We start from the raw sequence: 57,671 nt of genomic DNA on the forward strand, positions 1-57,671 counted from the left end.
TACCACAGATGAACAAATCATCTATCGTTCATATAAAGTTAACAATTATATCGTTTTGTTAATGTTTAGTTAAGAAAAAATTAAATTAAACTAAACCATTAAGACCGATTAACTTTTATTTCTTTGCAGCGAAAGAATATAGTAAAATAAAATGAATTTTAAGAAAGTTAGTACAGCGGTTATATTTTTAACCGCCTCATCGACTGCATTTTATGCTCAAGATACCAGGCAAGATACCATCAAGAAAGAGAAAAAGATCGAAGGTGTTGTCATCCAGGGTAGTAGCAATAAAAAAACTGAAACTGCTGTATTAGGAGAACAGAAAAAGGCAATTATCCAGAAGCAAGCGGTAAGCGCCGAGGAAATTTCCAGAAAAGGAATCTCTAACGTAGAACAAGGTCTTACGAAAGTAACCGGAATCACTACAGTTGAAGGAAGAGGACTTTTCGTAAGAGGTCTTGAAGAAAGATACAACTATCTATTAATAAACGGACTGGGATCTCCTTCTAACAACCCTTTCCAAAAAATCATTGCATTAAAGCAATTCCCAACCGATGTTGTAGGTAAATTAAATATCTATAAAACATTCAACTCTAACCTTTATGGTGATTTCGCCGGAGCCACTTTTGATATTGAAACCTTAACGATTGATAAGTCATTTTCAAAAATTGAATTTAGTGTTGGTGTAAATACATTAAGTACATTCAAGGATGGTTTCAAAATTTCAGAAGGAGCAGATGGTTTCGACGGTTATTTAGGACTTAACTCGAACGACAAAAAATTACCTTCAGCAATTAGAAATGCTCGTCCAAACAACTACAGATTTTCAGCAGCTGAATCATTATCCCAGTTTAAAGATAATTGGAATGTGGATAATGTAAAATCTCTACCAAATACGAGTATTGGTTTTACAACAGTACAAAAAATGAAGGCTGGTGAAACGGGGAGCTTAGGTATATTATTCTCATTAAATCAAAGTTCCGAATATTCTTATAAAGAAGGTGCAAAAAATCAGTTTAAAGATTTTGGAGGAATAATCAATCTTAATAATGACCTTCAAAGAAAGCAGTACAATTATGAATTAGAATCTTCTGCTCTCTTAGGTTTTGGATATAAAAATAAAGGAACAGCGATCAATTTAAACGCTATGTATCTTCAAAACGTAAATAATATTATTGAAGATTACTATGGATACAAAAACAATCAAGTTCAAAATAGAGATGTTGGATTTTTCCGTACTAACCAACAGGATTTATCAAGATTTCTAAATATTCAATTAACAGCCTCTCAAAAATTAGGGGACAGACATCAATTTAAAGCTGGAGGAAGTTATGTAATCAACAACTACCAACAGCCAGACAGAAAAATATTAGAAGGAAGCCGTCAAGACGCAAACGGAAATAATTTATCAGATGACCAATTACTTTTGGCTTATGGTGGAAATAATATTATTCGTCAGTATCTTGATGTAAATTCAAGGTTCTATGGTTCAGCATATGGAGAGTATTCAGTTTTCTTAGGAGAGAAAGGAGATAAAAAAGATTATCCGATGCAATTATCCATTGGATATAATGGTTTCGCTGATTTAAGAAAAACGTCATATCGCTTCCTTTTCGGAAAACCTAATGGAACTGCTGGACAAACTTTTTTAATTGATAAAAACAAACCTCAAGACAAATTCAATCAAGACTTAGCTAATAATTTATTTTATTTCCAAGAAGAATCTGATGGATCTAAGTTCTTTACGAGCATGTATCAATTTGTAAATGCAGGATATATTAATTTTAATTATAAACCATCCGAAACGTGGGATTTCTTACTAGGGGCTCGTTATGAAAATGATATGACCTTAATACGTTTTTCACAACAAGGTGCACCTAATAAAGAAAATAAGGAAAAAATAAGAGACTTATTCCTTCCTTCAATTTCCATCAAAAAAGCACTTAATAATAAAAATAACTTAAGATTCGCTTTCAGTAAAACAGTCACGAGACCTGTTCTTATTGAAACAATGGATATTGATTATATCAACCCAGATAATGAAACCATTAGAGGTAATCCAAATATCGAAAACAGCAATAATTACAATTTTGATTTGAAATGGGAATATTTCCCAACTACGAAGGAAATGTTTGCCGTTAATTTATTTGCAAAAAGAATTAACAATGCTATTGAAAGATCATTTGTTTCTTCAGGAGATGCAAATGGTGTAACCGTTACTTTTTATAATGCTAAAAAAGCAGACCTTGCAGGAGTTGAGCTAGAGGGAATCATTAGCCTGGGAAGAATCTCTGAATCATTAGATAAATTTACTTTGGGCGCCAATGCAACATTTATGTACACTGATGTTGAAAGAAGCGAAGATCAATTAAAACTTGAGCAACCCAATCCAGAATTTTATAAAGGAGGTCTAAGAAAAAGAGGTCTTCAAGGTGCTTCACCTTACACGATTAATGCAGATTTGAAATATGAAATGAAAACTAAGAACAATCTTAGCAGAACATTCTCACTGGTATACAATGTTTCAGGTTCTAAAATATATGCAGTTGGAACTTCCGGCTCAGACAACTTTTACGAAAAGCCATTTCATCAGTTAGATTTTATTTATCAGGAGCAAATCACAAAGAACTGGAATGTGAAAGCTGGAGTTCAAAATATATTCAATAACAGATACAGAATACTCTTAGGAGATAAAAGTTATTATAATGTAGATACAAATGGTATTAATACTTATACAGACTACTTCCGAGGAGTAAACTTTAACCTTACTGTAGGTTATACTTTCTAACAAATTTTTAATAAATAATAAATCATATATAAAATGAAAAGAAGATTTTTATCATTATTATCGCTAACATTTATATTAGCAGCGGCCCTAAACTCATGTACTATCGATGTAAATGACGGATTAGGAGACGAAATAGTTACTCCTAACCCTGATACAACAGTACTTACAGGTACAATCAATAAAGATACTGTATTTAAAAAAGGAAATTATACTTTAAAAGGTATTGTAAAAGTGACAGGTGGAGCAACTTTGACTATTGAAGCAGGAGCTAACTTCACGGTTGACACATCTACGAACAGCAGTTTAGTTGTTCTTCAAGATGGTAAAATTAACGCTGTAGGAACTGCTGCTGAACCAATTGTATTTACTACTACTACAAAAACACCAGGAGACTGGGGAGGAATTACCTTGTATGGAACAGCACCTATTAAAGCTATAAATGGTACATCAAGTGCACTTTCAGAAGATGGGAATGCAGTGTATTATGGTGGAAATGATGCTAATTCAAACTCTGGAACTTTGAAGTTTGTAAGAGTAGAGTATGCTGGTAAAAAAATTGGTGATGGAACATCTGAAACGAATTCCATGACATTCTATGCAGTTGGAGCAGGTACTACACTAGAAAATCTAGTTACTTACAAAGGGACTGATGATGGATATGAATTTTTCGGAGGAACCGTGAGCGCTAAAAATATTGTATCATATGGTAACTATGATGACTCATTTGACTGGCAGGATGCTTGGAGTGGACAAAACAATACAAATTGGTATGCCTTCCAGACAGGTGTTGGTAATTTTGGGATGGAAATCGAATCATCTGGAAATGTAGACAATACAGCACCAAAGATTTCGAATATCACACTTATTAGAGCTAATAACACAAATCCGGAAACAGCTAATTCACCAGAAATTTCAGCTATTCAATTTAAAAAACAAGGAACAGGTATTTTCTCTAATGTTTATATCAGTGGTTATAAAAACATCGGAAATCAAAAAGGATATTCAGTTCTTATCCAAGATGCTGCTACTGAAACTAGTCAGGTAAATACAGGTAAAATAGTAGTTAATCCTCTTACTTACTTAAACTCTGATAATGCTGGAGTTTGGGGATATGCATATACTCCAAACGGTGGTAAGACTTTCACTAATGCAACAACGGTTACAAAAGTATCTTTAGTTGCAGGAGCTTGGGCTACTGTGGATGGTGTTAACCTTCTAGCTGGATTACAATAATTAAGTAATTAGTTTCTCATATCAAATTGAAAGAAGCCATCAGAAAATAATTTTCTGATGGCTTTTTCTTTTATTAATATTCATACTTATTAAGAAGTATGATTCTCCTTATTTTATGTATAAGTGCTTGAGTAAAGTTTCTGTTATTCTTAGTTTCAGTTAAAATTTTCGCAATATTTTCATTTAAATAATTCATTTCAAGAATAAAATCAACACATAGATTTAACCAATAACTTTGCTTATTCTCCACCATATCTTTTAATATTAATTCTATAGGAAAAATATCTGAAAGTAAAACATCATATTTCTTAGTTAGTATTCTCAATTGCTCACTTACCGCTTCTATATTTTCAAATACTATATAGAATGGATAGCCATAAAATGAATTAACACTAATATTCTGTACCTTTTCTTTATAAACAACCTTCCAGCTATCACCAAGAAAACAACAGTTGTATTGTAGTTTGGGTAAGTAAATTATTTTTTCTTCCACCAGAATAATCTCGTATATTTTTATCACACAAAAGGTATTGAATAATATTCAATACCTTTCTATTTTGGATGATCTTTGCTTTTTTATTAATATAGTTTCGTCATATTTTATCGTATAAATTAAGTCGTAAGAAAATCCTTAGGAATCACATTTTTTAATTCCTTTGCTTTTAGCAATCTGTTTTGTCCGTAATGTTCTATGGTAATTACTTTCTTTAAGTCGCTTTTAGCAATTTTTGGTTCTAATAGTAATGAGTAGAATCTTGCTATATCCACTCTTAGACCCTCTGTTTCTATGGTATACTGTTCTTGACCAGATTTAAGGCATTCATCAAATAATGACAGCAGCTGATAAAGGTTAACCATCTCTTCCTCAGAAAGAAGCGCTTTTTTGGAAAATAATTTAAACTTACTTTTACTGTTCTCAGCCTGTGCAGTTGAATGATTAAAATTCCCATCAGGAACATTAAGCTTTATCTTTAGATAGCTAATCATCTGTTCAGGGGATATTCTATCCTGATAGTAATCCTGAAGTTCTTTTAAAGAGGTCCATCTGCTTCTATCCAGTGACAAATCCACCTGTCTCAAAAAAGCATAAAAGAAAAGAATTTGTTTGTAATCTACTTCTAAATAGTTCATGATATATAATTATTTATTAGCCTCTCCAAAATTTTGGAAGGTGAAACAATAGTTTTTCATAAAAAATTTTTGTGCGATAGTGTTTAATATTTTCCACAGCATCACTGCTCTGAAATAACTGTACGAATTTATTTTATTCTTAAATAATAAACGCATTTTATTACGTAAAATTAATATTAAAATTATATTAACCAAATTTCATTCAACATAAAATAGAAAACACCTTCAGAAATTAATTCCCAAAGGTGCTTGATTACAAAAACAAGTATTAAAAAATATATTAATCCTCTTTCCAGAGTAAATTTCCCTGAGCCATAAATCCTTTTACTTCAGATATTCTCGCAACAGCTTCTGCAGAGCAGCTTGCATCTACGAAGACAACGTTAGCTTCATCATCTCCTTTAGGCCACTGTTGAGTTCCTTTTTCATCTAATGGGAGAATATTTTGGGTAGCAAACTCTAAAGTACGTGAAAGCTCTAATTCTGTTTCATAACCATAGAGCTCAGCAATTAAATTGGCTTTCTGCAGCATATTCCCTGATCCAAAAGTACTCCAGTAATCCTGTACGTTGTCATTACCTATTAAAACATTGACTCCATATTTTTTCAATGTTGGAATTGGCATAATTGTTCCCCTGAATGGAACGGAAGAAGCTATTCCAACTTCAGCCATTGCCAATCTTTCTGCAATGTGTTCTGTTTCCTTTAATGAAAGATGCCCTAGAGCAAAAGCATGGCTGACAAAAGTCTTTCTTTTAAGTTGTGGATTCTCAATCACCTTATCAATGAGATAATTGATTGTTTTCATTCCTGGCTCGCCAACTTCGTGTAAATGAATATCAATTCCTTTTTGATTATCCAAAGCCAATTGAACGGTAAAATCAATCACCTTTTCAATACTTCCATCGATACTATATGGGTCTAAGCCTCCAATAAAATCAACAGTTTTTAATGCTGCGGCTTCTTTCATCAGAGGAGCCGAATCCGTATAATACAATCCATGTTGTGGAAAAGCAACCAATTCAGCTTTGAAGAAATCTTTTTTATGCTCTAAAGCTTTTTCTAAATTTTCTAAAGACTTTAATCCAGAAGTAGGATCAATATTGAAATGGGTTCTTGCAAAACTTGTCCCATAACCTTGTAGCAAAGAAATCAATTGTTCTGCACGTTCAACAGAGGTCTTTAAAAGTTCAGGGATAATCTCCTGCTCATAAGTAATCATGTCTTTTACCGTTTTTCTTTTCGGTGAAAGCGCTTGCCAGGGCAGTCCATATAAAGTCTTATCTAAATGCACGTGCATGTCTTTGAATGCAGGAAGCATCAAAAACTCTTTTGCATCAATCCCCTTTGAATGTACATCATTAGGTCTGACAGCCTTTATTCTTCCGGCTTCAATTTCAATACAAAAGAGAGCTGTTTTTGTTCTGACAACCTCTTTATCATCATATTCAAAGCCTGTTTCCAGACGTACATTTTTTAATGTATAACTTCCTGTACCGATAGAGTGATATTCTGACTTCATACTCATGATTTTACACCACAAAGTTACATCCGTCATATCTAAACCAGGTGTACCAATTATATCAATATTTGTATCAATTATTATTCTTTAAATTGAGAGGGAGTCATTCCTGTCTGGGCTTTAAAAAATTTGGAAAAACTGGCGTGATCATAGAAACCAAGATCATAGACAATATCTTTTACCGACATTTCTGAAACCTTCAGTAGCCTTTTTGCTTCAAGTAAGATCCGATCCTGGATAAGAGAAGAAGCTGAAGCATTCAAGTTTTTCTTGCAGACAATATTTAAATAATTTGCCGAAATACTCAACTTTTCAGCATAAAAAGAAACAGAACGCTCTTCTTTAAAATGTTTATCGATTAAATGTAAAAATTTGGAGATAATGGGATTTGAATTAAAGATTTCAAAATCATTAAAAGTCCCTTCAACGGATTTACTTATGAGCAATCCGATCACTTCACTTCTTTTTTGTATCAATTCCCAGAATGCCACTTTTTCATTTAAAATACTCTGAATGCCTTTAAACTCATACAAAAGCAATTGATATATTTCCTTTGAAATAGTAATAACAGGATGATTGTGGTAGTAAGAAGCAGAAAACCTTAAGGCAGGTAAGAAACTTTCAAACCATTCACGACTTATCATTAACTGATATCCTATTGTTTCTTTCTCTATGATCCAATGATGAACCTGGCCTGGAAAAACCAGGTGAACCTGATTGTTTTCAACTTTATATTCTTTAAAATCAATCGTATGAAAGCCTCTGCCCTGTTCAAAAAGATTAATGATAAAAAAATCATGCTTATGAGGTTTATCAATTGATCTTTCCCCATGAAGCTCATTAAACACCAGATTACAACCCTTCGACTGATCTTCACTAAATTCATGAATACCTAAAACAGGAAAATAATCTGATCCGTGACTCATTCTACTCTTAATTTACTTTCTAAAATAAGTAAATTTTATGAGAGTGAATAACAGACTTTACTAAAAGACTACATTTCCCTGATGAATTAGAGATTCTACATGTGAAATCCTTGAAACAGCCTCTGCGGAACAGCTGGCGTTAAGAAATACCAAATTAGCATCATCCCCTTTTTTAGGCCATTGCTGATTTCCTTTATCATCTAAAGGAAGAATATTTCCCGTCGCCAGTTTCAAACTTCTTGATAATAAAAACTCTGTTGAATATCCATACAATTGCGCCATCAGATTCGCTTTCTGCAAAACACTTCCAGTTCCGAAAGTATTCCAATGATCAACAATACTGTCATTACCTGTTAAAACCGTTACATTATGCTTATACAGAGTGGGAATTGGCATAATAAGACTTCCGAAAGGAATAGTAGAAACAATTCCTATTTGAGCATTCGCCAATTTTTCAGCAACTTCCTCTTGTTTTGGTTTATCCAATTTTCCCAATACAAAACAATGACTTAAGTAGGTTTTCCCCTTAAGACTGGAATTTTCATTGACTTTATCAATTAAATACTCTACGGTTTTTAATCCTGATTCTCCTGATTCATGCAAATGAATGTCAATTCCTTTTTTATGGTCCAATGCCAACTGGACTGTAAAATCAATTGTTTTTTCAATCGCCCCATCAATCGTATATGGATCTAGGCCACCGATGTAGTCGATATCCATAGAAGCCGCCTCTTTAAGATAAGGTACTGAATCGGTATAAAAAACTCCATGTTGAGGAAAGGCAACTAATTCTGCTCCAAAAGTTCTCTTTTTATTTACTAAAGCCTTTTCAAGATTTTTTAATGAATCCAGTTTTGAAGTCGGCTCAACGTTAACATGGCTTCGTGCAAAGGAAGCACCCTTAGATTGCAGCAATTCTATCATTTTTTCAGCTTTAAAAGTTGAATTTTTCAACATTTCCGGAAGTATTTTCTGCTCCAACGCGATCATCCCCTTTACACCACCTGTTCTTTTTCTTACCGCCTGCCATTGGTCACCATAAAAAGTCTTATCCAAGTGAATATGCATATCCTTAAATGCAGGAAGCATCAAAAAGCCTTTGGCATCAATTGCTTTACTATTAGGTTGATTCGGAGCTATTGCTATTATCTTTCCGTTTTCTATTTCAACGCAGAACAAATCAGTTTTCGTTGAGATCACCTCCCCTTCTTCATATTCAAAACCGGTTTCCAAACGTACATTTTTAAGGCTAAGCTTCCCTTTTGCTAAAGGAGAGATGTTTTCTGAAAATAAATTTGTAGCACTCATAGTACCTGAAATTAAAGTTAATCCTGCCATTGCCAGAGCAGAACTTTTAATAAAGTCTTTGCGGGATATATTATTTGAAATGTTCATTCCGAGTCGATTTATTACAAAGTTAAGAACACCGCATCTAAAGAACGAGTATAGTTTATAACAGTTTCTGTATGATTTATGCTTTAGAATATTAATTGGTTTAATCGTGTACTAAACTGTTTCTTCAAATTTTCGATTTGCTAACTTCTAAGGAAAAAAACAATAGTCATTAATTAAGCAACATTAAAAATTTTCTTTAAAGTTCAAATATCAAAATCTATATTTAAAACAAACGGTTTTGATATTCCTATCTATTTTTCTCTTATTACCATTAGTAACAATTAAAGAAATTTCAGATTCCAGATTCTATTAATCAGAATTAATAAGTTTAAGTTTTTACCCATTACGATTTGCAACCTTCACTATCCTTTTACCAACGTTTTCTCCATTCAATACACCGACCAAAGCTTCCGGAAGCTTTTCAAACCATCAATAATATCTTCTTGAACGATTATACTCCCAGATTTCACCCACTTCTCCAAATCTTGGATTGCCCTGTCTTGCTCATGCAAAAAATCAAACAATAAAAATCCCTTCATAATAAGGCTTTTCAATATAATCTGACCAGGAATATTTTTTTTGAATTAACGTGAATTTAGGTTAAGCAAAGTTTAAAAAGAAAATACACAGTGTTTAAATCAAAAAATAAGACCGGGTTTACAATCCGGTCTTATTTTTTGATTTATTTATTGGAATATTCAAATTTTCTTACTGCTTCCAATGTCATATCAATTTCTTTATCTTTAATGGCATCACTGATAAAGTATGTCTCATAACCACTTGGTGGAAGATATATTCCATTGGTTAGCATTTGATGGAAAAAATTATTGAACAAGGAATGATTCGCTTCCTGCGCTTCATCAAAATTCGATACCCTATTGATATGAAAGAAAACCGACATCATAGAACCTTTTCTATTAATCTTATGCGCGATCCCTTTTTCATTTAAAATTTTTCCAATTTCAAAATCTAAGGTTTCCGTTGTTTTATTAAGTCCTTCGAAGAAATTCTGATCATTTTTAATCAACTGAAGTGTTTTTAAACCCGCTCTCATAGCCAAAGGATTTCCACTTAATGTTCCAGCCTGATATACTCCCCCTTTCGGAGCCAGATGATCCATGATTTCGCTTCTTCCAGCAAAAGCTCCTACCGGAAGACCTCCACCGATCACTTTTCCGTACGTTACTAAATCTGCTTTCACATTGAAAAGTTCCTGAGCACCTCCAAAAGCTAATCTGAATCCTGTCATGACCTCATCAAAAATTAATAAAGCTCCATTCTCATCACAGATCTTTCTTAAGTTTTGTAAGAAATTATTTTCCGGGAGAACACATCCCATATTTCCGGCAACCGGCTCAATAATTACAGCGGCAATTTCTCCCTGATTATGACGGAATAAGTCTTCTACCTGTTCAAAATCATTATATCTTGCTAATAAAGTATCTTTTGCAGTTCCAGCTGTTACACCCGGAGAATTTGGATTTCCAAAAGTAGCGGCGCCACTTCCTGCTTTGATCAAAAATGAATCTGAATGACCATGATAACATCCTTCAAACTTCACAATCTTATCTCTTCCTGTAAAACCTCTCGCCAATCTTACAGCACTCATACAAGCTTCAGTACCCGAAGAAACCATTCTGATCTGATCAATATTTGGAACGTTCTCTACAATAAATTTTGCAATTTCAGTTTCCAGCTCTGTAGGAGCACCAAAAGAGAACCCTTTTTCCGCCTGAATTTTTAATTCTTCCAAAACTTCAGGGTGAGTATGTCCCAAAATTGCAGGACCCCAAGAATTAATATAATCAATGTAGGTATGATCATCCGCATCCGTAAGGTAAGCTCCTTTTGCCGATTTCATGAACACAGGAACTCCCCCCACTGATTTGAATGCCCGAACAGGGGAATTCACCCCTCCCGGAATGTATTTATAGGCTTCTTCAAATAAAGCCGAACTTCTTTGATACTTCATTTTTTTATTTTTTATTATTTAACCCTCGAAATAAAGGGTTCCATCTTCTCCTGCATAATTTTTTTGTCCATCAACCATTTTAAAGTATAGCTGAAATGGGTAGCCATTTTTTAGAATCTTACTATCTGGATAAAATTCTCCATCTAAAATTCGATTATCTGGAAGAATTGTTTTAAAAATTCGATTATTCTGATTGTTTGGATCAGGCTCAGAAAGAATAATAATGCCACTACCATCTATTAAAGCAATTGACAAGTACTTGATTGGATAAAGTTCATTAGAGTTCTCATCCATCAAACCAAATAACCAGCCATTCGAATCTGTTGTTACAACATAAAATTTTCCATTATAAATTTGTACTCCAACATGTGTAATATTAGGAGTATCTAAAAATATTTTCTTGAGTTTAGGAATATAAATCCCTATAGATCTATTATTTGAAACTATTTCAAGATAATTTATTCTAAAATTAAAACTGTATTGATCATTATCGAAAGGCTTGAGCATCTTCCAATCTTCCTCATCTAAACTCTCTCTTATCATTTTCCCCTCGTAGGTCTTAGAAGAAGACCATCCCGAGTCATTCAATACAGTATTTGAAACAGTAACAAATCTATCCAGTCTCATTTTAGATTTAATAGAATACCTGTATAAGTCAAATCCATCAAAAACAATATATGTATCACCACTTATACTTATAGGCATGCCTTCTGAAATAAAACGCATTATCTGGATAGAGTTTTTATCAATAATACCAAATTTACCATTTTGTTCAGCGTGAAATCCACCAACAGAATGATCATAAAAACTAATACTGTAATATTGTGGCTGAACCATTACGCGTCTATTTGCATCACATAATCCCCAGACTTTTCCTCTTCGGTATGGAATATAGTCCAGTTCCTGCGAAAACATAGTACAGGATATGAATAATAAAAATATCCATAGATATTTAATATCCATATTGAGCATTTTCATGGTTTGACTGGGTATTAATTTCTAGGCTTCTTATCTATCAGGTAAATTAACTGGCCTGCAGAAGGTTGCTGACCTTCATCCATTCTGTTTTTTGCGTATAGTTTATGTAGCTTAATTCCGAATTTCTGTGCAATATCATGCATATCTTCACCTGATTCAGCTTTGTAAATTGCTGTATTTCCAGCTGAATTTTTTGATTCAAGAAATACAATTTCGTTTTTCTTAAGAGTGGTACCTTCCAATTCATTCCATTTGATCAACCTGCCTTCGCTTACTTTGAATTTATTGGCAATGTATTTCACGTCGGTATCTTCAGGAATAACAATGTATTTTAAACCATCATTCGGATGACTTTTTATTAAAATAGAATTGAGAATTTCAGCTTTTGTTTTAATTCTTTCTACCCTTTTCTGTTGCTGTGCATAAGAAGTCTGCTTATATGGTACACTCACTGTAACAGGGTCTTTTTTTGTAACTTTTGAAGGCTCCAGCTTTGCCATAAAAGCTCTGTCATCTTTTAGATCCGGATACATGCTTAATACGGCATAAAGAACCTCTCTAGAATTGGTATTATCAAACTCATAAAGTTTATATCTTTCAATTTTACCAATCAGAATAGAAGCATAACGAGGGTTAGTGGCATATCCAGCCTTTTTTAAACCATACGCCCAAGCTTTGTAATCTTTCATATCCAGATTGAACAAATTGGTGTAATACTTTCTTGTTGATAAAAATATCGAATGATCTTCGTAGGACTGTCTGGGATCATCATATACACGGAAGCACTCATTAGGTGCATCGTCAGTATGTTTCATCGTTTTACCGGTCCAGTCTTCTTTACATTTTATCCCAAAGTGATTTTTCCCTTCCTGAGCCAACCTGCTTTGCCCCCCTCCTGTCTCCAAAAGTCCCTGAGCAAGAGTAATAGAAGCGGGAATTTTATATTTCTCCATTTCTTCTACTGCATATTGAGCAAATTTTTGAATATATTGGTCTTCAGTAGCCCAAGTCTGAGCTGAGAATTTTGACAAAACTAAAAGGCTTATTAGCAAGAAAAGTCTTTTCATGTTTTTCAATTTTTACTTTATATAATTAATTTTCTATTCTGTTTTTCTAAAAGCAAATTAGCACCTTCAATCCCTTGTAAACCTCCGGTATGAAAGCATAAAATCTTGCTATCTTCAGGAAAATAACCTTCATCAATCAGTTCAAAAACTTTTTGCATCATTTTTCCTGTATAAATCGGTTCAAGAGGAATATCATATTTCTCTTTAAAATCATTCATAAAACGAATGTTTTCATCCTTTATTTTACCATAACCTCCAAAACTAGAATCTATTAGATTAAAATTTTTCTTTAAGGTTAATTGATAGATCGTTTCCTGTAATGAAGAATCATCAACTACTTTAAAACCTATAACTTTCTGATTCCCTTCACAAAATTTCGAAATACCAGCAATTGTTCCTCCCGTCCCAACTGCCGTGCAAAGATAATCAAATTCTTTTGTTTCATTATTAAGCATCATTTTTACACCTTGAACAGCATCCTCATTGGTTCCCCCTTCCGGAACAATTAAAGCTCCGGGAAATTCCTGTTGTAAAAATTCTGATAATTTTTCTTTATTGCGATATTCTTCACGGGAAACAAATTTTAGGTTCATCCCGTTTCTAAAAGCAAAAACCAATGTAGGGTTATCCCGCCATTTATCTTTAAGTTCCTCACCTCTTATAATTCCAATTGTACGAACTCCCAATAATTTTCCTACTGCAGAAACAGCAGAAATATGATTAGAAAAAGCGCCACCAAAAGTGATGATCAATGGATCTTCAATATGGATTCCTAAATAATTATTAACATTATGAAAAAGTTTCCAGTACTTATTTCCCGAGATCAAAGGATGAACAAGATCTTCTCTTTTAATGAAAAGTTTAACCTTTTTATCGATGAAAATTTCCTGAATGGGAATTTTTTCGGTTGGGACTTTTAATAGCATTTTAATTTAAATGATACTGTTTTAACAAAATTAGTGTTTTTAGCATTAACAAGTGTTCTGATGGTTTTGACTTAAACCAAACTCAGACCCCTTATTATAAGTATTTCCAAAAGCTCCATAATTTTCTTTTTTTCAGATAGTTGAGATCACTTTCCATCGCATAGGCTTCTCTTTCAAACGAAATATTCTTATAAGCCAGATAAGGATCTTTAAGCTTGAAAAGGTGATAATAATATTCTATAACATAGAAAATATAGAAGAAAAATATCAGTAGTTCTAATTGTTGTCTTAAATGAATTTTCTCGTGATTGATCAATACATTATTTTCCTTATCTTCGGGTTTCTTTACGAAGATAAAGGGAAAGAGAGCAATGCCATTAATTTTTAATTTTTTTAATGGTTTTTGGCACACAATTATCATAGTAACAAATATAAAAGTTTTTGATCAAGATTTAACTTATGGCTCATTTTGACATCAAAGAACATGAAGACTTTTACTACAATGAACAAGGGTACAAAGTTTTTACAGAAAAGTTTCATCTGAAACGAGGATATTGTTGTAAGAGTGGCTGTAGACACTGTCCTTACGGATACGATAAAAAGACCGATACATTCATTAAAAACGATAAAAAAAATAAATAAAATGAAAAAATATATTTTTATTTTGTTAGCCGCGGCTACTTTAGGATTAACTTCTTGTAGCCCATTTCAGGTACGTTCTGACTACGCCGAAACAGCAAATTTCACATCTTACAAAACTTATAAAATAAGAATTGATGACTTGAAATTGAATGATATTGATAAAGATAGAGTTCTGAATGAACTATCGAGACAATTACAAACTAAAGGTCTTTCATCAGGAGAAAATCCAGATTTAATTGTCAATGTAAAAGCCAATCACAAAAAAATAACAGATATTAACAGTACTTCTCCTTACGGAATGTGGGGATGGGGTGGTTCTTTCGGTTGGGGAATTGGAATGAGCAGAACATGGACGAGCAACTACAACGAGGGGGCTCTAATTGTTGATCTTATTGACACAAAAACCAATAAACTTGTTTGGCAGGGAATCGGTAGCGGAATTTCTGTAGATTCTCCAAAATCAAAACAAAGACAAATTCCAGAAATCATGGCGGAAATAATGAAAAATTATCCTCCACAGAGAAAATAAAATTTATTTAGATCAAAATTATATATAAAGCCAATACAGCCCTGTATTGGCTTTTTTGTGCTCAAAAACGTGGAAAAGATTCAGGAAATCTCACGAATACAGCTAAATATAGCATCTAATGCATAGCATTCAAAATTAACAATAATGTAATTTATCTTTTCGTAAAATTGTAGTAATCTTACACCCTAAATTTTATTAATATGAAAAAAATTATCTTATTTCTTGCTTTTGCAGGTGTTGCTAATGCCCAGGCTCCGTCGGGTTATTATTCTTCTGCAAATGGACTTACCGGTGCTTCTTTAAAAACGGCACTAAGCACCATCATAACAAATGGACATCAGGACAAAGGATATGGCGGATTATGGACGGCTTATAAAACAACTGATATTGATAAAACCTACGAAAATGATGGTTCTATTATGGATATCTATTCTGAAAAGCCTACTGCTGCGGATCCTTATAACTATACGGTAGTTACTAACCAATGTGGTACTTATTCAGTAGAAGGAAATTGCTACAACCGTGAGCATATTGTTCCACAAAGTTTATTTAATGAAGCTTCACCAATGGTTTCCGATGTGAATTTTATCAGAGCAACTGATGGAAAGGTAAATGGAATGAGATCTAATTATCCTTTCGGAAAAGTTGGAACAGCTACATTCACCTCTAAAAACGGTTCAAAACTAGGAAATTCTGTTTCTTCAGGATATGGTGGAACAGTTTTCGAGCCTATCGATGAATTCAAAGGTGATGTTGCCCGTATGATCTTTTATTTTGTAACACGTTATCAAAGCAAACTTTCTACTTTCTCTTCAGGTAACATGCTTGGAAATACAACTTTCCCTGGATTACAAACCTGGGAGCTTAATGTTTTATTAGCCTGGCATAATCAGGATCCTGTTTCTCAGACAGAAATCGTCAGAAACAATGCTACTTATACTTACCAGGGAAATAGAAATCCTTTTATTGATAATCCGGCTTATGTAGATCAAATTTGGGGATCTCAGCAGCCTTCAAATGATACACAGGCACCCACTACAGTTACAGGTCTTACCGTTTCAGGAAAAACATCCAGTAGTGTTTCTCTTTCATGGAGTGCATCAACAGATAATGTAGGAGTTTCTTCTTATGACGTTTATATGAATGGAAGCTTAAAAACCAATGTTAGCTCCACTTCTGCTAATATTTCAGGATTAAGTTCTTCTACCACCTATAATTTCTATGTAGTGGCTAAAGATGCAGCTGGAAATACTTCTTCAAACAGTTCAACCGTTTCTGCAACAACAGAATCCGGAACCACTAATCCGCCAACTGATTGTGTAAATGAAACTTTTGAAACAATTCCTACAGGCAGCTCATCAAGTTATTCAACAAGAACGTGGACTAACAGTGGAATTACTTGGACAGCAACAGATTCCAGAACTGACCAGACAATTTCTAACAAAGCAATTACTGTGAGAGATGGTTCTTTAAAATCAAGCAGCTCAACTAACGGTATTGGATCATTAACAGTGACAACTCAATTAAAATTCAGTGGAAGTAACGGAACATTCAATGTTCTTGTCAATGGAACGCAGGTAGGAACAATTCCTTATAGCGCAACAACTGCAACTACCACTATTAACAATATCAATGTTTCCGGTAATGTGATTGTGACATTAGAAAATAACTCAACAAGTAACAGGGTGGCTCTTGACAACCTAAACTGGACTTGTTACTCTGGAGCAGGAAAGCAAAGCAAGAGCACTGCTTCCGACTTACAGATAGAATCCAGAGATTTACAAATCTACCCTAACCCAATTTCAAATCAGGAAATCTTCGTTAAAGGTGAGACTCAAAATATTAAAGTAGCGGAGATCTATAATTTACAAGGGAAAGTAATGCAGACTATTAACAGCCCTTTTAAAAACAGCAGAAACTCAATTAAAATTAAAAGTCTTGAACAGGGAATTTACATTCTAAAATTAGATAACTCTAGTTTGAAGTTTATCGTTAAATAAAAATTTAACTTAATTATAAATTTAATGGCTTCTCTTTAATTAAAGAGAAGCCATTTTACTATTAAATATTATTTTAATTCTCTTTAGCTGTGCTTATTACCTTTTATTATACAATCATTCAAGAGATTATTTTTTAAATAAAAAAGACTACAATTTTCATTGCAGTCTTTTTAGTTATCATTAACTGGATATTTATTTACCCATGTTTTTTAATTGATTAATTTGATCCATATAACCGCTCCAACCCACTGTTGAAAGAACAAAGATCATGTATATTAAACTTAAAATTCCTATAATAAGACCGATAATACATAATATTCTTCCTACTTTCAAATTATCAAAATCTGAATATAAACTTGGATTTTGTTGATATAAAGCATTATCCTTATTATAAAGGTTCATTCCGATTAATCCGCAGATTACTCCAACAATTCCGTTACAGCAGCAACTTCCTAAGATCGCAACGATTCCTAATACTAATACTGTTGTTGCGTTTGGTAATTTTTGATTCATAGTTTTTTATTTTAATAATTTTAATTTATTGGTAAAGGATGTCTGTAAAAATAGGAAACTACCATGATAATTGAATTAATAATTGCTAAAAAAACTAATGCATTACCGTAATTTCTTTTTTTGTCAATAAAATTCAACCCCACAGTACATAAAAAAAGCAGTAAGGTATATACTGCAGGAAACATATGAAAGGCTTCCGAAAATTTTCCCTCAAAAACCAAAACTATTGCTCTTTGTGTACCACAACCAAAGCATTCTATTCCTAAGAATTTCTTACTTGGACAAGGCAGCATAAAATCTTCGATTTTCATTTTTGGTATTTTTACTATTATTATCTAAAATTAAGAAGAAATTTTAGCTCTGAGATATTGATGCGGAAAAAAACATTCTTCCTGCATTTCAAATGAGCCCTGAATGGCAATATATGGATTCCTCAAAATCTCTCTGGCAATAAAGATCAGATCTGCGTCTCCTTTTTGTAAAATATTTTCGGCTTGTTCCACTTTAGTTATCAAACCTACTGCTCCTGTCTTTACTACAGCTTCATTTCTTACCCGTGAAGAGAAAGGTACCTGATAACCATCAAAAACAGATATTTTTGCTCCATGGATATTTCCACCACTGGAAACATCTACTAAATCTACATTATGATCCTTTAAAACTCTTGCCAATTCTACACTGTTATCAACACTCCATCCATTTTCAGCATATTCAGTTCCTGAGATTCTAACAAATAGTGCTACATTTTCGTTCAACTCATCATTAACTGCGTCTACAATTTCTAATAGAAATCTTATTCTGTTCTCAAAACTTCCCCCATATTCATCTGTTCTGATATTAGAAAGTGGAGATAAAAATTGATGGATCAAATAACCATGTGCCCCATGAATTTCTATGATGTCAAAACCAGCTTTAACAGCTCTTCTTGCAGCAGTCTTAAAATTTTGAACCTGTTCTTTAATTTCTTCAACAGTTAAAACATGTGGAATTCTTTCAGTCGGATGATAAGGAATTGGACTTGGAGCAAGAGTTTCCCATCCCTCCTCCATGGGAATCTGAATATTATTCCAGGTAGATCCTTTTCTTCCAGCATGCGCCAGCTGGATTCCAATCTTACTTTCAGAATTTGAATGAATGAATTCTACAATTTTCTGAAGCTTTGCCGCCTGTTCGTCATTCCAGATACCCATACATTTATTGGTAATTCTTCCACGAGGTTCAACACCCGATGCTTCAACCATTACTAATCCTGTTCCTCCTTGGGATCTACTTCCATAGTGGACAAAATGAAAGTCATTTGCTAATCCGTTTTCACACGAATACATACACATGGGAGACATTACCCAACGGTTTTTCAGTTCAACATTTCTAAACTGTATTGGAGTATATAACATCTTTATCTATTTTGGATTTTAATATTAAATGACGGAATAAAATTGGTTTGCCTACGTGCTGAAAAAGAACTAATTTTATCCCCCCTTTTTAGGCTCCAATATATGAAAAAAGACATACAGATCGGCTATGAATACTTTAAAAATAGTAGCGAACTGAACGATATAGAAAAAAAACTTTTCGAAAGAGCGAAACTAGCTCGTGAAAATGCTTATGCCCCTTATTCTGAGTTTTTTGTTGGCTGTTCCATTTTGCTGGAAAACGGTGAAATTTTCTCAGGAAACAATCAGGAAAATGCAGCCTTTCCTTCAGGACTTTGTGCTGAGAGAACAACTTTATTCTGGGTTGGTGCTAACTTTCCGGATCAAAAAATCAAAAAGATCTTTATCGTGGGCGGACCTAAAGAATTTTCTGAAAAGAATCCTCCTATCCCTCCATGTGGAGCGTGCAGACAAAGTTTAATGGAGTACGAAACAAAGCAAAATGAAAATATTGATCTTTATTTCTCAAGCATGAATGATGAGATTGTAAAAGTTCATTCCATTAAAGATCTACTACCTTTCTATTTTGATGCTACGTTTTTATAATCACTAAGAGTAAAATCATGAAAGTTTAAATTTGCTTATCAATATCATTTAATAACAGAATATTTCGTGATTTCTGATTTAAAAAAACACATTTTAATAGATAAAATTGGCGTTTCTTTTTAAAAACTTATCTTTGCAAAAATTTTGGTTTTCAAGCTATTGAAAATAATAGGGAATTGGGTGGAAAACCCAAACTGTCCCCGCAACTGTAAATCGCAACTATCATATTCTATAACAAACCACTGTGTAAACGGGAAGGTATAGAAAAGCGAAAGTCAGGAGACCTGCCAAAATGATAATATCAAAAATATATTGCTTTCGGAGGAAAAGTAAAATAGTATGAAAAAAACTTTAGTACTACTTTTATCGTCATCTGCCTATTTTTTTTGTCTGGGACAGGAGAAAGCAATTGACACCGTGTATATTTTTGACAACCAAATGAATAAAGTAAAGCTTTTTCATAAGGTAAATACGATTACTCCACAAGATGTGGAAAAAAACTCCACCAATCTTTCAGAGCTTCTACGTTTCCAGTCCAGCGTTTACATTAAAGAAAATGGCCTTGGTGCTGTATCTTCGCCTTCATTTAGGGGAACAACTGCACAACAGACTGCTTTTGTATGGAATGGGATTAATATTAACTCCATATTTCTTGGACAAGGAGACATTAATAATATCCCTTTATTCGGATATGATCAGATCGGAATAAAAGCAGGTGGTGGAAGTGTCATTTATGGAAGTGGTGCTATTGGAGGAAGCATTCACCTCAATAACAATTTACGCTTTAATGATGGCTTCAAAGCATCTTTATATTCTGAGGCAGGTTCTTTTAACACCTTTAATAATTTTGCTCAAGCTGCCTATAGCAATGATAAGTTCAGTTTTAAAGTTTCGGGAAATCACTCGATCAGTCAGAATGATTATGAAGTTGAAGAGAAAAATTACATAAACAGAAACGGGAAATATTACAATACAACATTTAATGTTGGTATATCATACAAAATTGCCAATCATCAAACCCTTTCGTGGCAAAGTCAGTTTTTTGATTCCGCTCAAAACTATCCCATTTTTGTCGAAAATGGGAACAGAACAAGATATGAGACACAAAGTACCAGAAGCTTACTTTCTTGGGACATCAATAAAAGTAAATTTTCGAATAGCCTAAAAGCAGCTTATACAGAAGAAAACTTTCAATATTTCGGCAATTATAACGCTCCAAAAACAAGTGGATCTACAGGAAAGAATTACATTTTTAAAAATGATTTTAACTATTTCATTGTTCCAAAACTGAATTTTAATGTAATTACTGAATTTCAGGTGAATAAAGGAGAAGGATATCAGCCCGTCATCCCAGGTATAAAAACAGAGGGAATTGGAAGTGTAAGTAGAAATGTGGGATCTGTGGCTGGATTATTACGCTATTTCCCAACGAAAGATCTGCGTTTTGAGGCTGGAGTAAAAAAAGATTTTGTTGAAAATATAAATGCACCTCTGCTTTATTCATTTTCCGGAAAATGGGATCCTCTACAATGGTACAGCGTAGGTTTGAATATATCCAAAAACTTCAGATTTCCTACTTTCAATGAGCTGTATTGGAATCCCGGGGGAAACCTTGATTTAAAACCAGAAACATCATTCCAGATAGATATGGATCATGATTTCAAATTTGGTGCGTTTAAACTTACATTAAGCCCATATTATCTTAATATTTCAGACAATATTGTTTGGCTTCCTACAGAATACGGTTATTGGTCTCCTGTAAATATCAACAAGGTGGAATCTTATGGTTTAGAATCTCAGATTACATTTGATAAAAAATTCAATGAACACCATTTCAGATTCAATGTTGGATATACCTTTGCCAAATCAATTAACAAAGAAACTAAGAACCAGATGGTATATGTCCCACTTCATAAAGTTTTTGGAAATTTTGATTATCAGTACGATTTCTTAAAATTTTATGTTCAAGGTTTATTTAACGGTCTTACATATACCACAACCGATGAAAAAAGAGAAGACGCCCTGGATCCTTATTTTGTTTTAAACACTGGAATTTCGGCAACCATCCTAAAAAAATACATCATAGGGTTTAAAGTAAATAATTTAACCAATACTGTTTATGAAACGGTATCCTATTATCCTATGCCAAAACGAAACTACAGTATTTCAGCAACAATAAATTTTTAATTAAAAATAACATGAAAATAACTAAACTCTTACAACTTTTATTTGCTACCATATTGCTATTCAATATTTCGTGTAGTAACAATGATGATGATACATTACCAGTAATTACTTATGAAAATGGTTTCTTAATCGCTAATGAAGGGAATTTTGGAAAGCCTAATGCAGAAGTAACTTTTGTTTCAAGAGATCTGACTTTTAGCCAGAACAGTATTTTTTCTAAAAACAATGGAACTCAACTGGGAGATGTTTTACAATCTGTAGCATTCAATGGTGACAAAGCATATCTTCTGTTGAACAATTCCAATAAAATTCAAGTGGTTAACCGTTATACTTTTAAAAGTACAGGTACAATTACTGATCAAATTGATCAGCCTCGTTACGTTGCCGTTACTACTAATAACGTATATGTAACTAACGATAAGTATAACGGTGCAAAATATGTAAGCATTTATAAAAGCTCAGATTTATCTTTCGTTAAAAAAATTACGTTCAATGATGCTGTAGAAAGAATTGTCGAAGCTGGAGGAAACATTTTTGTTCAAAATGCAAGTTTTGGTTTTGGAAACAAAATTACCTACATCAATACTTCAAATAATGAAATACAATCTGTAATCACATTACCAAACGGAAATATCAACAGAACTATTTCTTATAATGGAAATGTTTATGTTATTGCTTCAGAAGCTACAGATTCCTATATTTATCAGATCTCTAATACTGGAAACATTACCAAAACAACTACTTTAACAGGTATTGCTAATGCCACCAATCTTCAGATAGATGGCGGGAAGTATTTCTTCTCTTCTGCCAACAAAGTATATTCAATGAATATGACATCTAATATCACTCCTACAACTCCTATTATTACAGCTGTAGACGGTGGACAATATTATACTTTATATGGATTTAGCGTTGTAGATGGAAAAATCTTCACATCAGACGTTAAAAACTTTACTGAAGACAGTGAAATTACAGTATATACAACTTCAGGATCAAAAATTAAGTCCTTTACAACGGGTAAAGGTTCTAATGGTGTATATCTGAATTAAGAAATTTATACTTCGATATACAAATAAATTTTATTTTTTTTCATCATTTGTGTTTTTTCCGGGCTGCCTTAGGGCAGCCCGGATTTCTTTTATAAAAGATTTAAATAAAAAAGATCTGAAATAGTTTTTCAGATCTTTTTTATTATTTGAAGTTTTATTTTAAATTTTAGCTTCTAGTCCTAATTTTTCAGCTTCAATAATTACAAATCTTTTCGCCTCATCGTGGTCATTTAAAATTTCACCTTCTAAAATAGCTTCTTTTACTTTTTCTTTTAAAATCCCAATCTCGCGTCCCGGTTTAAGATCAAACATCACCATAATTTCTTCTCCTGAAATTGGGGGCTGAAAGTTTCTTACCTGGTCTTTTTCTTCAACCTCTTTTATTTTGACAGCAACATATTCAAAATTACGTTTGAACTTATCCTGTTTTTTAGAATTTTTCGTCGTTATATCTGCCTTACAAAGTGTAAACAGATCTTCCATATCTTCACCGGCATCAAACAATAGCCTTCTTAATGCAGAATCGGATGCATCATCTGTAATCAAAGCAATTGGACGGGATGAAAGTTTTACCATTTTCTGGACATACTTTAAATCTGGACCTAAAGGTAATTTAAGTCTTTGAAAAAGCGTTTTTGCCATTTTTGAACCTAAAAACTCGTGTCCATGAAATGTCCAGCCCGTTCCCTCAACAAATTTCTTTGTGGGAGCTTTTCCAATATCATGAAGCAATGCTGCCCAACGTAGCCAGAGTTTATCTGTATTTAACGAGATATTATCTACCACTTCCAAAGTATGATAAAAATTGTCTTTATGGGTTTGTCCTTCTACCTCTTCTACTCCTTTCAGCTCTATTAACTCTGGGATAATGTATTTTAAAAGCCCTGTCTGTCCTAATAAACTTAATCCGATAGATGGCTTTTCAGACATCATAATTTTATTAAATTCCACCATGATCCTTTCCATAGAAACTATTTTAATTCTTTCTACTTCCTGACTGATCGCCAATAATGAATTTTCTTCTATTGTAAACTGTAAGGTAGAAGCAAAACGAATTGCCCTCATCATTCTCAGTGGATCGTCAGAATAAGTCTGGACAGGCTCTAAAGGTGTTCTTAAAATTTTCTTTTCAAGATCTTCTATCCCATTAAAAGGATCAATAAGTTCTCCAAAATTATCTTTGTTCAAAGAGATAGCCATTGCATTAATGGTAAAATCCCTTCTTTTCTGATCGTCTTCCAGTGTGCCTCCTTCTACTTCAGGTTTACGACTATTTTCAGTATAGCTTTCCTTTCTTGCTCCTACAAATTCTAATTCAAGATCTCTATATTTGATCATCGCTGTTCCATAGGTCTTAAAAACAGAAACTTTTAACTTAGGATCAATTTCTTCAGCTACACTTTGGGCAAGTTCAATTCCACTCTGCTCAGTAACAAAATCAATATCTGTAGATGCTTTTCTTTTCATCAATAAATCCCGAACATACCCACCAACAATATATACTGACTGATTATTTCTGGCCGCTACTTCCGAGATTATTTTAAAAAGCTTTAGATTTTTATTTTGAGTAAGATTGATGAACATATTTATTATTTAATGTAAAACCACTAAGAAATCCAGTTGTAGATCAATGTTTAAAAACTGATGTATTTTAAACAAACTCCATCTTTCTTAATTTCCTAATGGTTAAATGATCTGCAAAGATAATTAAAATCTTGTTTTCTATTCCCGAAGAACTTTTATTCTATTATCACTCCATATTTTTATAACCGAAGATCCTGAAAACTTAGAAACCTTTTCTCGATCTTCTTCCACGGCATAATCAACCAAATTGATTATTTCTGAGGAAATGTCAGAAAACTTTAATGGGCTTTTATCGCCACTAAAATTGGCTGATGTTGACACTAAAGGTTTGTTCAGTTTTGTAATCAGTTTTTTACAGAAATCATTTTTCACTAAACGGATTCCTATACTTCCATCTTCTGCTAGTAATTCCTTGGGTAAGCCTTTTGGATTCTCATAGACGATTGTTACCGGTTTTTCACTTAAGTCAATGATCTCCCAAGCCATCTCTGGAACATCTACCAGGTCCTGCAGTCTTTTTTCAGACTCCACTAAAATAATCATGGATTTATTTTTCTCACGCTTTTTGATATCAAAGATTTTATTGATCGCTTCGACATTGGTCGCGTCACAACCAATCCCCCAGATAGTATCTGTGGGGTAAAGAATCGTTCCACCGGATTTTAATATATTGATAATGTTTTCCATTTTAATTTTTTAGAAGAAAGAGTAAAGATAAAAGAGTAGAAATCTTTTTTGTTTTGTCAAAAATAAGAATTTTCATTATGTTTTGGCTAAAGCCCCCTGGGGGGAATTAAAGAAAAATCAATTATTTTTAACCGTAATTTTTAAATAAATAGAAGAAATCGTCGTAAACAAAATGGAAAACAGCCATAAAAAATAACCTATTTCTAAACTGTATATCTCTCCCATTCTGCCATTCTCAGAAACTAAAATTTCTTTCCAAGAAATAAATGATAAAGATATAGCTGAAGCTAATAATCCAAATAAAATAGCTATAAAATATTCTTTTTTATACAGAAACAAAATAGCCAATAAAAACCATAAATTAGCAGTCCAAATAAAAAACTCTAATATTCCGCCACCCAGAAAGCTAATTGCCCCAAAAAGAAGAATCAATCCAGATTTGTAATCTGTCATCTTACCCAAATCAACAACTTTAAAAGCATTGAAAAAAAGGGAGATAAAAAAAATAAATAGAGGTATTAGTAAAAAAATTTTCCGGAATATCATTGAAATTTAATTATAACCAATCTTTCTTTTAGTTTTACAGCAAATTCGGCAAATACCTTTCCTCAATAATATGCAAATGATGATAATTGTGTCCAACAATAAGCCTTCCGATTGTTTCAACCGTTATCTCATTTCCGCTGGCAATCCCTTTATTGGCTAAAGCACTTGGATTAAGTGTTTCTAGTAATATTTGAGAAGATTTTCTTACCAATTTGTATTCTTCTAAAAGGGAACTTAAACTTCTTTCATTGGCGAAAGAACGGGCGGCATAATCATTTTCATCAAATCCTGGCAATGCGGCCTCCTCACCTCTCGCAAAAGCAAGAATTCTATACTGAAACACTCTTTCTGTATCTGATAAATGTAGAAGCAACTCCTTCAATGTCCACTTCCCTTCTCCATAAGCAAAGTGAGATTGCTCTTCAGTAAGAGTAGAATAAATTTCGGTAGTCTTCTCCCCTGATTTGTTTAATTCTCCCATCCAGTCTTCGGATGGAATCTGATCTAAATATCTTTGAATGTATTTTTGAAAATCGGTCATATGACTTCTATTAGTTATAAGTAATTAGTAATTCTTTATTGATCCGGGTTACTCCATTCATAAAAATTAACAGAGTCATATAATTCAAATCCACAAGATGGATATAGCTGATTCCCGATATCATTGCTTTTTCCTGTTTCCAACAATACTCCGCTGGCACCTGAAGATTTACATAGTTCTTTAGCTTCTTCGATTAATTCCTTAGAATAACCTTTTCCTCTGTAAGAATCATTCACATATAAATCATTCAATATCCAATAGCGTTTCATTCTTGTAGAGGAAAATAAAGGATATAGCTGAACAAATCCTACCAACTTACCTTCTGTTTCAGCAACAAAGAGTTCAGATTCTTTATATTCAATTCTTTCTTTTAAAAATTTTTCCGCACTTGGAATATCAGATTCTTTGTGATAAAAAACCCTGTATTGATCAAACAATTCTGATAACTGAGGTAAATCCTCAGTGGTTGCTTTTCTTGTGTTTTTCATATTAAGATTTGGTTTATAAAAAAACATCCGTTTTTGATCATACTATTTTAAGCAAAATATAAAAAGCATTGATCAAAACCGGATATTTATTGTTTTTAATTTAAGAAAAAGCTCTTTCTAAATCTGCAATAAGATCTTCTTTATCTTCGATACCAACACTTAAACGAACCAAATCGTCTGTGATACCTAATTCAGCTCTTTTTTCTGCAGGAATAGATGCATGCGTCATTAATGCCGGGTGATTGGCTAAAGACTCTACTCCACCTAAAGATTCAGCTAATGTGAAAACTTTTACTCTTTCTAAGAATTTGATTGCGTCTTCTTTTTTTCCAGATTTGAAAGTGAAAGACACCATTCCGCCAGCTTCTTTCATCTGAGATTTTGCCAATTCATATTGTGGGTGAGACTCTAATCCCGGATAAATTACTCTATCTACAGCAGGATGAGTTTCAAGATATTTTGCTACTTCAAGCCCATTATCAGAATGTCTTTGCATTCTTAATGCCAATGTTTTAATTCCTCTTAATACCAAATAAGAATCATGAGGTCCTAATATACCACCACTTGCAAACTGGATGAAATGTAACTTTTCTCCCAATTCAGCATCTTTAGCGATAAGAGCCCCAGCAATAACATCAGAATGTCCGCCTAAGTATTTTGTAGCTGAATGCATTACGATATCAGCACCCAAGTCGATTGGCCTTTGGATATAAGGAGTTGCAAAAGTATTATCAACCGCTACTAGAATATCTTTTCCTTTAGCAATTTCAACAACAGCTTTGATATCCACCAATTTCATCAAAGGATTCGTAGGTGTTTCCACCCAGATCAGCTTTGTATTATCTGTGATAACGTCAGCAATTTTAGAAACATCATCAAAATTTACGAAAGTAAACTTCAATTGGTATTTTTCAAAAAGTCTTGTGAACATTCTATAAGTTCCACCATATAAATCATCTACAGCAATTACCTCATCACCGGGATTTAATAATTTTAAAACACAGTCGATGGCTGCAAGACCAGAGCCGAAAGCAAGACCTCTTGCTCCGTTTTCGATACTTGCTAAAGAATCCTCTAAAGCCTGTCTTGTTGGATTAGCTGCTCTTGAATATTCATAACCAGAGTGCACTCCAGGACTTTTTTGTGCAAAAGTAGAAGTTAAAAATACCGGAACATTTACAGAACCTGTTGCAGACTCATGGTGTTGTCCGCCGTGTATAACTTTTGTATTGAAATTCATAATATTTTTCTTTTATAATGTAACAATCTACCAGTGTAACAATTTAACAATTTAAAATACATTGGTACATTGATATATTGGTAAATTTTATTTACATTTTTATTGCGGACTTTATGGCAAACTCTTCTGCAATCTGTTCAATCCATTGTGCTACATCTTCTTCTCCGGTTGCTCTCTGGTAGGTATTTCCTAAAGAAACTAAAATCTGGTGGATGAACATCTTCATCTGATCAACAGGCATTTCCTTGGTCCAAAGGTCAATTCTTAAAGCTTCCATTGTTTTTTCATCCCAAACAGAAATCATTGTTGCTTTAGTCTCTTCCTTTTCAATTCCTCCATCCTGCGCATTCCAGGTTATTAATTCAGGAATATGGTTTTCATCCAATTCAACGTCTATCGTTATCTGAGTCTTTCTCATATCAATTTTAAATTTTTCACAAAGTTAATACTTCTTGAGCTTATCTAAAATTTCTACGAAATTATCTTCATCAGGAAATGGACTATTTAGGTTGAAAACTTTTCCATCAGGATCTATGATAATAAATCTTGGAATTGTCTGGATTTTATACTTGTTCATAAACTCTCGTGCGTCTGATAACCAATATTGTGGCACTTTCGACGGTTTTGTTTTCAAATAATTCACCCACTTGGTTTTATCCTGATCCAAACTGATCGAAATAAACTGAATATTGCTGTAATAGCGATACTGATTACTTCGGGTATCAAATATCGGACGAATCTGTTTACATGGTCCACACCATGTCGCCCACAGATCTATGACCACATACTTTCCTCTGTATTGAGATAGTTGATGAGCTTTTCCTTTATTATCAAGGAGTTTTAAATCTAAAAATGGAGCACCTTTTTGAGAGATATTAAGCTGCTCGAACTTGGATTCAACCAATTTCTGATAATCAATATCTTTTAATTCTTTAATCTCTTTTGCAAAGAGCTGATTTCTTGAAAGACTATCAGATTCTAATTCCATACTTTTAACAAGATGTTTTGTTAAAAGACGATCTTTATTAATTCCATTTGGCAGAGTATTTAATTTTATAAAAAGAATACTGTCAGCATTTGATAATCTATCCTTATCAGTAAGCATTTGATCAAGTTTATATTGAATATAATCATCATTTTTGCTTAATAATAGAGTTGGGTTTTTAATTCCTGTATTTAATTCTGTAAGAAAGGAAGCTGGAGGAGCAAATTTAGGATCATCATAGGAAGTCATTTTTCTATAATTATTAATCTCATTCAAATATTGAATAGCAAGCAACTGCTTTCGGTATGCTTTATATTCATCAGAAAGTGCATGATTCTCGGAATCTGTATAATACTCAAGCCTTTTCATATTCTTTTTCCAGTCAGATTGAGCCAGCTTATAAAATTGGATGGGATCATCATTATATTTCTGCCCATCCACAGCATAAGAAAATTCAGATCCAAAGCCATCTTCCTCGTTTTTGTACTCTTGTTCTGCAGATCGGTTAGAATTAAGATAATAAAGAATATGCATGGTGTTACATCGAATATTAAAGTCAAATCGATCCCCACTTCCCATCATAAAATCAATTCTTTTAGTTCCAAATTCAAGACTATATTCATCAAATGGTATATCTTGTTTTGTTTCCCATAAAAAGATCCCATCCCTTACAGCAGCACTTCCGATCTTTTTATGAAAATCTTTAGAGAAAATCTTTATGGAGTCTATTTTCAGATCTGTACTCAATTTTCCTTTGATCACAATTCCCGAACCTTCACTATAGTAAGCTTTTGGTTTTTCTAAAATAAAGAATGCCCCAGATACCACAATTACAAAAATGGATGAAAGGATAATTTGTTTTTTACTTTTTAGAAAAGCAGTTTTGAAACTTTTTCCTCGATACCAGAAATATCCTATTATAAAAAATACAATCGCCCAAAACAAGCTTAAATATTCGCTGTATGTAACAAAATGATTAAGACTTCTTATGTTAGGAGATTTACTTAAAATATACATGGAATTGTATGGAATATATGGAAGACTTACTCTTTCAACCAGAGAATACATATTAACAATAAGTCCAAGAATCCCCACTAAAAAAGCCCAAATAAAGCCGGGAAAAGCTACAGAAACACATAGCTGAACCGCTGCAACACCTAATATCGCGAAACATAACCTAGTAAATGTTTTCACAACCCAGAGCAAATCGAAAGTAAGCAGTTTTGTTTCACTGGGATGAATATAGAAATCCAATAAAGAAAAAAGAATACTAAATATAAAGTAAGAAGCTATACACAAAAAGCCTAAGATCAAGAGAACAATATATTTAGAAAGATACAGCTGAAATTTACTGATCGGCTGTGTTTCCATAAGTTGCCAACCATTATTCTTATGATCCACCTGAGCAATTCTATTTGCTGTAATAATAATGTAAAGCAGCAGAAAGAAAAGAGAAAAAGCTTTGAAAGTATCGGTTATAGTGCTTTCAAAAACGGAGGCTGGAAGATCTTCTGCAGTAATAAATCCTGGATTAAAAGTTTGATTCAAAAAACCGATAAGAGGAATTAAAGCACCTAGGATCAATCCTAAATAAACCAATCCAAGTCCTTTTATCTTTAGCCATTCAGTATTGACCAATATGAATAATTTTTTCATTTTGTGTTGATTTTTAATTTTTTGTTATTTCCATGAACCAATCTTCCAATCCTGCACTATTTTTGATCTCAAAAATCTCAGCCTCGTTCATCACCAGCATTTTATTAAGCCTGATAATATCTTCTCTGGACTGAACGGTTATTTCTATTGTGTTTGCATCAATTATTTTTGCTGAATAATACTCAGGAATACTTTGGACAAAATTGGCAGCATTATTCAACCCTATCCGTAAATGATTATGGCGGTAATGGCTATTTAATTCTTCTACACTTCCTGAAAACTTAATGGTACCATTCGAGATAATAGCCAAATGAGTAACCATTTTTTCAACTTCCTGTAATAAATGACTTGAAATAAATATCGTAATTCCCTGCTCTTTATTAAGCTTTAGAAGCAGCTCCCTAATTTCCAGCATTCCGTTGGGGTCAAGACCATTAACAGGTTCATCCAGAATTAAGAGCTCTGGTTTTCCAAGAAGCGCCATGGCAATTGCCAACCTTTGCTTCATTCCGAGTGAATATTTTTTCATCTTCATTTTTCTGCTATCCCAAAGATCTACCAAATTCAAAACCCTTTCGCATTCTGAATCAGGAAGACCTCTCAGCTTAGAGAGAATAACAAGATTATCCCATCCGGATAAGTGGTCGTAAAAAGCAGGACTGTCAATTAAGCTTCCAATTTTTTGAAACCCTTCAGGATAAAGCTGAGATAACTTTTGGTTAAAAATATCAATCGTATTGCTTTCATCAGGAAGACTTCCCAACATTAACTTCATGGTAGTTGATTTTCCGGCGCCATTGGCTCCAAGAAAGCCAAAAATACTTCCTCTAGGGACTGATAAACTTACATTTTTAAGAATGAGTTTATTTTGAGAGAATCCATAACTTAAGTTTTGGATTTTAATTAAATTTTCCATGCATATTGTATTGATAGGTGTTAAAAAATAAAAAAGACCCCCTGCGTTTCGCAAAAGGTCTTATATAGGTGTTAGAAGTGATCTATTTTGTTACACTTGGTTTATAACCAGACTGGTTAAATATTTCAGTGCCATCCATTTTAAGAAAATCTGTAAGCTTTGTTTCAGGCTTTTCTTGTAGGTATTTTTTAGATATCTGCCATCCTGTAAAAATTCCGATCTGAGGAGAAGATTCATTATCGATATCTGTATAAAACTTGGAAAAAGGCCCCGGTGAAATAAACCGTTCTTCTAATCTGTGATCATCTCCAAACAATAAATTACTTTCCACAAAATAATTCCAGATATTGCCTTCATTACCCACTGCCCAGTCATATTGCTGTTTGGTATAATTCATTTTCAAATAATCCGGAGTATCAGGTAAAAACGCATCCTGAAGGATCATTATCTTTCCATTAAACATTAACTGATCGATAAATTTCTGATGATCCGTAGAAAAAGGAACAATATTTTCCGCAAACATTCTGGATACTTTAGGAACCATATTATTGGGATTCATGGATTTTTGGAAATACATTTCTAATCCTTTGTAATTAGGATTTTTATCGCCCATAAATCCGGAAATATCTATAAATAAAAGGTTTCCTTTTTCGTCATAAAAAATAGGATCCTGAATCATCTGTAATGCAGATGAAAAAAGATATACTTTCGGGCTTTTGAATCTTGGAAAATAATATTTTATATGTGAAAACAATTCCTGAAGTTCCTTCTGAAGTTTCACCTGATCTATTTTAGAAGCAGCCTCTTTATAGATCTTTATCTCTTCAACATCTGTTCTTCTCTTTCTAAAATCTTCATCAGAAACCGTTCCCTGAAACCAGGGAAACTCAGCCTTAAATTTTTCCAATGGAATATTCTGGTCATAGAATTGTTTGGAAATATCGGTCAGTTCTACTTTTTCAACAGGATCTTTCAATTCGACTTTCCATTGGTTCTGAGATTCTTTTTTACAAGAATAAAGTGCCAAAACTAAAATCGAAGAAAGCGTAATAGTTCTAAAAATCTTCATTATTTTTACATGAAATTTAAGTGTACGAAAATACGGATTTAAACACAATGTCATCATGAAAAATAAAATAAACACCTTGTTTCATTATAAATTTTCATTTTTCTATTGCTTAAAGTCTTTTCTTATATTGAATTTTAAAAAAAAACAAACTAATGCAACTAGAAACTGAAAGACTCATTTTAAGAAGGCTCGAAGATCATGATGCTGAGCGCCTTTTTCTTCTCGACTCCAACCCGGAAGTGGTGAAGTATGTAGGTACACCTCCTGTAACGGATATTAAAGAATCTGAAAATATAATTAAAATGATCCAGCAGCAATATAAAGATACTGGTGTTGGAAGACTTGCTGTGATCGAAAAAGAAAGTAACTTACTTATTGGATGGAGCGGGTTAAAATTTATTACCAAAGAGATAAATGGTTACAATAATATTTATGAATTAGGTTATCGTTTTATTCCAGAATTTTGGGGCAAAGGTTATGCCGTAGAATCTGCAAAGGCGTCTTTAGATTTTGGTTTTAATGATCTTGATAAAGAGATAATTTATGCATGCGCTCATTGTGAAAATGACGGTTCTATTCATGTTTTAAAAAAATTAGGATTTGAAAAAACCGAAGAATTTGAAGAACCCGATGGACTTTGTTTTTGGTATGAATTAAAGCGTGAAAAATACAGTTCAAACTAATGATCTTAAGGCAGGAACAGGAAAAAGATTATTCTCAGGTTTTCAATCTTGTAGAAGAGGCATTTAAAGATGCTGACTACAGTGATCATCAGGAACATTTTTTAGTAGAAAAGCTTAGAAAGTCTGATGCTTTCATTCCTGAATTATCTATTGTTGCAGAAATAAACAACGAAATTGTTGGCCATATCCTTTTCACAAAGCTTTTTATTCGAAGTGATTCGGAAATCTTTAGCTCCTTATCATTAGCACCCGTTTCAGTAAAACCTGAATATCAAAGTAAAGGAATAGGAAGCAAGCTGATAGAATATGGACATAAGATCGCAAAAGAATTAGGTTATGAATCTGTAATTTTAATAGGTCACGAAAATTATTATCCAAAGTTTGGATATAAAAAAACAACTAATTTTGGAATCACTTTTCCTTTTGAGATTCCGGAAGAAAATGGAATGGCTATAGAACTAATACAAGATGGTTTAAAAAATGTAAAAGGGGTAGTAAAATACCGCAAAGAATTTGGAATAGATTAAAAATATAAATAATGCAGACACAAAAAATAATTGATCATATTGTAAGCTGGCTAAAAGAGTATGCTGAAAAGTCAAAAGTAAATGGATATGTAATTGGAGTTTCAGGAGGGGTAGATTCTGGGGTAGTTTCTACACTGGCGGCAATGACAGGGCTGAAAACCTTATTAATTGAAATGCCGATCCGTCAGAAAGAAGATCAGGTAAACCGTGCTTGGGAACATATGAATGACTTGAAATCGAGATTTCCCAATGTAGAAGTAATGTCTGTTAATTTAACTCCCGCTTTTGAAGAACTGTATAAAACCTTTGATGTAAAAGATGATCTTTATCCCAATGAAAAATTGGCTTTCGCTAATACAAGGGCTCGTTTAAGAATGCTTACTTTATATTATTATGGGCAGATCAATGGATTACTGGTTTGTGGAACAGGAAATAAAGTAGAAGATTTTGGAATCGGATTTTATACGAAATATGGTGACGGTGGTGTCGATGTATCTCCTATTGCTGATCTCTATAAAACCGAGGTTTACAAATTGGCAACCGCTTTAAATCTGGTTAAAAATATTCAGGAGGCTATTCCTACGGATGGGCTTTGGGATGCCGAAAGAACGGACGAACAACAAATTGGCGCCACATATCCTGAGCTTGAAAAAATTCAAAAAGAATATGGAACCAAGACTGTAGAAGATTATGAAGGACGTGATAAGGAAGTATTTTTAATTTTCGACAGAATGCATAAAGCAGCACAACATAAGATAAATCCTATTCCTGTTTGTGATGTTCCTGAAGAATGGCGATCTTAATTTGTAAATTATGAATAGTAAAATGAGACCTTTATTTTTTGCCTGTCTTGGACTTTTATTCGGAATGTCCGTGATGTATGTATTTAATAAATTTTCGGATCCCAAAAAAGATGTTCAGGGTCCAAAAGTAGAATATAGCAGTACTTCAGCCAATTCAGCGGATCAACAGACTATCGATCAGTTGACGGCTGAGAAAACCGTGATTACTTATGTAAAACAAAACCATAAACTTCCAGATTATTACATGACAAAAAATGAAGCCCGAAACCAAGGCTGGAATCCTTCTAAGGGAAATCTTTGTGAAGTTTTACCAGGAAGAGCAATTGGTGGTGACCACTTTGGTAACAGAGAAGGTGGTCTTCCGAAGGGTGATCAGTATTTTGAAGCAGATGTTAACTACAGCTGTGGAAACAGAAATGCAGATCGAATTATCTTTACAAAAAACGGCGATGTTTACCTGACTAAAAACCATTACAAAAGTTTTGAAAAGCAATAAATAACTGGTCATTGCGAGAAGCGTAGCGACAAAGCAATCTTTAGTAAATGAAAGCAGGTTTTATATACATAATGACAAATAAAAATGATACAACTCTTTATACGGGAGTAACATCGGATTTGTATAGCCGAATTCTAAAACATAAAGAAAAGCTTTATCAACTTAGTTTTACAGCTAAATATAATCTTCATAAATTAGTGTATTGGGAATCTTTCCAGGAAATCGGAGATGCCATTTATAGAGAAAAACAAATAAAAGCAGGTTCGAGACAAAAGAAAATTGATTTAATTCTTTCCATGAATCCAGAATGGAAAGATTTAACAGATGAAATAAAAGATATCTTTACCGACTATTGAGATTGCTTCGTCACTTTGTTTCTCGCAATGACAAAAAAGAAAAAATATGAAAACAGTATATATAGATTTTACGGATATAGGAGATTATGAGGATTTTTATACTCAGCTAAAAGAAAAGATCAGTTTACCGGAATATTTTGGAGATAACCTTGATGCACTCTATGATGTTATTACTGGTGAACTGGAAATGCCTCTCCATCTGGAATTTGTGAATTTAACCGTGGATCAGTTGGAAATTTTTGAAGATTTACTGACGACTCTTGAAGATGCAGAGGAACAAATGGAAGACTTCACTTTCAGTTACTATCTTGAGCAATATGAGGATGAGGACGCATCCGAAGACCAAGAATAATTAAAGAACATAATAAAATAAAACTCGCAGATTGTTCTGCGAGTTTTTTGGCCTAAGTCATGTAAAAGTGTCCAATTTTTATCTTTACTGTTTAATGAATTTTAGATTCTGTGAGATTTCCCCCCTCACAAAAATTTGCAGTATATAATTCCCCGTTGATAACGATGATACATCAATTTGATGTCCCTCAGCATCAGAGGTCATTATTTTCTGACCGACCATATTATAAATTTCAGCTTTTTCAATTTTTTCAACTCCTTTAAAATAGATGATGTCTTTAACCGGATTAGGATAAATAGATAGTCCTGAAACTTGTTTTGTCACTTCATGAGTTGATAGGAATTCCGAAAGATCCAGATAAAATGCAACAATCTGATTAGAAGAATTTGTCCCTATTCCTGCTATTTTTTTACCATCCTTGGAAATAGCCAAAGGCAGTGACATGATTACACCTTGGGTAGCAATACCCAAACTTGTGGCATAATCATTTAAATTAATTCTCCCTCCTCCAGCTGTCCATATAAAGCCTTCTCCAGACATTGGTGGTGCTGCAAATGGCCTGAAAAAGCCTATTACCGTTCCGCCATCAGCGGAAATTCCGGTTGCTCCACCTCTGAAGAAGGCTGAGGAATTAGGATGTGTTATATAGGTGAGACCCGTAGTATTGTTCCATACATACGGATTGGGCATACTCGCTCCTATTATTGTATTTCCATCAGCAGAAACGTCTCCAGCCTCCCCTACATTATTTCCACTACCGTCGGTAATATAACTTTCAACTCCATTTACCCATTTTGCACCACTTCTTGTGCCATCGTCTTCATCTTGCCAACCGACGATTACTGTTCCATTTTCATTGACTGCGTTTGCTCTTGAACTTCTTCCGGAAACCATACTACCAAGATCAACCATTCCATTTTGAGAATTCCATTTTATGGCATGTGCGTTAGCTGCACTTATCCAGCCTAGTCCTACAATAGTATTTCCATCAGTACTCATTCCCCAGGTTGAACTTACGGAGCCATCCCAACCGGTAGGCACAAGCCCACCAAGATTAGTCCATGTAGAGTTTGTTGTATTGTAGATGGATACTTCATTAAATCCAGTGATTGTGTTGGTTACAGAGGATGCTATTCTTGAGCCATCACTATTAACCATCGTTCTTCCTGCAGCTGGATAACCATTAGAAATCGTTCCTATTTGCGATAATCCGTTTGCGGCATCCCATTTAAAAATTCCGCCGCCACTGGTATGCATACTTACTACTCCATTACCGGAGATCGCTCCTACCGTATAATTTCCGGTTGCCATTACCGTTAATTGCGCATTTGCCACAAAGGACAGGTTACACAAAAAACAAGCGTATAAAGCTTTCATTGAAATTTTGTAAAATTTTCTCATATTTCTTTGGTGTTAATATTTTGAATTGGTGGAAACAATATTAATATTATATTTACCTTTTTAAAAGAATTTGACTTACATAATTCGTGAAATTTAAAAGAATTAAAAATTTAAACAATTAAAAATCAATAAATTACAAAAATTCAACTTTGAAGACAGATTTTAAGACGATTGACGAAAACCATAAGAAAAACGAATTATTTTCAACTAAAAACGCTAAAAGCAGAATACTCATACTGGCTATATTTGCGTGTTGCATTTTTATCAATGGACAGTCTGGTCCTGACTTTACCATTTTAGCGGATAAAGCTTTTCAGAAACTCTATCAAAACCCTGATGACTGCATCAGCTATTCTCAAAGCTTATTGATAAGTGACCAAAATACTGAACACAAAATCATTTTACAGAATATTATTTCACAGGCTTATGCCATGAAAGGAGATTATGTACAATCTGTTAATGCTTCTGCACAGAAAGATGATACTGAAAAAGATCGGGATATTTCTTATTTTATGCAGCTATTTGGAGAGTATAACCTGGCCGATCAGTATCAGAATCTTGATCTTTATAATCAATCTCAAAAAATCATTTCAAGCCTTTTATCTGATACTAAATTACTGAAAAATGAAAGTCCAAAATCAAAAATAACGATTGCTAAACTTTACCAGCTACAAGCCATTAATTCAGCTATTATAAGAAATTATAGTACAGCTTTTGATAACTTAAATAAAAGTGATCAATATATCGATTTTCATAATGAGGAAAACCGAATGATAGGTTTTGAAAATAAAATTTTTCGCGCTTCTTATTTAATGCGACAAAATAAATATAATGATGCTAAAATTCTCCTTGATCAGGTGATCATTAATTTAGAAAAAGAATCTCATCAGCCATTTTTATCTGCATTGGCTTATGAAAATCTATCCCGTTATTATTTTCTCACTGAAAATTATAAAACGGCCATTGATAAACTGGAAAAGGGACTTTTGGAAATTGAAAATCTACCTTACAATAATTTAAAATCGAAAATTTATGAGTCTTTAGCAAAAACTTATTTTGCATTACATAATGATACTAAATACCACGAATATAATAAGCTTTATCTCGAGATAAAATCCAAATTAGACTCTAATCAAAAAGAAGGCATACGTTACATTGTAAAATTGGTGGAAACCTATCAGAACAATAATCTTGAATTTCAGAGACAAAATCAATCTAAAAAATTATGGCTATTAATTGTTGTTCTCATATCATCAATAACAAGCTTGATCATTTACTTTCTGATAGAAAAAAGAAGAAATAAAGACTTAAAGAAACAGGTATATTTCTTTGAAAAACAGAAAAAAAGAGAACGTCCAATTCCAATAGCAACTTATCACAAAGAGAAACAGGAAAAAATTATCATTGATAGAACTGCAGAAAAAGATTCCAATAAGATTTCAAAAGAGAAAGAAATTGAAATTTTACAAAAGCTGAATGATTGGGAACAATCTGATCGTTACCTTAATAAAAGCATGTCACTTTCTACCCTATCAGCGCAAATGGGTGTGAATACAAAATACCTTTCTGAAGTGATTAACAATAGCAAAGGGAAAAATTTCAATGGATATATTAACGAATTAAGAATCAATCATATTGCTCATCTATTAAAAACAGATCCTGCCTTTCTTCATTATAAAGTAAGTTATCTGGCTGAATTTTCGGGATTTTCGTCACACAGTGCTTTTACCACAGTATTTAAGTCGGTTACGGGAATGTCTCCCAATTCTTACATTCAGGAAATCACTAAAAACAAAATGTCATGAAGCTCACTATAATCATCCTTTTATTACTGATCCCGCCATTTTTTTTATATGGACAGAAAATTTCTGATGATTCCCTGATCAAAAAAGCACGTCTTGAGATTTATGACAATCCTGACAATGCAATTGTGATAGGAAAAAATCTACTAAAAGAAGAAAAGGATATTAATCAGTCCATTACCATTTATCTATTATTATCAACGGCTAATATTGCCAAAAGAAACTTCGACGAATCTTTACAATACATTCTTAAAGCAAAGGATCTGGCTCAAAAAACAAATGATTTAAAAACACAAATCAGTGTACTCGTGTCTGTAGGAATACAGTATCAACAAATGGAACTTTTCAGTAAAAGTCTTGAAACACTTGATGAAGCTGATCATTATTTAGCGCAGCTTCAAGAAGACACTCCTGAAAAATATATTGAAACGGCTAGAAGTTATGCAATCCGGGGAATGATCTATAAAAGTCAGTCCAATTCCGAAATTGCTCTGGAAAAATTACTGATATCTATTCAAAATTTTGAAAAAGTAAGAAGCAAAAAATCAACCTATGCGAATATGAGTGTTGTTTATTATAATATTGGATACTGCTATCTTAATTTGAATCAAAGAGAAGAAGCTCATGCAGCATTTGTACAATCTGTAAACTATGCTGAAAAGCTAAATGCAAAAAGTCTTAAAGCCTTTGCTCTAAAAGGTATGGCAGAGATGTTTAAGCAAAATCGCGAAAATGAAAAAGCTTTGGACCTTTTGGTTCAGGCTGAAAATCTTTGTAAAAATACGGGAGACCTTATTCTTAATGAGGGAATCTACAAAGAAATGTCGGAAAACTATCTGGCTATGGGAAAACCCGATCTCTATCAGACCTATAACAGAAAGTATTTTGAGATGCGTTTTAAAAGAGAACAAAGTGAGTTAAGTTCTATTAATCATTCAATTGACAATCACAATAAAGAAACTTTAAAGAAAACCCAGGAACTAAAAGACAGATATAAGTATCTTACAATTGGAATTATCCTGTTAGGAACTGCTGTTATAGGCATCATTATTTATTTAATCATAAAGATCAGGAAACAGAACAGCAAATACCATAAAGAGATCCAGTCCTTGATCAGATCTTGATTTTATAAAAAAAGCACTCCATTTAGAGTGCTTTTACAATTTATATTTTCTGAAGGATTATTTACCTATCACTTCTGTAATAGGATTTCCAACATTTCCACTTGGGAATTGGATTTTCAATAAAGAAGAAACAGTAGGTGCAATATCTGTCATGTTGTACGGCTTATTGCTTTCTCCGTGCTGAATACCCCATCCCATAAATAATAAAGGAATATGAGAATCATAAGAGTTCCATACACTGTGTGATGTTCCAGTTTTTGCATAAGAAGGAAGCATAGAATCATGAGATATCAGTTGAATATCACCACTTCTCTGTCTGTTGATCCCGTTGATAATTCTCTGCTTGATAGGTTCCGGAATTGTTGCTTCCTGAACTTCAACTACAGAAACAGCATATAAAACCGTTGGATCATTTTCCAATTCCTTGATGGTAAAATCTCTTACATCATCCAATTCGATCTTGTTTTCTTTTAACAGCTTTCTATCGAAATAAATCTGGTAATTGTCTACAGCATTGATCAGTTTATCTACACCGAATTTTTCTTTCAGTTTCTGATTGATATCTTTCTGACTGTTTTCACCAAAGAAACCTGTTGGAATTTTATGCTCTTCTAAAAAACCTACAGAATGAGCTCCACCATGGTCTGCAGATAAGAAAACGGTATATTCTCCTTTTCCTACTTTAGAATCAAGGTAGCTAAAGAATTCTGCAAGATCCTGATCCAATCTTAAATAGACATCTTCCACTTCAATAGAGTTAGGTCCGAATTTATGTCCCGCATAGTCCGTAGAAGCAAGATTGATCGCCAGGAAATCTGTGACATTATCACTTCCCAGTTTTTCACCATCTACAGAAGCTTCTGCCAACTTTAATGTCAAGGTATTTCCAAAAGGTGTATATCGGATATTATCTTTTTTCTCTTTATAATCTTTTGCTAAATTACTGTAAGGGAAAGTAGGTGTTTTTGAACTTCCTAAAAGACCTTCCCAAGCAGAATTATCAGGTGAACTTTCTGTATATTGATTGATAGGTAATAAAGTATTCCATCCATTAGAAACTAACTTTTCAGGTAAATTCTGAGAATTGAAAGATTTTAACCATTGTGGCAGATCATTCATATACCAGCTGCTGGTAATAAAATTCCCGGTAGAATCATCAAACCAAAAAGCTCCGTTTGGGGTGTGTCCTGCGGGAAGAATAGAAGCACGGTCTTTTAAAGACACTCCGATTACTTTTGCCTGGAAATTTGTTGCCAGTTTTAATTCGTCAGTAACTGTAGTTGACCACAGATTTTTTGGGGAATGACTTCCTATTCTGGTACTGGTCGTTCCAACCGGTTGTACACTTTCATCTGTTGTACAGTAAACATTTTTTCCTGTTTCTTTATCGGTCCAGTCATTTCCTGCAATCCCATGAATCGCGGGAACTGATCCTGTATAAATACAAGTATGTCCTAAAGCTGTTATTGTTGGAACATAAGGAATATGAACATTGTTTAATGCATATCCGGTATTTAATAATCTTTTGAAACCGTCATTTCCATATTTACTGTAAAAACGGTACAGATAATCCCATCGCATCTGGTCTACTACTAAACCTACAACTAATTTGGGTCTTTCTAATTGAGAATTTTTGTTCTTCTGAGCATCAATTGTAACTACGGACAACATGGTAAGTGCCGCAATTGAAATTTTCCTAAGCATCTAGTAAATTTTTATTGAAAGCAAATTTAAGGGTTTTGAAAGTTTTGCAGTGTGAAATTTTGATTAAATTTGAGATAGATTAAATATTTAGAATTATTGGAAAGAACAATAGAGGAAATCAAAGTTCAATCAATTGACAAGCTTCCACCGATTGATTATATCAAAAATATTCCTCGAAACAAAAAACTTAAAATATTATTTGACAAATCTATTCAGGGTTTAAGAGAGAATGTTGGAAAGGATTTAAGAAAGCAACTTTCAGGTTTTCAAATTGCTATTCATACTATTGAACCTGAAATCAACATTGTCAAGTTGATTACTGATGAAGAGATTATTGCAAATCAAGTGTTTTTTGAAAACTGTGCAAAGGACTACCGAAAGCTCGGTGAAGAATTGGTTTTCATGTTCGCTCACAAGAAAAAAATAAGATTTAATCACAAATTTCCATCTATAATGTTTAATCATTTTAAAGGAAAAGAACAAAAGGGAAAAGTAGGAGATTGGAAGTACTTCATTCACGGTTTTCATTGTCATTTTGGAAATATTAACACAAAACAAGAGATTGAAGTTCCTTTTATGTTTGGGATGGAATTTGGAGATTTAGATCCTTATTTTTTTATACAATTTATAAAGTCTTCTACAAAATACTATCCTTTACCTGTAAATATATATGAAGATTTTGCCGATGGACAAAGAATCATTGAAGTTATGTTGAATCTTGACTTATTTGAAAAAATTACTTCAAATTTTAAAGATCATACTGGAGTTGTAGTAGCTGATAGGGATAAAGTTGAAATTGCAGTTTTTAATGATAATGAAGAATATTACCATCCTAAATTTAATTTATTAGAATTTTTAGGGCTTAAACGTAAAAATTTACAGTAAAATTTAATTTACTTAAAAAGCAGTTAACTATGTTCTTATTAGATTTTAAGTCTAGATAAATAAGATATTAATAATAATTTAACACCACAAAAATGCTATCACAAGAACTTAATCACGAGGAGGATAATGAACCTTCATTCGATCCTTCTCACTGGAACTCTCATTACATTTATGGATTTATCAATGGTAATCCACTGCAACAAATTTCAGATAAAGAAGCGGTGTCCGAAATTATAAGAAATACAGTTGGCAATCAAGGTTTCATTGCAATAGATTCTATTTTCCATCCCTATTACCTTGTCAATCAAAAAGGGGCAACGGCATGGGACCTCGCTTGGTTTTCCATTTATCTTAAAGAAAAAAAGGCGATCGCAGAAATTGCCAATAATGAAACTGCTATGGTTGTAGAATCACAAAATTTAGGCTTAGACCAATTCATGGTCTGGCCAAATGATAGTCTGGATCCCAATAAACATCAACAATATCAAAAATTTGTTCCTTTTATATTTCCTTATCTTACTTATTCGAAGAATGAGGAAAACCCTCCTCACTGGACAAAAATGATCGAGGCTGAGATAGAGTTGCAGGGGCATGCTGAAACCTATATTGAAAATTTCAATTCTGTATTTTCTCAATTTGTCTCAGGACATATAATGACTTTAGGGTTTGGTCAATTTGATAGAAATAATCCTGATGATCTCCTTGAAAGATTTATTGATTTCTATGAAAATAATATTGCCAACCAATAAATCTCACATTAATCTTTCATGATAGAAATTAAAAAACTGGAAAAACTCCCATCTAATCCAACGATCAATTGGGGATTTAATGGATATGAAACAGATACCATATTTGTAGTTTCCGCCATTGAAATGAATAATACTTTTGAGTTTTCGTTGAGAGAGAAAAAACAACAGTATAAAAAGATATGGGAAACAAGTCTTGATGATATTACTGAACTCAATGAAATAATAGAACAGGGACATTCTTTTGGAGCCTATGAAGAAGATGAATTAGTAGGGTGGCTGATCGCTGAATTCAGGGAATGGAATAACAGCTATTACATAGAAAATATTCTGATCGATGAAAAATTCAGAGGGCAGGATATCGGAAAGCAACTTCTAAAAAAGGCAAACAGAGAAGCCAGAAATTTAAAGTGCAGAATAGTGGAACTGGAAACTCAAAACACCAACTACCCTGCTATAAAATTCTATCAGCGGGCAGGATTTGCCTTAACAGGAATCAATACCAAGCTGTATAATAATTCTACAGAAACGGCTTTATATATGAGTTTTGATGTCGAATAATCTGCAGTTTAAAACATCTACCATTCGCTTAGAATTCTTGACCGATGAGACAGTCCCCAAAAATGTAATTCATCCAGCACCTTTTCAAGGGACAAACCGTGTTCGGTAATAGAATATTGCACTTTTGGTGGAACTGTATCAAAAGCTTCCCTTTCGATAAGTTTATTCGTTTCCAAAAGCTTCAGTTCTTTGGATAGCATTTTATCTGTTATTCCAATAACTTCTTTTGAAAGTTCTTTAAATCTTTTAGGTTTTTCAGATAAAGAAAATAAAATAAGCAATTTCCATTTCCCTTCTACAGCATCCAAAGCATCCTTGATAGAAAGCATGGTTTTAGGACATCCCCCTTTTGATAACATAAGTCTTTGATTTTTATATTACTTTCCGATCAGAAAGCGCTATCCACCTGGAAAGCAAGCATTTTCGGATAACAAAAGTAAGTAATTTTGATTCATCAATTTTAAAGAATTACTATAAAATGAAAGCATCAAAAATTTTAAATATCTCACTCTGGACCGTACAAATTTTCCTGTCTACATCTCTAATTTGGGCATCTTCAATGAAACTCTTTCAACCTATCGATGAACTATCTAAAATGTGGCCATGGACTGCTGCAAACAGAGGATTAGTAATCATAACCGGCATTTTTGATGCAACAGCAGCGATCGGACTTGTTTTTCCAAATCTAATCAATCCAAAGACTAGATTCACAATATATGCGGCTTATGGAGTAATTCTGTTAATGATTTCAGCTTCAATTTTTCACATTTCCCGTGGAGAAATCTCACAGATCGGAATCAATATATTCTTTCTTCTCATCTCCATTTATATTGTATGGGGTAAAAATAAACAACTGGGAAAATTAAATTCAATCGACAAAATCAATTAAAGATATTGTAAATTTTATTTTGTACCGAATGGTACAATTACATACCTTTGTTTCATCAAAATAGAGAAACCATGGCAGGGAGACCTAAAATATTCGACGAACATCAGGCTATTGAGAAAGCGATTCATGTTTTCAAAGATAAAGGCTATGATACTGCTTCTGCGGATGAGCTACTGAATGCGATGGGTATAGGAAAAGGAAGTTTCTATCTTGCTTTTAAAGGTGGAAAACGTGAATTGTATATTCGTTCTATTGAACAGTTTGCGGAAGGTTTTAATAACAGTTTTCTAGAACAACTTTCCAAATCAGATAATCAAATTGAATTCATCAAGCAATTCTTTTTGAAATTAGCTGAAGCACACAATTGCGATGAAGAACGTGGATGTTACCTTGGAAATGCTTTGGTACAACTCTCTGAAAAAGACAATGAGGTAAAACGGATCTCTGTTGGTTTTCTTAAAAATTTACAGCAGGTATTTGCAGAAGCAATTAGAAAAGCACAATCCACCGGGCAAATAAAAAATAATGAAGAGGCCGAAATTTTAGCCTGGCATCTTACTAATTTGTGGAATGGACTTCATGTGACCAGACGCATGGAAGATTCACCCAAAATATTTCGCTCCCTTATTGAAATGAATTTAAAAATACTCGAATAAATTTTTTTTAAACAATTTTGTACCAAATAGTACAATAATAAAATTTAATATATTTAAAACAAAAGTTATGAACATTACAAACAACACTATCCTTATTACAGGAGGAGGATCAGGAATCGGTTTAGAAATTGCAAAAGCATTGAACCCATCAAACAAAGTTATCATTGTAGGAAGAAACAAGGAAAAGCTGGATGCTGCGGCTAAAGATTTAGACAATGTTTTCACCATTCAGGCTGATATTACAGATGAAAATGATGTTAACAGATTGGTAGAGGAAATCAAAACTAATTTTGGGGAATTAAATATCCTGATTAATAATGCAGCTAATGCTTATGCATATACACTTTCTGATTCTTCGGATACCTACACCAAAGCTTTAGCGGAATTTACAACCAATTACTTCGCACCTATCCGCTTAACAGAAAAATTGCTTCCTTTATTAAAACAACAGAATGAAGCTGCAATCGTAAATGTCTCTTCTATTGTAGCATTTGTTCCTGGATCTCATGTACCGACTTACTCAGATTCTAAAGCTGCTCTACGTTCTTACACAAGATTACTACGATATGAATTGGCAAAAGACACGAGTGTAAAAGTTTTTGAATTAATGCCGCCTTTAGTAAACACTGAATTTTCAGTAGAAATTGGTGGTCGTGAAAATGGCATCCCAGCTTCTGAAGTAGCCGGAGATCTGATAAAAGCATTTCAGAATGATGTTTACGAAGTACGTGTTGGAAATACTGAATTATTGTATAACAATTTCTTTGCAAGTTCAGAAGCTGCTTTCAGTACATTCAATAATTAAACAATCTCTGTTATTTCGGGCGAAGCTAAGAAATCTTTTATACAATTGACTTAACTCGAATGTAAATTAAATGGTTAATACATCAAAAGCAATTAAGGCAATTAAGCTTTGATTGCTTTTTTCTTTTCTATCTTCTAAATTGAACTCTACAACAAACAAAAATTGAACTCCACAACAAAATCTTCAGTTTAATTTATAAGGAACTTTGTCTTATAAAATTTAAAAGAATTATGGAAAATTTAGAGTCAAGAAAAACAGTATTAGTAACAGGTGGGACAGGATTCGTAGGAATACATACCATCCTCCAATTATTACAGCAGGGATATAAAGTAAAAACAACAATCCGTTCGCTTGCTAAAAAAGATGTTGTATTGAAAGCATTAGAAGAAGGTGGAATTACAGATTTCACGCTCCTTTCATTTTATGAAACAGATCTTACAAGTGATCGTAATTGGGATGAAGCTGTAAAAGGTTGTGATTATGTGCTTCATGTGGCATCTCCCTTCCCTGCTCAGGATCCGAAAGACGAAAATGAACTGATCATTCCCGCCAGAGATGGCGCTTTACGTGTATTAAAAGCTTCCCGTGGTGCAGGCGTAAAAAGAGTAGTACTTACCTCATCTTTTGCGGCAGTGGGCTACAGTAATGACACGAAAGGACATATTTTCACGGAAAAGGACTGGACAGATGTAGATGCAGATCTTCCACCGTATATCAAATCAAAGACCGTAGCTGAAAAAACCGCCTGGGAATTTATTGAAAAAGAAGGTAATGGTATGGAGTTAACCGTTATTAATCCTGTCGGGATTTTTGGTCCAATTGTAGGGGGAATTTCTTCCGCGTCATTGGATATTGCCGTTGCAGGAATTATTGATGGGACAACCAATTACAATCCAAACTTTACGATGGGAGTAGTTGATGTCAGAGATGTTGCAGATATTCATATCAAAGCAATGCTCCATCCGAATGCTGCAGGAGAAAGGTTCATTGCTACTTCTGAAGGAGTAATGGCATTTTATGATGTGGCACAACTTATTAAAGCAAAAAGACCAGAGTATTCTTCAAGAATTCAGGATCTGAGTCCTATCGGAAGGGATTTTTATAAAGAAATTTCTAATGAAAAGGCAAAAACAATATTACACTGGATTCCCAAAAGCAGAGAAGAGGCACTATTAGCGAGTGCAGACAGTTTAAAGGTAAAAGCATAAATTTGTTATATCAAAAGAAATAGTACATTGAAATTTAACAACATACAATCCTGCTACCTCGGTCCTGAGATATCACCGGAACAATTCATCCCGGAGCATTTCTTTCTATTTTTACTGAAGGGCTCCATGATTTCATATGACGGTTATAAACACTACACTATGAAACCGGGAGACTATTGTATTGCAAGGAAAAATCATCTGGTACGGTATACAAAGCATAAGGAAGATGGAGTCTTTGAGAAAGTAATTATATCTTTTGACGAAACATTTTTAAGAAAATTTCTGGAACGTCACCCCTACTCTGTAGAACCAACAGAAAACAATGACTCTTTCCTGTTCATTAATGAAGATAAACTGATTAAAAATTTTATCCACTCATTAGAACCATATTATAACGGGACTGAGCAGTTGGACAGTATTTTTGTTGATATTAAAAGAGAGGAACTATTAATGATCTTATTAAAAAACAATCCTGAATTGAAAAATATCTTTTTCAATTTTAATGTTCCTTATAAAATCGATCTGGAATCTTTTATGAACCATAATTTTAAATTCAACATCAGTCTGGAACGTTTTGCTTTTATGACGGGACGGAGTTTATCTACTTTTAAACGTGAATTTAAAACCATCTTCAATATGCCTCCGGGTAAATGGTTAATGAATAAACGTTTGCAGGAAGCTTATTTTTTGCTGGATAAAGAACATAAAAAACCTACAGAAATTTATATCGATCTCGGTTTCGAAGATCTCTCCCACTTCTCTTATGTTTTCAAAAAACAGTATGGCTTCTCTCCAGCACATTTGAGTCATAAAACAGTTTTGTAATCTTCAAATTAGTTTAATATGCGCTTATTTAATCACAACAACGTGTATTAAATAATTTTTATTACATTAGTAATCAATAAATTAAAACTTAGTAATATGAAAAATTTAAAGAAACTAACGAGAAGAGATTTAGTATTAATCAGTGGTGGAGATACTGCTTATGCATTTTGCCTTGATGGGGTTTGCCCTCCAGCGGGTCCTGGTTATAACACCTATTGTAGTGGAGATGTATGTTACAAAAGTCCTAAAGTAGGTGGTGGACCTGGAGGAGGATGTCATGAACCAAAACGTTTTTGCCAAGAATGGGAAACCGGATGCGGATGTATTTATTTTTAATAGTTGAAAAAAAATCAGTAACAGTAAAACGCATCTTTTGGATGCGTTTTTACATTATTCTAACAATCAATATATTTTATAAAGAATTAATATAATTTTCATAACCACTTTTATCTAATACCTCTTTTGGGGTAAGCTTATAAATATCTTTCCAGGAATTCGTTCCGTGTTTCTCTACATATTTTTCTACGATTCTGAATCCTAACCAATAATTCAAGGTCTTTGGAGCTTGTGGGAAAAGTTTTTTCTTATCATTCTGCAATAATGGATTATCTCCTGAAGTATCTGAAAAATAGGGTTTCACGCTCATAAAGATCTTTTTTTCATTTTTAAGATACCAGGACCAATTTTCCTGTGACATATTTTCTACAGCATGATATCTTTCCATTTTACCTTCAAAAAATATCCAGGTAAAATAACATGCAAAACCTTCATCAATTGTTTGGCTTAATGCAGAATTTTTGTTAATGTCGTGGTTCCTGAACTTTTCATAAACAAGATGGTTGAGCTCATGTGGTAAACCTTTTTCCAATGTAAATTCAGGATCTGTACTGTCATTATTCAGTTCAAGTGCAAACTGATCAGCCTTACAGCCACCGAAACCGATTCCTGTAAATGGTGTAAAAAGTATACTTATGGTAGCTTTAGGTTGATATGGTACCATCTGGCTGAACTTTTTTAGATTTGTTGTTAATATCCGGTTGAGATTCAGTTTTAAAAGTTTCTGTGTCTTACTATCAAATTCAGCTTTATGTTTTGGATACAACGTTTTATTCCATTGTATCATACCTTCAGGATTATTATATAAGCCAGCATTTTTTTCACCAAAAATCACAGCATAGCAACTATCCCAAAGTTTTTGATGGGATTTGTATACTTTGTCAACGATCATCCTTTCATCAAAAGAATCATTACGATGCGCCAGTATCTGATACTTGAAAATATTTTTAACCACTATATCATTCACCTTGATACTGTCAGCCACTTTATTAAGATCTCTTTCAAAAGAATTTTCGGGATTTAATTTTTGGTTTGTTGAACAAAAATATACGGTCACAATAGAGAATATTAATAAAGTTGTTCTTTTCATTTTGAGTTTTAGTTTAATCTTACTTTTAATTCGACTTCGATATTCTTAGTTGCCCTTAATAAATTTCATTCTTCCAAAAATACCAGTACAAGACCAAGCCTAAAGATTTATTGGGATATCCGTATTATTTAAAATCAAAAAATGCAAATATTTTCATTTCAGATAAGCAGGTTGTCTATCTATTAGACATTTCAAAGTTAATTTTTATTACAAATGAAATAAGTAAGTAGGGAAATATTTAATCATATTTTAAGGAAATCATCCAAAATGGAGATTATTTTTCAATCAAAGATTTTCTCTTACCGTTTCTTAGGATCAGGTATTAAAATTTTATAGTAATTAAAAAAAATAAAGGTTTATTAATAATTTAATGATGTGTTAAAAATAGACTTCTTCTTTATTAATACTTTTGACCAGATCTAATTGTTTATGTTGTACATTATAATGGTTGTCATTCTGCAGGCAATTATTACGCTTGCCGTTTTACTTTTTCTGGCTCAAAACAGAAAATCTTTCCTCAATATGCTACTGCTATATATTGTAACTGTCATATTGGATATGGGTTATGAGTACTTCATTATAAATAGGTTTGGTTATGAATCTATTCTTTATGAAATCCCTGGAAGCTTAAGGATCTTTAAAGGCTTAATATTTTTATATATTACTTTTAATTTTATAGAATTCAAATGGCGTGATAAGTTAAAGTATTTACTGTACCCTTTCTCTATGATCGTTCTGCTTCATACTTTTGCTTTATCGGCTAAGTTGTTTGGGTACCAAGAGGCGGATGCTATTATTCATTTCTACAAAACCTATTTCGTTAACTATTACATTCATTATTGGGCATGTAGTCTTATCATTTGTATTTTCCTATTGTATAAATATCAGAATAAGATTCAAAATCCTTTATTTAAACAATTTCGTTTATTTCTGTCTTTTATCTTAGCAAGCATGTTAGCATTTTGGTGCAGTTTTAAATTTGGTTTTGACATTCTCTTGTTTCAAAAAATATATACCCTTTTATTCCTGGTTCAGTTTGCCTGGATTTTGTACGTTTATGTTTTAACGCACCAGGAGCAGCTCAAAAAAAATATGCAGCAACCTGTTGTAGAGGTTGTCATTAAGGAAAAATACCAGTATAAAGACTTATCTAAAATAGATTTTGAAAAAATAAAAATCCGTATAGAAGAATTTTATAGCGAAAGTCAGGAATATCTGGAAGATACCTTTACATTAGATCATCTTGCCCGGCATTTATCTGTTTCCAGAACGGATCTTACCATTACTTTTAACCAGTATCTGACTTCCAATTTCCATGAATACACCAATCGAAACAGGGTATTACGGTTCAAACGTATGTTGGAAGAAGAACCTGATGCCAATGTTACAGATCTCGCTTACCAGTGTGGCTTCAAGTCTAAATCTACTTTTTACAAATATTTCAAAAAGGAATTCAACTGCCTTCCAACCGAGTATGCGTTCTAGTAAAAGCTAATGTTACTATAACTTAATATTCACAAACAACTAATAATCAAACACATAAAATACAAGTTCTTCTGTACAGGTTTGCTTAAATTTAAATGAACTCCGCTTTTTTCACGAGAAATCATCTTTGCAAAAAATTTATAAAATGTTACGAAGAAGATTTTTTTTAACAACTGCAGCATGCTTTTTACTGGGAGGTTTTGCCATTGCCCAAACATCGGTACATGGTGTGGTTGTAGATAATCAGGGAAATCTGCCTAATGCTTTAATCTATCTGGAAAATAAAGCTGAGAAAATAACTTCCAATACAGATGGATCATTTACTTTAAGTAATATTCCTGATGGAAGTTATAGACTTGTAGTGGAATATACCGGTTATGAAAATGCCTATCTGGATTTTACAATAGCAGATAAAAAACCGATAGATTTCGGGCCTATCAAAATAGGTGAAAAGAAAATAAAGGAAAATAGTATTCAGGAGGTCGTGGTAGCCAGTGTATACAAAGCATCCCAGGCAAGAGCTATTACGATGAAGAGGAATTCCAATACCATTACGGAGGTTTTAAGTGCAGACGCTATTGGTAAACTTCCAGACCGTAATGCCGCTGATGCGGTACAACGAATGCAGGGTGTTTCAATTGAGAGAGATATGGGAGAAGGACGTTTTGTTGCCGTTCGTGGAACTCCTGTACAATGGACAGCTTCTACATTAAATGGAAACAGAATGCCCAGCGCGAGTGGTGACAATGCCAACAGAGGGGTTCAGATGGATATTTTCCCCTCAGAATTGATACAGAATGTACGTTTATCAAAAGCCTTAACTCCCGATCTTGATGGGGATGCCATAGGTGGAAATGTAGATTTTATTACAAAAACATCCCCAAATAAAGAAACATTGGCTATCAGTACATCTACCGGGTACGTCAATATGTCCAAATCCCCTACTTTTAACTCCTCTATTGTCTATGGAAACAAAATTACAGATAAACTGAAATTTATTTCCTCTGCCGTTATATGGGAACGATCCGGAGCCATAGATCAAATGCGTAATATTTTTAACTATGGACTTACAGATCCTGTATCCTCTTATTCTATCAATCAACTGCAGTTACGTGATTACGTTGCAAACAGAAGAACATTAGGTTTCAACTATGCGATGGATTATGACATCAACAGTAAAAACAAATTATACTTCAAGGGCTTGTATAGTCAGTATAAAGATGGACAATCTGTAAGAGAAACTTATTTTAATTTTGATAATAAAAATGTGACTTTACAAGCCAGACATGCTGATTATCTTACCGATTTATATTCTATGCAGTTTGGTGGAAACCATCAGGTCGGTCAACGTTTAGAAATAGACTGGTCTTTATCCAAAGCAAGATCGGCTTTTAAATTTAACTCTCCCAAGCAATTGGAAGAACATGAGAGAGGCTATCCTATCGTCAACTTTTTACAACCAATGACTTATGGAAATCTGGCTTCTGATGGCAGGAAATATTTTGCCATGGATGCCCCAAATGGTGTTGGTGATCCAAACGGCTACACCTTACCCTATAATCAAAATCCTATATCGGGAAATCAGCTGAAGCTCAATCAGGTTATTCTCAGTCAAAACAGGAACAGTGAAACCGACCTTCGTGGGCAAGTCGACCTGAAATATAATGTAGCAGAAAATTTCAAGCTCCAATTCGGAACCAAATTCGATAATAAGGAAAAGGTTGTAGATGCTGCTGTATTGGTATGGATGCCCAAATCAGCATTGGGAGTTCCAGGAGCTCTGGTAAGTTATATGAATCAATTTGAGCAAATAGCTTTTCCATTTAATGGAGGTTTTATGAATCCTATTGGTAATCCATATAATTCTGTTATTATTAATCAGATCACCAACGGGCAAATTGATCAGTTCTACAACAGTGATACTCAAAATAATCTGGGTCTCTCACAGGTAAGCGGAAAAAACAGTAATTCTAATGTAACAAGCTCTTATCGGGGACAGGAAAATGTTTGGGCAGCCTATCTGATGGGAACCTGGAAAATAAATGAAAATTTACAGTTCCTGGGTGGAGTAAGAAATGAATATAATAATATCTCTTTCTTCGGTAAAAAGGTAATTTCAGATAACAAAGGATCTAAAGTAGAAGATATTAAAGATGGTAAAAAATACAATGTATTTCTTCCTATGGTTAATATGAAATGGAATCTTACTAAGAATCAAATCGTAAGAGCTGCATATACAAGATCTTTTGCAAGACCTGATTTCAATGATCTGAACCCTGGAACTATCGTTAATGACCTTGCCAATACAGTAACCCAGGGAAACACTCAGCTAAATCCTACGTTCTCTAATAATTTTGATCTGATGTTCGAAAATTATTTTGGAAAGCTGGATCTGATCACGGCCGGAGCTTTCTATAAAGATATTACTGATTTGATCTACAAGGATCAGTCTATTGTAAGTGTGAATGGACTTCCTTATACATTCACAACTCCTAAGAATTTAGAAGGTGCAAAGCTATATGGTTTTGAAGTAGGAATTTCTAAACGTTTAGAAAATTTACCCGGATTTCTGAAGAATATTGGTTTCGAAGGAAACTATACCTATATCGCGTCGGAAATGAAAATGCCCGTATATGAAAATGGCAAACAAACCGGAACGATGAAAACCACAATTCCAAACCAGGCGAAGCATATCTTTAATACGATACTATTCTATGAAACCAGTAAGTTCATGCTTCGATTAGCAGGAAATTATAAAGGTGATTATGTAAGTGAAATAAGAACGGCTGCAGGTCCGGATCATTATCAGCACTTTGACAAAAATTTCACTGTTGATGCTTCTACCTCATATAGTATCAATAAAAATATCAGACTGTTTGTAGAATTGAATAATATTTTCAACGAACCCAATCGCTATTATATGGGAATAAAATCCAGAGTTGAAAACATTTCTTATTCAGGGATCAGAGGTCAACTTGGTATAAACTTTAATTTTTAATCACACAATAAACTTCAACTTTATGAAAAAATATATTTGCTCCGCAGCAATGGCTGCAGTTGCATTAATAAACGCGCAGGAAAAGTGCCGGAATATTAAAATCAATCAACTACAGGTAGTAGGAACTCACAACTCTTATGCGGAACCCGTTGATCCAAAAGTGCTGGATCTTGCAGCGCCTATTATTAAAAACTTAATGAAAAAATATGACTCTGGAATGTCTGCCGAACAAAAAGCTAAATTTCAGGAATATCATCCTAACGGTATGGATTTTAATGAAGCCCTTAACTACGATCATCCTGATTTTACACAACAATTAAACGCTAACCTGCGTGGATTGGAGCTGGATGTTTATTATGATCCGGATGGTAATCGTTTTAATAATCCTGCATCTTATCGCGTGCTGAAGGAAAAAGGAGTAAATGATCTTGCTCCTCACAATACTAAAGGATTGGATAAACCCGGGTTTAAAGTCCTGCATATGGCAGACATTGATTTCAGATCCCACTACCCTACATTAAAAGACGCTTTATTGGAACTGCGTGAATGGTCTGACAAACATCCCCAGCATTCCACGATTTTTATTATGGTTGAAGCTAAAGATTCAGGGTTTCCAATTTTCCCTAACAGCACTCAGGTTCTGCCTTTTACTAAAAAAGCATACGATGATCTGGATCAGGAAATCTCACAATATTTAGGCAAAGATAAATTGATTACTCCTAAAGAGATACAGGGTAAATTTAAAACATTGCGTGAAGCAGTAGTTCATAATAATTGGCCTAAAGCAGAGAACAGCAGAGGTAAATTTATCCTGATGTTATTACCGGGAAGTGCAGGAACAAAATCCACTAAAGACAATCCATATTTAATAGATGGCTCCTTGGAAAAGAGACTGATGTTTATGGAAAGTGAACCTGAAGATAGTTTTGCCGCTTTTATTTTGAGAGATAATGCTATTGTCCGTCAAAAAGAAATTCAGGAGATGGTAAAACAAGGATTTATTGTTCGAACCAGGGCAGATATTGAAACTTATGAAGCAAAAGTAAATGACCTCACCCGTGCTAAAGAAGCATTCAGCAGCGGCGCTCAGGTCGTTTCCACCGATTTTTTTAAACCTGGAAACACCTATGGAACATCCTATTTTGTAAAGCCACCTCAGGATAAAGATTATTTTGTAAATCCAATTAATGGTAATTGTCAATAAGTAAACAGCAGGCAGCCTCAAATCATGAGGCTGTTTTTATTTTATCATCTTAACACTCTTTTTCTGACTACAAAAAAAGTAGATCCGGATACATCTGCTGATCGGACATTTCTGAATTTTGTTCCTATAAATCAATACAATGAAAATAATCGTAACAGGCTCTTTAGGAAATATCAGCAAGCCACTGACAAAACACTTAGTAGAAAAAGGACACCGTGTTACTGTCATCAGTACAAGTTCAAACAGGAAAGCAGAAATTGAAGCTTTAGGTGCTCAAGCCGCCATCGGAACAATGGAAGATGTAGACTTCCTTTCTGAGATTTTCAAAGACGCAGATATTGTTTACGCTATGGAAGCATTGAATGCGGGAAGCTTTTTTGATCACAACGTAGATTTTATTGCAGCCAGTACTCAGATCGGTAAAAATTACAAAGAGGCATTTGAAAGATCAGGTGTAAAACGTATCGTCCATCTTAGTAGTATCGGAGCACATACGAATAAGGGAAACGGTATTCTAGCATTTCATTATAATGTGGAAAACATATTGAATAAATTACCTAAAGATGTATCCATAAAATTTATGCGTCCGGTTGGATTCTATTACAATATGTTTGCTTTTATTCCAAGTATAAAAACGCAAGGAGCTATTATTCAGAATTATGGTGGAGACGACAAAGAACCTTGGGTTTCTCCATTGGATATTGCAGAAGTCATTGCAGAACAAATTGAAAAACCTTTTAATGGCAGAGAAATCAGATATATTGCCAGTGAAGAAATCTCACCCAATGAAATAGCTGAAACCTTAGGAGATGCCATTGGAAACAGGGAACTGAAATGGGAAACTATTGAGGATGAAAAACTGCTAAACAATCTAATTAATGCAGGAATGAATCCTCAAACAGCTAAAGGTTTTGTAGAAATGAATGCATCAAGACGTAACGGAATACTGTATGAAGATTATTATGCTCATCAACCTGTTTTGGGCAAAGTAAAAGTGAAAGAGTTCGCCAGGGAATTTGCCATAGCATATCATCAATAATTTCTACATTTGTATCGTGAACAAACAACCTCAAAGAATAAAATCCATCACTGAGTTCCATCAGGTGAGGGGCTTAACCAAACCTGAGCATCCATTGATCAGCGTCATAAATTACAGTGATATCATCATACATTCTCCAGATCAACCTGTGACAAACTGGATATTGGATTTTTATTCTATTTCCATTAAACGCACCTCCAATGCTAAAATGAAATATGGCCAACAGGATTATGATTTTGATGAAGGGGTGATGTTTTTTATGGCACCAGGTCAGGTGTTCAGCGTTAGTGTAGATCCTAATTCAACAATACAACATACAGGATGGATGCTATTAATCCATCCTGATTTTCTGTGGAACACGTCTCTTGCCAAAAAGATCAAACAATATGAATATTTTGATTATTCTGTGCATGAAGCTTTATTTCTTTCAGACAAAGAAGAAACTGTGCTTGGCAATATCATTCAAAATATTGAGCAGGAATACCATTCCAATATTGACAAGTTCAGTCAGGATATTATTATTTCACAAATTGAAACCTTATTAAATTATTCTGAACGTTATTACCAGCGACAGTTCATTACCAGAAAAATAACCAATCATAAAACTCTTGATTCTCTGGAAACCTTACTTACTGAATATTTTAATGAGGAGGACCTCATCAGTAAAGGGCTTCCTACCGTTCAGTATATTGCTGACACTCTAAATATATCACCTAGTTATTTAACCGGATTATTAAAAGTTCTTACCGGGCAGAGCACTCAACAGCATATTCACGAAAAATTAATTGAAAAGGCAAAGGAAAAATTATCTACTACTCAATTATCCGTAAGTGAAATTGCCTATGAATTGGGATTTGAACATCCACAGTCTTTCAGTAAATTATTTAAAAATAAAACCAATCTTTCACCACTGGAATTCAGGCAGTCTTTTAATTGAAATAGTTTATTTTTGAAATCTTCGTTAAGTTCGCGGAAAATTATTCTATGAAAAAAATTTTAGCAGGAGCTTTGGCTTTGAGTTTATTATCCTGTGGCAGCGATGCTGATGAAAATCAAAATACAAATGAGAATGCAAACCTTCTGGGAGTTTGGAAAATGCAAACAAACATTGTCATATCCGGGAAAGATAATACAACTGTTTTACACG

General features: G+C 33.5%; 58 protein-coding genes and 1 riboswitch (1 of these 59 cut by a window edge). Of the genes, 31 read left to right on the forward strand and 27 right to left on the reverse strand.

Features of this window, described 5'->3' with window-relative positions:
• Window positions 1–151 precede the first annotated feature (151 nt).
• Window positions 152–2,788 (forward strand): TonB-dependent receptor plug domain-containing protein, encoded by a 2,637-nt coding sequence (locus J7E44_RS18525; protein WP_214832252.1) that lies wholly within the window; start codon window positions 152–154, stop codon window positions 2,786–2,788.
• 33 nt (window positions 2,789–2,821) lie between these two features.
• A complete protein-coding gene (locus tag J7E44_RS18530; protein WP_214832254.1) occupies window positions 2,822–4,021 on the forward strand; it encodes a beta-helix domain-containing protein in 1,200 nt (399 codons plus the stop codon).
• 73 nt (window positions 4,022–4,094) lie between these two features.
• On the opposite strand, the gene J7E44_RS18535 is transcribed toward J7E44_RS18530, so the two are convergent.
• The 10 genes from J7E44_RS18535 to J7E44_RS18580 form a co-directional block, all read right to left on the reverse strand.
• Entirely contained in the window at window positions 4,095–4,541 is a 447-nt protein-coding gene (locus J7E44_RS18535) for a hypothetical protein (RefSeq protein WP_214832256.1), read from the reverse strand.
• A 92-nt stretch (window positions 4,542–4,633) separates the two neighbouring features.
• Complete coding sequence (locus tag J7E44_RS18540) at window positions 4,634–5,152, reverse strand: hypothetical protein (RefSeq protein ID WP_214832259.1); 519 nt, start codon at window positions 5,150–5,152, stop codon at window positions 4,634–4,636.
• Between the two features lie 280 nt (window positions 5,153–5,432).
• The gene (locus J7E44_RS18545; RefSeq protein WP_214832265.1) at window positions 5,433–6,674 is read right to left on the reverse strand and encodes an amidohydrolase; all 1,242 of its coding nucleotides are present in this window, start codon (window positions 6,672–6,674) and stop codon (window positions 5,433–5,435) included.
• Window positions 6,675–6,754: 80 nt separating this feature from the next.
• Complete coding sequence (locus tag J7E44_RS18550) at window positions 6,755–7,600, reverse strand: AraC family transcriptional regulator (RefSeq protein ID WP_214832267.1); 846 nt, start codon at window positions 7,598–7,600, stop codon at window positions 6,755–6,757.
• A 60-nt stretch (window positions 7,601–7,660) separates the two neighbouring features.
• Complete coding sequence (locus J7E44_RS18555; protein WP_502757518.1) at window positions 7,661–8,908, reverse strand: amidohydrolase; 1,248 nt, start codon at window positions 8,906–8,908, stop codon at window positions 7,661–7,663.
• Between the two features lie 769 nt (window positions 8,909–9,677).
• Complete coding sequence (gene hemL, locus J7E44_RS18560; RefSeq protein ID WP_214832278.1) at window positions 9,678–10,967, reverse strand: glutamate-1-semialdehyde 2,1-aminomutase; 1,290 nt, start codon at window positions 10,965–10,967, stop codon at window positions 9,678–9,680.
• A gap of 18 nt (window positions 10,968–10,985) precedes the next feature.
• Window positions 10,986–11,930 (reverse strand): hypothetical protein, encoded by a 945-nt coding sequence (locus J7E44_RS18565; protein WP_214832280.1) that lies wholly within the window; start codon window positions 11,928–11,930, stop codon window positions 10,986–10,988.
• A 29-nt stretch (window positions 11,931–11,959) separates the two neighbouring features.
• Window positions 11,960–13,012: a glucosaminidase domain-containing protein gene (locus J7E44_RS18570; RefSeq protein WP_214832284.1), complete on the reverse strand. Its 1,053-nt coding sequence runs from the start codon at window positions 13,010–13,012 to the stop codon at window positions 11,960–11,962.
• Window positions 13,013–13,029: 17 nt separating this feature from the next.
• Window positions 13,030–13,938 carry a 1-aminocyclopropane-1-carboxylate deaminase/D-cysteine desulfhydrase gene (locus J7E44_RS18575; protein ID WP_214832287.1) on the reverse strand — a complete coding sequence of 303 codons (909 nt, stop codon included), beginning with the start codon at window positions 13,936–13,938 and terminating at the stop codon, window positions 13,030–13,032.
• A gap of 94 nt (window positions 13,939–14,032) precedes the next feature.
• On the reverse strand, window positions 14,033–14,359 hold the full coding sequence (locus tag J7E44_RS18580) for a hypothetical protein (protein ID WP_214832289.1): 327 nt from the start codon (window positions 14,357–14,359) through the stop codon (window positions 14,033–14,035).
• A gap of 38 nt (window positions 14,360–14,397) precedes the next feature.
• Between J7E44_RS18580 and J7E44_RS18585 the strand changes: the two genes are divergently transcribed.
• The 3 genes from J7E44_RS18585 to J7E44_RS18595 all read left to right on the forward strand — a co-directional run bounded on the left by J7E44_RS18585 (window position 14,398) and on the right by J7E44_RS18595 (window position 17,109).
• Window positions 14,398–14,580 carry a C1orf53 family protein gene (locus J7E44_RS18585; RefSeq protein ID WP_089027353.1) on the forward strand — a complete coding sequence of 61 codons (183 nt, stop codon included), beginning with the start codon at window positions 14,398–14,400 and terminating at the stop codon, window positions 14,578–14,580.
• Between the two features lies 1 nt (window position 14,581).
• Window positions 14,582–15,109, forward strand: a complete 528-nt coding sequence (locus J7E44_RS18590; RefSeq protein ID WP_214832291.1) for a DUF4136 domain-containing protein — start codon at window positions 14,582–14,584, stop codon at window positions 15,107–15,109.
• A gap of 200 nt (window positions 15,110–15,309) precedes the next feature.
• Window positions 15,310–17,109 carry an endonuclease gene (locus J7E44_RS18595; protein WP_214832299.1) on the forward strand — a complete coding sequence of 600 codons (1,800 nt, stop codon included), beginning with the start codon at window positions 15,310–15,312 and terminating at the stop codon, window positions 17,107–17,109.
• Window positions 17,110–17,301: 192 nt separating this feature from the next.
• Here J7E44_RS18595 and J7E44_RS18600 read toward each other — a convergent pair whose 3' ends face one another.
• From J7E44_RS18600 to namA, 3 genes are read right to left on the reverse strand one after another with little or no spacing between them, the layout of a single operon-like run.
• Entirely contained in the window at window positions 17,302–17,622 is a 321-nt protein-coding gene (locus J7E44_RS18600; RefSeq protein WP_214832301.1) for a CCC motif membrane protein, read from the reverse strand.
• 20 nt (window positions 17,623–17,642) lie between these two features.
• Window positions 17,643–17,933: a DUF2752 domain-containing protein gene (locus J7E44_RS18605; RefSeq protein ID WP_214832304.1), complete on the reverse strand. Its 291-nt coding sequence runs from the start codon at window positions 17,931–17,933 to the stop codon at window positions 17,643–17,645.
• Window positions 17,934–17,963: 30 nt separating this feature from the next.
• Window positions 17,964–19,016 carry an NADPH dehydrogenase NamA gene (namA, locus tag J7E44_RS18610; RefSeq protein ID WP_214832306.1) on the reverse strand — a complete coding sequence of 351 codons (1,053 nt, stop codon included), beginning with the start codon at window positions 19,014–19,016 and terminating at the stop codon, window positions 17,964–17,966.
• 102 nt (window positions 19,017–19,118) lie between these two features.
• Between namA and J7E44_RS18615 the strand changes: the two genes are divergently transcribed.
• From J7E44_RS18615 to J7E44_RS18625, 3 genes are all read left to right on the forward strand, one after another.
• Entirely contained in the window at window positions 19,119–19,601 is a 483-nt protein-coding gene (locus tag J7E44_RS18615) for a cytidine deaminase (RefSeq protein ID WP_214832308.1), read from the forward strand.
• A gap of 128 nt (window positions 19,602–19,729) precedes the next feature.
• A riboswitch (cobalamin riboswitch) is annotated at window positions 19,730–19,907 on the forward strand.
• Window positions 19,908–19,940: 33 nt separating this feature from the next.
• Entirely contained in the window at window positions 19,941–21,788 is a 1,848-nt protein-coding gene (locus J7E44_RS18620; RefSeq protein WP_214832316.1) for a TonB-dependent receptor plug domain-containing protein, read from the forward strand.
• 11 nt (window positions 21,789–21,799) lie between these two features.
• Window positions 21,800–22,837: a YncE family protein gene (locus J7E44_RS18625; RefSeq protein ID WP_214832318.1), complete on the forward strand. Its 1,038-nt coding sequence runs from the start codon at window positions 21,800–21,802 to the stop codon at window positions 22,835–22,837.
• Between the two features lie 159 nt (window positions 22,838–22,996).
• Here J7E44_RS18625 and J7E44_RS18630 read toward each other — a convergent pair whose 3' ends face one another.
• The 10 genes from J7E44_RS18630 to gldB all read right to left on the reverse strand — a co-directional run bounded on the left by J7E44_RS18630 (window position 22,997) and on the right by gldB (window position 32,549).
• Window positions 22,997–24,421 carry a CCA tRNA nucleotidyltransferase gene (locus tag J7E44_RS18630; protein WP_214832321.1) on the reverse strand — a complete coding sequence of 475 codons (1,425 nt, stop codon included), beginning with the start codon at window positions 24,419–24,421 and terminating at the stop codon, window positions 22,997–22,999.
• A gap of 138 nt (window positions 24,422–24,559) precedes the next feature.
• A complete protein-coding gene (locus tag J7E44_RS18635) occupies window positions 24,560–25,108 on the reverse strand; it encodes an L-threonylcarbamoyladenylate synthase (RefSeq protein WP_214832331.1) in 549 nt (182 codons plus the stop codon).
• Between the two features lie 117 nt (window positions 25,109–25,225).
• Window positions 25,226–25,561 (reverse strand): hypothetical protein, encoded by a 336-nt coding sequence (locus J7E44_RS18640; protein ID WP_214832333.1) that lies wholly within the window; start codon window positions 25,559–25,561, stop codon window positions 25,226–25,228.
• A 127-nt stretch (window positions 25,562–25,688) separates the two neighbouring features.
• Entirely contained in the window at window positions 25,689–26,195 is a 507-nt protein-coding gene (locus J7E44_RS18645; protein WP_214832335.1) for a DinB family protein, read from the reverse strand.
• Between the two features lie 35 nt (window positions 26,196–26,230).
• Window positions 26,231–26,683, reverse strand: a complete 453-nt coding sequence (locus tag J7E44_RS18650) for a GNAT family N-acetyltransferase (RefSeq protein WP_214832342.1) — start codon at window positions 26,681–26,683, stop codon at window positions 26,231–26,233.
• A 100-nt stretch (window positions 26,684–26,783) separates the two neighbouring features.
• On the reverse strand, window positions 26,784–27,923 hold the full coding sequence (locus J7E44_RS18655; RefSeq protein ID WP_214832350.1) for a cystathionine gamma-synthase: 1,140 nt from the start codon (window positions 27,921–27,923) through the stop codon (window positions 26,784–26,786).
• A gap of 91 nt (window positions 27,924–28,014) precedes the next feature.
• On the reverse strand, window positions 28,015–28,341 hold the full coding sequence (gldC, locus tag J7E44_RS18660) for a gliding motility protein GldC (protein ID WP_214832359.1): 327 nt from the start codon (window positions 28,339–28,341) through the stop codon (window positions 28,015–28,017).
• 24 nt (window positions 28,342–28,365) lie between these two features.
• Entirely contained in the window at window positions 28,366–30,564 is a 2,199-nt protein-coding gene (locus tag J7E44_RS18665; protein ID WP_214832361.1) for a thioredoxin-like domain-containing protein, read from the reverse strand.
• Window positions 30,565–30,577: 13 nt separating this feature from the next.
• Entirely contained in the window at window positions 30,578–31,480 is a 903-nt protein-coding gene (locus J7E44_RS18670) for an ABC transporter ATP-binding protein (protein ID WP_214832363.1), read from the reverse strand.
• Between the two features lie 82 nt (window positions 31,481–31,562).
• On the reverse strand, window positions 31,563–32,549 hold the full coding sequence (gene gldB / locus J7E44_RS18675; protein ID WP_214832365.1) for a gliding motility lipoprotein GldB: 987 nt from the start codon (window positions 32,547–32,549) through the stop codon (window positions 31,563–31,565).
• A gap of 152 nt (window positions 32,550–32,701) precedes the next feature.
• Between gldB and J7E44_RS18680 the strand changes: the two genes are divergently transcribed.
• From J7E44_RS18680 to J7E44_RS18705, 6 genes are read left to right on the forward strand one after another with little or no spacing between them, the layout of a single operon-like run.
• Window positions 32,702–33,232, forward strand: coding sequence for a GNAT family N-acetyltransferase (locus J7E44_RS18680; RefSeq protein ID WP_214832367.1), 531 nt, complete (start codon window positions 32,702–32,704; stop codon window positions 33,230–33,232).
• A complete protein-coding gene (locus J7E44_RS18685) occupies window positions 33,232–33,759 on the forward strand; it encodes a GNAT family N-acetyltransferase (RefSeq protein ID WP_214832369.1) in 528 nt (175 codons plus the stop codon). Before J7E44_RS18680 ends, J7E44_RS18685 begins: the two co-directional genes overlap by 1 nt.
• Before the next feature lie 11 nt (window positions 33,760–33,770).
• Window positions 33,771–34,562: an NAD(+) synthase gene (nadE, locus tag J7E44_RS18690; protein WP_214832376.1), complete on the forward strand. Its 792-nt coding sequence runs from the start codon at window positions 33,771–33,773 to the stop codon at window positions 34,560–34,562.
• 10 nt (window positions 34,563–34,572) lie between these two features.
• Window positions 34,573–35,058 carry a ribonuclease domain-containing protein gene (locus J7E44_RS18695; RefSeq protein ID WP_214832383.1) on the forward strand — a complete coding sequence of 162 codons (486 nt, stop codon included), beginning with the start codon at window positions 34,573–34,575 and terminating at the stop codon, window positions 35,056–35,058.
• A 47-nt stretch (window positions 35,059–35,105) separates the two neighbouring features.
• Window positions 35,106–35,414, forward strand: coding sequence for a GIY-YIG nuclease family protein (locus J7E44_RS18700; protein WP_214832385.1), 309 nt, complete (start codon window positions 35,106–35,108; stop codon window positions 35,412–35,414).
• Between the two features lie 46 nt (window positions 35,415–35,460).
• Window positions 35,461–35,766 carry a barstar family protein gene (locus J7E44_RS18705; protein ID WP_214832395.1) on the forward strand — a complete coding sequence of 102 codons (306 nt, stop codon included), beginning with the start codon at window positions 35,461–35,463 and terminating at the stop codon, window positions 35,764–35,766.
• 84 nt (window positions 35,767–35,850) lie between these two features.
• Here J7E44_RS18705 and J7E44_RS18710 read toward each other — a convergent pair whose 3' ends face one another.
• Complete coding sequence (locus tag J7E44_RS18710; RefSeq protein ID WP_251040622.1) at window positions 35,851–37,143, reverse strand: T9SS type A sorting domain-containing protein; 1,293 nt, start codon at window positions 37,141–37,143, stop codon at window positions 35,851–35,853.
• Window positions 37,144–37,316: 173 nt separating this feature from the next.
• Between J7E44_RS18710 and J7E44_RS18715 the strand changes: the two genes are divergently transcribed.
• Both J7E44_RS18715 and J7E44_RS18720 read left to right on the forward strand, forming a co-directional pair.
• Window positions 37,317–38,972: a helix-turn-helix domain-containing protein gene (locus J7E44_RS18715; protein ID WP_214832406.1), complete on the forward strand. Its 1,656-nt coding sequence runs from the start codon at window positions 37,317–37,319 to the stop codon at window positions 38,970–38,972.
• Window positions 38,969–40,093 carry a tetratricopeptide repeat protein gene (locus J7E44_RS18720; protein ID WP_214832408.1) on the forward strand — a complete coding sequence of 375 codons (1,125 nt, stop codon included), beginning with the start codon at window positions 38,969–38,971 and terminating at the stop codon, window positions 40,091–40,093. Before J7E44_RS18715 ends, J7E44_RS18720 begins: the two co-directional genes overlap by 4 nt.
• A gap of 57 nt (window positions 40,094–40,150) precedes the next feature.
• Here J7E44_RS18720 and pafA read toward each other — a convergent pair whose 3' ends face one another.
• Window positions 40,151–41,797 (reverse strand): alkaline phosphatase PafA, encoded by a 1,647-nt coding sequence (gene pafA / locus J7E44_RS18725; RefSeq protein WP_214832411.1) that lies wholly within the window; start codon window positions 41,795–41,797, stop codon window positions 40,151–40,153.
• 96 nt (window positions 41,798–41,893) lie between these two features.
• On the opposite strand from pafA, the gene J7E44_RS18730 reads away from it, so the two are divergent.
• The 3 genes from J7E44_RS18730 to J7E44_RS18740 all read left to right on the forward strand — a co-directional run bounded on the left by J7E44_RS18730 (window position 41,894) and on the right by J7E44_RS18740 (window position 43,989).
• Complete coding sequence (locus tag J7E44_RS18730) at window positions 41,894–42,682, forward strand: DUF6896 domain-containing protein (protein WP_214832413.1); 789 nt, start codon at window positions 41,894–41,896, stop codon at window positions 42,680–42,682.
• Window positions 42,683–42,774: 92 nt separating this feature from the next.
• A complete protein-coding gene (locus tag J7E44_RS18735; protein ID WP_214832415.1) occupies window positions 42,775–43,431 on the forward strand; it encodes a hypothetical protein in 657 nt (218 codons plus the stop codon).
• An 18-nt stretch (window positions 43,432–43,449) separates the two neighbouring features.
• Entirely contained in the window at window positions 43,450–43,989 is a 540-nt protein-coding gene (locus J7E44_RS18740; protein ID WP_214832417.1) for a GNAT family N-acetyltransferase, read from the forward strand.
• Between the two features lie 17 nt (window positions 43,990–44,006).
• On the opposite strand, the gene J7E44_RS18745 is transcribed toward J7E44_RS18740, so the two are convergent.
• The gene (locus J7E44_RS18745; protein WP_214832419.1) at window positions 44,007–44,348 is read right to left on the reverse strand and encodes a winged helix-turn-helix transcriptional regulator; all 342 of its coding nucleotides are present in this window, start codon (window positions 44,346–44,348) and stop codon (window positions 44,007–44,009) included.
• Between the two features lie 119 nt (window positions 44,349–44,467).
• Between J7E44_RS18745 and J7E44_RS18750 the strand changes: the two genes are divergently transcribed.
• The 6 genes from J7E44_RS18750 to J7E44_RS18775 all read left to right on the forward strand — a co-directional run bounded on the left by J7E44_RS18750 (window position 44,468) and on the right by J7E44_RS18775 (window position 48,708).
• Complete coding sequence (locus J7E44_RS18750) at window positions 44,468–44,878, forward strand: DoxX family protein (protein WP_214832422.1); 411 nt, start codon at window positions 44,468–44,470, stop codon at window positions 44,876–44,878.
• A 71-nt stretch (window positions 44,879–44,949) separates the two neighbouring features.
• Window positions 44,950–45,534 (forward strand): TetR/AcrR family transcriptional regulator, encoded by a 585-nt coding sequence (locus J7E44_RS18755; RefSeq protein ID WP_214832424.1) that lies wholly within the window; start codon window positions 44,950–44,952, stop codon window positions 45,532–45,534.
• A gap of 67 nt (window positions 45,535–45,601) precedes the next feature.
• Window positions 45,602–46,339 carry an SDR family oxidoreductase gene (locus J7E44_RS18760; protein WP_214832431.1) on the forward strand — a complete coding sequence of 246 codons (738 nt, stop codon included), beginning with the start codon at window positions 45,602–45,604 and terminating at the stop codon, window positions 46,337–46,339.
• 230 nt (window positions 46,340–46,569) lie between these two features.
• Entirely contained in the window at window positions 46,570–47,547 is a 978-nt protein-coding gene (locus J7E44_RS18765; protein ID WP_214832434.1) for an SDR family oxidoreductase, read from the forward strand.
• Between the two features lie 27 nt (window positions 47,548–47,574).
• Window positions 47,575–48,372, forward strand: coding sequence for a helix-turn-helix transcriptional regulator (locus J7E44_RS18770; protein ID WP_214832436.1), 798 nt, complete (start codon window positions 47,575–47,577; stop codon window positions 48,370–48,372).
• A 96-nt stretch (window positions 48,373–48,468) separates the two neighbouring features.
• Complete coding sequence (locus J7E44_RS18775) at window positions 48,469–48,708, forward strand: hypothetical protein (protein WP_214832438.1); 240 nt, start codon at window positions 48,469–48,471, stop codon at window positions 48,706–48,708.
• A 76-nt stretch (window positions 48,709–48,784) separates the two neighbouring features.
• On the opposite strand, the gene J7E44_RS18780 is transcribed toward J7E44_RS18775, so the two are convergent.
• Window positions 48,785–49,798 carry a DUF2268 domain-containing putative Zn-dependent protease gene (locus J7E44_RS18780; protein ID WP_214832440.1) on the reverse strand — a complete coding sequence of 338 codons (1,014 nt, stop codon included), beginning with the start codon at window positions 49,796–49,798 and terminating at the stop codon, window positions 48,785–48,787.
• A 429-nt stretch (window positions 49,799–50,227) separates the two neighbouring features.
• Between J7E44_RS18780 and J7E44_RS18785 the strand changes: the two genes are divergently transcribed.
• From J7E44_RS18785 to J7E44_RS18810, 6 genes are all read left to right on the forward strand, one after another.
• On the forward strand, window positions 50,228–51,283 hold the full coding sequence (locus tag J7E44_RS18785; RefSeq protein WP_214832441.1) for an AraC family transcriptional regulator: 1,056 nt from the start codon (window positions 50,228–50,230) through the stop codon (window positions 51,281–51,283).
• A 145-nt stretch (window positions 51,284–51,428) separates the two neighbouring features.
• A complete protein-coding gene (locus J7E44_RS18790; RefSeq protein ID WP_214832443.1) occupies window positions 51,429–54,281 on the forward strand; it encodes a TonB-dependent receptor in 2,853 nt (950 codons plus the stop codon).
• Window positions 54,282–54,303: 22 nt separating this feature from the next.
• On the forward strand, window positions 54,304–55,485 hold the full coding sequence (locus J7E44_RS18795) for a phosphatidylinositol-specific phospholipase C domain-containing protein (RefSeq protein ID WP_214832445.1): 1,182 nt from the start codon (window positions 54,304–54,306) through the stop codon (window positions 55,483–55,485).
• 139 nt (window positions 55,486–55,624) lie between these two features.
• Window positions 55,625–56,524, forward strand: a complete 900-nt coding sequence (locus J7E44_RS18800; protein WP_214832453.1) for an NmrA family NAD(P)-binding protein — start codon at window positions 55,625–55,627, stop codon at window positions 56,522–56,524.
• Between the two features lie 13 nt (window positions 56,525–56,537).
• Window positions 56,538–57,461: a helix-turn-helix domain-containing protein gene (locus J7E44_RS18805; protein ID WP_214833195.1), complete on the forward strand. Its 924-nt coding sequence runs from the start codon at window positions 56,538–56,540 to the stop codon at window positions 57,459–57,461.
• Window positions 57,462–57,508: 47 nt separating this feature from the next.
• Window positions 57,509–57,671, forward strand: partial view of a lipocalin family protein gene (locus J7E44_RS18810; protein WP_214832456.1) — the start only. The gene runs 284 nt beyond the window's last position; the window shows 163 of its 447 coding nt (coding positions 1–163); its start codon is at window positions 57,509–57,511; its stop codon lies off the right edge, out of view.

Source organism: Chryseobacterium sp. ISL-6, from assembly GCF_018613715.1.
GTDB lineage: Bacteria > Bacteroidota > Bacteroidia > Flavobacteriales > Weeksellaceae > Chryseobacterium > Chryseobacterium paludis.

What these genes read in the sequence shown, in the direction of transcription:
- J7E44_RS18525 (WP_214832252.1), top strand. Translation starts at nt 152, where the DNA reads ATGAATTTTAAGAAAGTTAGTACAGCGGTTATATTTTTAACCGCCTCA.
- J7E44_RS18530 (WP_214832254.1), top strand. Translation starts at nt 2,822, where the DNA reads ATGAAAAGAAGATTTTTATCATTATTATCGCTAACATTTATATTAGCA.
- J7E44_RS18540 (WP_214832259.1), bottom strand. Translation starts at nt 5,152, where the DNA reads ATGAACTATTTAGAAGTAGATTACAAACAAATTCTTTTCTTTTATGCT.
- J7E44_RS18545 (WP_214832265.1), bottom strand. Translation starts at nt 6,674, where the DNA reads ATGAAGTCAGAATATCACTCTATCGGTACAGGAAGTTATACATTAAAA.
- J7E44_RS18550 (WP_214832267.1), bottom strand. Translation starts at nt 7,600, where the DNA reads ATGAGTCACGGATCAGATTATTTTCCTGTTTTAGGTATTCATGAATTT.
- J7E44_RS18555 (WP_502757518.1), bottom strand. Translation starts at nt 8,908, where the DNA reads ATGAGTGCTACAAATTTATTTTCAGAAAACATCTCTCCTTTAGCAAAA.
- hemL (WP_214832278.1), bottom strand. Translation starts at nt 10,967, where the DNA reads ATGAAGTATCAAAGAAGTTCGGCTTTATTTGAAGAAGCCTATAAATAC.
- J7E44_RS18565 (WP_214832280.1), bottom strand. Translation starts at nt 11,930, where the DNA reads ATGGATATTAAATATCTATGGATATTTTTATTATTCATATCCTGTACT.
- J7E44_RS18570 (WP_214832284.1), bottom strand. Translation starts at nt 13,012, where the DNA reads ATGAAAAGACTTTTCTTGCTAATAAGCCTTTTAGTTTTGTCAAAATTC.
- J7E44_RS18575 (WP_214832287.1), bottom strand. Translation starts at nt 13,938, where the DNA reads ATGCTATTAAAAGTCCCAACCGAAAAAATTCCCATTCAGGAAATTTTC.
- J7E44_RS18580 (WP_214832289.1), bottom strand. Translation starts at nt 14,359, where the DNA reads ATGATAATTGTGTGCCAAAAACCATTAAAAAAATTAAAAATTAATGGC.
- J7E44_RS18585 (WP_089027353.1), top strand. Translation starts at nt 14,398, where the DNA reads ATGGCTCATTTTGACATCAAAGAACATGAAGACTTTTACTACAATGAA.
- J7E44_RS18590 (WP_214832291.1), top strand. Translation starts at nt 14,582, where the DNA reads ATGAAAAAATATATTTTTATTTTGTTAGCCGCGGCTACTTTAGGATTA.
- J7E44_RS18595 (WP_214832299.1), top strand. Translation starts at nt 15,310, where the DNA reads ATGAAAAAAATTATCTTATTTCTTGCTTTTGCAGGTGTTGCTAATGCC.
- J7E44_RS18600 (WP_214832301.1), bottom strand. Translation starts at nt 17,622, where the DNA reads ATGAATCAAAAATTACCAAACGCAACAACAGTATTAGTATTAGGAATC.
- J7E44_RS18605 (WP_214832304.1), bottom strand. Translation starts at nt 17,933, where the DNA reads ATGAAAATCGAAGATTTTATGCTGCCTTGTCCAAGTAAGAAATTCTTA.
- namA (WP_214832306.1), bottom strand. Translation starts at nt 19,016, where the DNA reads ATGTTATATACTCCAATACAGTTTAGAAATGTTGAACTGAAAAACCGT.
- J7E44_RS18615 (WP_214832308.1), top strand. Translation starts at nt 19,119, where the DNA reads ATGAAAAAAGACATACAGATCGGCTATGAATACTTTAAAAATAGTAGC.
- J7E44_RS18620 (WP_214832316.1), top strand. Translation starts at nt 19,941, where the DNA reads ATGAAAAAAACTTTAGTACTACTTTTATCGTCATCTGCCTATTTTTTT.
- J7E44_RS18625 (WP_214832318.1), top strand. Translation starts at nt 21,800, where the DNA reads ATGAAAATAACTAAACTCTTACAACTTTTATTTGCTACCATATTGCTA.
- J7E44_RS18630 (WP_214832321.1), bottom strand. Translation starts at nt 24,421, where the DNA reads ATGTTCATCAATCTTACTCAAAATAAAAATCTAAAGCTTTTTAAAATA.
- J7E44_RS18635 (WP_214832331.1), bottom strand. Translation starts at nt 25,108, where the DNA reads ATGGAAAACATTATCAATATATTAAAATCCGGTGGAACGATTCTTTAC.
- J7E44_RS18640 (WP_214832333.1), bottom strand. Translation starts at nt 25,561, where the DNA reads ATGACAGATTACAAATCTGGATTGATTCTTCTTTTTGGGGCAATTAGC.
- J7E44_RS18645 (WP_214832335.1), bottom strand. Translation starts at nt 26,195, where the DNA reads ATGACCGATTTTCAAAAATACATTCAAAGATATTTAGATCAGATTCCA.
- J7E44_RS18650 (WP_214832342.1), bottom strand. Translation starts at nt 26,683, where the DNA reads ATGAAAAACACAAGAAAAGCAACCACTGAGGATTTACCTCAGTTATCA.
- J7E44_RS18655 (WP_214832350.1), bottom strand. Translation starts at nt 27,923, where the DNA reads ATGAATTTCAATACAAAAGTTATACACGGCGGACAACACCATGAGTCT.
- gldC (WP_214832359.1), bottom strand. Translation starts at nt 28,341, where the DNA reads ATGAGAAAGACTCAGATAACGATAGACGTTGAATTGGATGAAAACCAT.
- J7E44_RS18665 (WP_214832361.1), bottom strand. Translation starts at nt 30,564, where the DNA reads ATGAAAAAATTATTCATATTGGTCAATACTGAATGGCTAAAGATAAAA.
- J7E44_RS18670 (WP_214832363.1), bottom strand. Translation starts at nt 31,480, where the DNA reads ATGGAAAATTTAATTAAAATCCAAAACTTAAGTTATGGATTCTCTCAA.
- gldB (WP_214832365.1), bottom strand. Translation starts at nt 32,549, where the DNA reads ATGAAGATTTTTAGAACTATTACGCTTTCTTCGATTTTAGTTTTGGCA.
- J7E44_RS18680 (WP_214832367.1), top strand. Translation starts at nt 32,702, where the DNA reads ATGCAACTAGAAACTGAAAGACTCATTTTAAGAAGGCTCGAAGATCAT.
- J7E44_RS18685 (WP_214832369.1), top strand. Translation starts at nt 33,232, where the DNA reads ATGATCTTAAGGCAGGAACAGGAAAAAGATTATTCTCAGGTTTTCAAT.
- nadE (WP_214832376.1), top strand. Translation starts at nt 33,771, where the DNA reads ATGCAGACACAAAAAATAATTGATCATATTGTAAGCTGGCTAAAAGAG.
- J7E44_RS18695 (WP_214832383.1), top strand. Translation starts at nt 34,573, where the DNA reads ATGAATAGTAAAATGAGACCTTTATTTTTTGCCTGTCTTGGACTTTTA.
- J7E44_RS18700 (WP_214832385.1), top strand. Translation starts at nt 35,106, where the DNA reads ATGAAAGCAGGTTTTATATACATAATGACAAATAAAAATGATACAACT.
- J7E44_RS18705 (WP_214832395.1), top strand. Translation starts at nt 35,461, where the DNA reads ATGAAAACAGTATATATAGATTTTACGGATATAGGAGATTATGAGGAT.
- J7E44_RS18710 (WP_251040622.1), bottom strand. Translation starts at nt 37,143, where the DNA reads ATGAAAGCTTTATACGCTTGTTTTTTGTGTAACCTGTCCTTTGTGGCA.
- J7E44_RS18720 (WP_214832408.1), top strand. Translation starts at nt 38,969, where the DNA reads ATGAAGCTCACTATAATCATCCTTTTATTACTGATCCCGCCATTTTTT.
- pafA (WP_214832411.1), bottom strand. Translation starts at nt 41,797, where the DNA reads ATGCTTAGGAAAATTTCAATTGCGGCACTTACCATGTTGTCCGTAGTT.
- J7E44_RS18735 (WP_214832415.1), top strand. Translation starts at nt 42,775, where the DNA reads ATGCTATCACAAGAACTTAATCACGAGGAGGATAATGAACCTTCATTC.
- J7E44_RS18740 (WP_214832417.1), top strand. Translation starts at nt 43,450, where the DNA reads ATGATAGAAATTAAAAAACTGGAAAAACTCCCATCTAATCCAACGATC.
- J7E44_RS18745 (WP_214832419.1), bottom strand. Translation starts at nt 44,348, where the DNA reads ATGTTATCAAAAGGGGGATGTCCTAAAACCATGCTTTCTATCAAGGAT.
- J7E44_RS18750 (WP_214832422.1), top strand. Translation starts at nt 44,468, where the DNA reads ATGAAAGCATCAAAAATTTTAAATATCTCACTCTGGACCGTACAAATT.
- J7E44_RS18755 (WP_214832424.1), top strand. Translation starts at nt 44,950, where the DNA reads ATGGCAGGGAGACCTAAAATATTCGACGAACATCAGGCTATTGAGAAA.
- J7E44_RS18760 (WP_214832431.1), top strand. Translation starts at nt 45,602, where the DNA reads ATGAACATTACAAACAACACTATCCTTATTACAGGAGGAGGATCAGGA.
- J7E44_RS18765 (WP_214832434.1), top strand. Translation starts at nt 46,570, where the DNA reads ATGGAAAATTTAGAGTCAAGAAAAACAGTATTAGTAACAGGTGGGACA.
- J7E44_RS18775 (WP_214832438.1), top strand. Translation starts at nt 48,469, where the DNA reads ATGAAAAATTTAAAGAAACTAACGAGAAGAGATTTAGTATTAATCAGT.
- J7E44_RS18780 (WP_214832440.1), bottom strand. Translation starts at nt 49,798, where the DNA reads ATGAAAAGAACAACTTTATTAATATTCTCTATTGTGACCGTATATTTT.
- J7E44_RS18785 (WP_214832441.1), top strand. Translation starts at nt 50,228, where the DNA reads ATGTTGTACATTATAATGGTTGTCATTCTGCAGGCAATTATTACGCTT.
- J7E44_RS18790 (WP_214832443.1), top strand. Translation starts at nt 51,429, where the DNA reads ATGTTACGAAGAAGATTTTTTTTAACAACTGCAGCATGCTTTTTACTG.
- J7E44_RS18795 (WP_214832445.1), top strand. Translation starts at nt 54,304, where the DNA reads ATGAAAAAATATATTTGCTCCGCAGCAATGGCTGCAGTTGCATTAATA.
- J7E44_RS18800 (WP_214832453.1), top strand. Translation starts at nt 55,625, where the DNA reads ATGAAAATAATCGTAACAGGCTCTTTAGGAAATATCAGCAAGCCACTG.